Below are 53612 nucleotides of genomic sequence, written 5' to 3'. Positions count from 1 at the left end.
CGTGGCCAAGAGCTTCGGCGGCAAGTACACCGAGTTCGCCCCCGGCACCGCCGGCCCCGTCAAGCTGGCCCTCTACAAGCGCCGCGCCCTGGCCAGGGACCTCGGAGTCCCCGTCGACGGCACCGGCTCGCACCGCATCGTCCTCGGCGGCACCACCGGCACGTTCACGGACCCGGACGGCTTCGCCTGGGAAGCCGCCGAGCAGTCCGCCCCACGCCGTCCTGACGCACGGTCCTGACCGGCGGCCACGCTGGCGATGAGAGGGGCCTCACCCGCGTGACCAGGCGCGTATCCCCCGCAGGCCCGTCACGCCCCCTGGAAGGCCAGGGCCAGCACCTCGGTCAGGCGCTGCTTCAGCGCCGCTGCGTGGGGCGGGCGCACGGGGGCGGGAGCGCCGTCGGCCCGGACACCCGTGTCAGTGAGGAGGTAGAGCATCCGCAGCGTGCGCATGGCGTTGGAGGTGTGCGCGGCCACGGTGGGGGCGCCGCGCCGGCCGGGGGCGAAGTCCGTCTCGATCACGTCCAGCCAGCCGATGGCCTCGGCCTCGGAGAGTTCCGGCCGGGTGAGCGTGCGGGCGATGCCCTGGGCGAGCCGGTCGTCCTCCTGCTGGGCGAAGAGCTCGTCGGTCGGGGCCACGAGCCGCTCCGCCGCCAGCGCGAGCATCACCGTCGGGTCGACCTCCGGATGGAGCCCGAAAGTGCCCAGCAGGTCAGCGCCGTGCGCGACGGCGTGCAGCCAGCCGAGCCCGGGGTCGTACCCGCGCAGGTCCGTCTCGGCTGGGAACCAGCGCTGGAAGGCGGAGAGCCACGCCGGGTCGAAGTCGCCGCGACCGACGATCATGTCGAGCACGAGCGGGGCGAAGGTGCGCGCCTGGATCTCGGAGTCGTCGAACCGGTCGGTCATGACGGCGCCCAGCCTGGCGCGCAGGGGCCTGCCGATGACGTCCCGCTGGATCCACGTCCGCAGCACTGCGTACGGAGCGCCGTCGCGGATGTCCGGGTCGGGGTGGCGGAGGGCCTCGGCCAGTTCGGCGGCGAGGGCGGGCAGTTCGGACGCCGGCGGGGCGGGGCAGTCGTTCTCGTGGAGGTAGAGCCAGCGGGCCGTGTCGATCGGCGGCCTGTCTTCGGTCTTGATCACCGCCCCACCTTCGGGGAGGGACCCCGACAGGACAACCGATTATCGGATGGATGTAGGGCGTGTGGGCTGCCCGGGCCGCACCGGCCCCGGCGATCGGTCCCGCAAGGGACGTCTCGCCAGGACCGCGTGAGCGGCGGGTGAGCGGGCCCGGCGCGATGGCCGGGTACGCGTCAGAGCACCAGGCGGCGGCCATCACGCATGCCGGCCGGGACCATGACGAGGCTGCCGCCACCGTCTCCCGGCAGTCCAGGCTGCGCCCCCACCGGCCCACCGGACCTCGGTGCCGTGATGTCGGCGTGGTCGCCAGGTGAGCCAGCCCCGGCGGGCCGCCTTCAGGCCGGAGGTGAGCGGTCTCAGCGGTTCCTGCTCGGAGGCGGTGAGCCCGCTTCGGGCGTCCTTGGAGCGGTCGGCGCCCAGGGCACGGCGGTCACTTGCCGAGACTGGCGGCCCACTGGCCGCCCTTGGCCTGCCCGGCGGTCACGGTGACCTTCCCGCGGTGACTGATCTCGACGGCATAGAACGGCCGGTCGTCGGGCACGCCCTGGATGCTGAAGGCGAAGGTGCAGGCGCTGCTCTGGTAGGTGCCGCGCGGTAGGGCACCCGTGGCGATCACCGCGCCCTTGTCGTCGTAGACGGTGACCGACGTCCCGGTGCCGATGTCGTTGTATCCACCCCGGCCCCGGCATTCGTCGATGCCGGCGGAACCGACGTTGTCGCTGCCGACCAGGCGGAACGTTCCCGCGAACGTGAAGCTCTGTGTCTTCGGGGGCTCGGGGTCGCCGGTCGCGGCGTAGACCGCGACGGTTCCGAGGACGCCGACGACGGCACCGGCCACCACACAGGCCGCCGGGACAAGCCACTTCCGGGGCGCCCTTGGGGGAGGGGGCGTCCCCTCGGCCTCCGGGAGGGCGGGGAGCGGCGGGGGCTGGGGGTCACTCAACGGGTACTCCTCGGGTGCGTGCCCGCATGGGGGCATCAGGTCATGGGGGTGCGAGCGGTGAGCGGCGTGCTCGAAGGCAGGACGCGTAAGCCGCCGGCAAGGACAGCCGTCACTGCGGCGCCGGGGTCATCCGGGCCAGGCTGCGAAGGCCGCACCGTAGTCGGGGCAGGGGCTTTCCACGCCGGGGCTCTGGGCCCACTCCACCCGCAGCCGCTGGGCGCGCCGGTCGGCGGCCTCACGACGGACCTCCGGCAGGGTACGCGCTCGACGAGACACGGATTGCCATAGGGGCACCCTGCGCTGCCATGTGGCTGAAACCTCTCTGCCGGAGGCCGACGCGGGGCGCGGCGGCGGCCCGGTCTCGACGGCGTTCCCTCCGGCCCTCCCCGTTCGTCCGCCACCACGTCAACAACATGCCGGGCCGGGTACTCCTTCCAGCTCCCCGACCCGGCCGGAGGAATGCGGCCTCTGCGCGACCCGGACGCCGAGGACGACGAGTAACACCAGCGAGCAGACGGCTCTCGGAGGTTTCCGATCAGCGCCCCGAGATCCTCAATAATCTCCTTCTGAGCACGAAGACCTGGGTCACCAACTGGTTGGGGAAATCCATGCCGAACCCTTCAGGCAGCACCGACGGAAATACGAACGGAAGCCCCACGAGTACGGGGGAAGGTGCCCGGTTACCGGGGTCCGTTCCAACTGGACCAGGCACACCCGCCATGGCTCCGCAGCCCACAGCAGTTCCCCCAACCGCGCCCACGCCGGGAACGGCGTCGGCACCCGCCAGCACGTCGGCCACTCCGCCGCCACCCCCTGACGGGCCGGCCGCACCGCCAGCCACCGGCACCCCACCGGTCACTGGCGGCGATCCGAGTGCGCGCTGGCGGCACACCCCCAACATCATCGCCATGGTCGCCGCAGCCGCCACAGTCGTGGGGGTCCCCCTGTTCATCCACTACAGCAACGACTCCTCCGACAGCGGGCACTCACAGGCAAAGAGCGGTGAGGTACAGGCAAGTACTGGTGTGTCAGAGGCCGAACGCCGGCCCAAGCTGAAGGTTTCGCGTGTCGCTGCCTACATCGAGAACGGAATCGATGGTGCCAGGCAGGACACCGAGGGGGCCGGGCCCGAGAAGGAGAAGGATCCGCACGGGCCGCACGTGGACGTGACCTTTGAGAACAGGGCCCCGGGCCCCTCTCTGATCACGAAGGCGACGCTGCGGCTCCGCGAAGCCGGACAACTACCTGGCTGCCACGTGACGGGCGGAGACCTCGCGGTCTCCATGAACTACGACTTCCCGATGCCGTACGAGCTGCCGAAGGCACCCTACGAGAAGACGAAGGACATCAGCTTCATCGTCGAGGACAACAAGGTCGACCGTCTGACCCTCACCATGGGGCCGGAGACGGTCGGGTGGGGGCCGGCCTGGTACGGGGTGGTAGACATCGTCTTCGATCATGACGGCACCAAGACGACCGTCGGCCCCGTCGCCCTCGTCGATGCAGGGGGTGACGGAGAATTCTTTCCCAAGGGCGACACATGGGTCATCGAGAACGTCAACGACCCCGCCTGCCTGGATGAGAATGCCGCCGTGGCGGACCGCCTCGCGAAGATCCCCCACGTCACCCTTTCGAAGGAATTGCAGTCATTGCGGGAGAAGCTCAAATCCATGGGCCACTGAGCTCTCGCCCGGGGGCGAGCAGACTCGTGAGCGCGGCGATCGCCTCCGGGGATGGCTTGAAGTAGCGGCAGACGTTATCGGGTTTCTCATGCCGGGACTTGGCCATGAGCATCAGCAGCGACGCGCCTTGTTCCCCGCGGTGGGTCAGGGAGGAGAGGCGGCACCCGTGCAGGTCCCGGCCCGTTCCGGGCCGCGTACCGCAGTGTGCTCGTCCAGCGGCGCGCGGGCCTGCCCGGTGCCCGGCGCGACCGCCTACGCGGCGAGCTCCCCCGGAGCCGCCGTGCCGGACGCGGGCCGGGGCGATGTGCCTCCTTGGCCGGTCCATCTGGCGGGCGGCTGGTTCCGGATGGGCGGCGACGATACGAATGCTCATGAGTGACATGTGGTGTTGTGGCGAAAATGTCGGTTTCATCCACCGACAATGATCGGATGGATGCACGGTGGGTGTCCGAGAAGAACGTGCTGCCGCTCCTCGGCCAGCTGCGCGGCTATTCGGCGCGCTGGGCGCGTGCCGACGCGGTTACGGGATTCGCCGTCGCGGTGATGCTCGTGCCGCAGGCTCTGGCGTACGGGCAGCTGGCCGGCCTCGGTCCGGCCGCCGGTCTGTACACCGCGGTGGGGGGCATGGCGGTGTTCGCCCTGCTGACGTCCACCCGGGGGGTGTCCGTCGGCCCTTCGTCGACCTTGGCGATCATGACGTTCGCCGCGGTGAGTGCCCGGGCCGGAGGCGACGCCGACCGGATGGCGTCACTGGCGGCCTGTCTGGCGCTCCTGACGGGTGTTCTGCTGTTGCCGTCCGGGCGGCTGCGGGGACTCACCAATTTCCTGTCGGCGCCGGTGATGCTCGGGTACGCGGCAGGGACGGGTGTGGAAGTCGTGGCCAGTCAGGTGGGCACGCTGGTGGGGGTGAAGACCTCCAGCGACCGTCCGCTGGTCAGGGTGTGGGAGGTGCTCACCCACGTGGACCAGGTGCAGCTGGTGACCGCCGCGGTGGGTCTTGCCGCGCTGGCCGCGCTCGTGGTGCTGAAACGGGTCCTGCCGGCGGTGCCCGGCTCGCTCGTCGTCTGTGCGGTGGCGGTCGTGGTATCGGCCGCGGCGGGGCTGTCGGGGCACGGTGTGGCGGTGGCCGGGCGGGTTGTCGGTGGCTTGCCCGTTCCGGCCTGGCCGGATGTGACCGTCGGGGACGTGTGGGCGTTGCTGCCGCCCGCGGCCGGCATGGCCATGATCATTTCGATCGAGGCGGTGGACGCCCTCCGTGCGGCCGATGCGGGTTCCCGGCAGCAGGCCTCGCTGGCGCGGGAGTCGCTGGCCCTGGGCGTGGCGAGCGCGGGTGCGGGTGTGCTGGGAGGTTTCGCGCCGACGGCGAAGGACCCCCAGCGCGGGGCCCGCTCGCAGTTGTTCCAGCTGGTGGGCGCCGGTTTCGTGGTGTTCGCATTGATCACCGGTGGTCCGGTGATCGGGCTGCTTCCGCTGACGGTGCTGGCTGCGGTGGTCATCGTGTCGGGCTTCCGGCTGATCGACGCCGCGGGATTCGTGCGGCTGTGGCGCGGTTGGCGCGGGGAGTGCGTGCTGGCGTTCGCCGCTGCGGTCAGTGTGGTGGCGTTGGGCGTCCTGCAGGGATTGCTGGTCGCCGTCCTCCTCGCGCTGGGACAGTTGCTCCGCCGCACCGCCTGGCCGCGTGACGCCGTACTGGCCGTCCCCGATGACGGCGGGGTGCCGCGCGAGCTGGCGCCGGGCGAGTCCGCCTTCTCCGACGTGCTGATCTACCGGGTGGACGCGCCGCTCTTCTTCGCCAACATCAACCGGGTCCACCAGCGGGTCCTGTCCCTCGCCGGGGCGCGGGCACCATATCCGCGGTACGTGGTCCTGGACGCCGAGGCGGTGTTCTACCTCGATTCCACCGCGGCGGAGGTCCTGGCACAGCTGACCGCCGACCTGCGGGAGCACGGCAGCGAGCTCGTCCTGGCCCGTCCCCGGGACCGAGTCCTGGCAGCGCTGCGCGCCAGTCCGTTCCGGGACGGTGCCACCCGGCAGCTCCGTGTCTTCTCCTCCGTCCGCGAGGCGTACGCCGCCTTGCGGGAGCCAAAAGAAGGGTGACGCATGTCCGGCAGTCGTATGGGTGGAGGGTGTTGCAGCCCGTCCCGGCCACGTACGGGGGCGCCGGTGGCCGCGCCGCCGTCCGGCGCCGGGCGGGTGTCTCCCGGGGGGAGCGGTCCGGGCAGGGAGCGCGGGATGGTGCGGCTGGACGCGGCGAGGTTCCTGATGGGCGCTGCGGACCAGTGGGTGGTGCCGGGTGATGGCGAGGGGCCGGTCCGTGAGGTGGAGCTCGCGCCGTACTGGATCGACCGGTGCGCGGTCTCCAACGCCGACTTCGGCGCCTTCGTGGCCGCGACGGGGTACGTGACGGACGCGGAGCGGTACGGCTGGTCGTTCGTCTTCGCCGGGCTGCTGCCGCCCGGGTTCCCCGACACCCGGGGCGTTGCCCAGGCGCCGTGGTGGCGTCAGGTCCACGGGGCGTGCTGGCGCCGTCCGGAAGGCGCCGGCTCCGATGCCGCGGACCGCAGTAGCCATCCCGTGGTGCACGTGTCGTGGGACGACGCCGCCGCGTACGCGGCGTGGGCGGGCAAGCGGCTGCCGACCGAGGCGGAGTGGGAGTACGCCGCCCGGGGCGGGCTGGAGCAGGCCGCGTTCCCCTGGGGAGACGAACTGGAGCCGGGCGGTGAGCGCCGGATGAACGTGTGGCAGGGCCGCTTCCCCGGCCACCACACCCGCCCGGACGGCTGGTACGGCACCGCGCCGGTGACCGCCTACCCGCCCAATGGCCACGGCCTGTACAACGTGTGCGGCAACGTCTGGGAGTGGTGCGCCGACTGGTACTCGCCCACCACCTACGCGCGTGGTGGGCGCCAGAACCCGTCCGGCCCGGCCTCGGGTACCGCCCGGGTGATCCGCGGCGGGTCCTACCTGTGCCACGCCTCCTACTGCCGCCGCTACCGGGTGGCCGCCCGCAGCTCCAGCACGCCCGACAGCAGCACCGGCCACCAGGGCTTCCGCTGTGCGGCGGACGACCGGCAGGAAGACGCCCCGCCCAACGGCGGCGGTGTCAGTCGCGCATGAACATGGCGGCGAACTCCTTCTCCAGATCCGCGAAGGGCTCCCCGCTGACGTCCACCGCCACCTGCTCGATCGTCCCGCCGATGAACGGGAACGGCGCGGCGTAGTCGGTGGAGACCGGCTGGCCGCTGTCGCGCCCGACCGTCAGCCCCTCCCCGACCATCGAGAAGGCGCCCGGCTGGGTCTTGATGTCACCCTGGCCGACCTGCCGTTCGTCGATGTGGAGGGTGAGCGTGCCCAGCATGCTGCCCTGGCTGTCCGGCCGGCCGGCGGTGAACGTCGCAGAAAGGAGGTGGCTGCCGGGGCGGACCGGCTCCGAGGAGACGATCTTCTGTTCCACGCTGCCGAGCCAGTTGTAGACGTAGTGCAGGCGCCCGTCCTTGAGGAACAGGCTGTGGCCGCCGAACCGGCCGCCGTGGGCGAAGAGCACGCCCTGTGCCTCGGGGGTGTCCAGGAGTACCTCGGCCACGATGGAGTAGGAGCGTCTGCGGATGTTGACCGCCACGGACTCCGGCACGTCGGAGCAGTCGGGGTAGTAGAGGTACCGCTCGCGCGGCTTTGCGAGCTGGGGCCGCGGGGAGCCCATGACTTCCACGACGCCGCGGTCGTCCAGCGGCAGACCGTTGTACTTGGCGGCCTCCTGCGCCCACATGCGCTTGAGCTCTTCGAGCTTCTCCGGATGCTCGGCGGCCAGGTCCCGGCTCTCGGAGCGGTCCTCGCGCAGGTGGTACAGCTCCCAGACGTCCTCGTCGTAGCGGCCCCACGCCGACGGGACCGGCGGGTGCAGGGCCGTGGCGTGCCAGCCGTCGTGCCAGATCCCGCGGGTGCCGAGCATGACGTAGAACTGCGTCTGCCGGGGCTCGGGGGCCTGCGGGTCCTCCAGGAGGGCCCGGAAGCTGGCGCCTTCCAGGGGGCTCTGCTTGAAGCCCTTCACCTCGGCCGGCGGCTCGATGCCCATCAGGTCGTACAGGGTGGGCACGATGTCGACGGCGTGCAGGTACTGGTGACGGACCTCGCCCCGCGCCTTGATGCCCTTGGGCCACGAGATGATCATCGGGTCGGCGATGCCGCCCTCGTAGGAGGCCCACCGCTTCCAGTACTTGAACGGGGTGTTGAACGCCCAGGCCCACCCCGTCGGGTAGTGGTTGTAGGTGGTCGGGCTGCCCAGCTCGTCGATGTGGCGGAGGTTCTCGGCCATGTCGTCCGGCACACCGTTGAAGAAGTTGTTCTCGTTCAACGAGCCGTCCGGGCCGCCCTCCCCGCTGGCGCCGTTGTCCGAGACCGCGACGATGATCGTGTTCTCCAGCTGCCCGGACTTCTCCAGGTAGTCCAGTACCCGCCCGATCTGCTCGTCGGTGTACGAGACGAACCCGGCGAACACCTCGGCCATCCGGGTGAACAGGCGCTTCTCCTCGGCGTTCAGCGACTCCCAGGGACGCACGAACTCTCCCTCGGGCCACGGCTTCCCGCTGGGACTGGACGCGTCCGGCTCGCCGTGCGGATTGATCGGCGTGAGCTCGGTGCCCTCCGGCATGATGCCCAGCTCGATCTGCCGCTGCAGCGTGAGCTGCCGGTACACCTCGTACCCGTCGCCGAACCTGCCCGCGTACCGGTCCGCCCACTCGCTCGGCACGTGATGGGGAGCGTGCCCCGCGCCCGGGCAGAAGTAGTTGAACCAGGGCTTGTCCGGGGCGATCACCTTGGCGTCCCGGATGAACTGGATCGCCTTGTCCGCCAGGTCCTTCGACAGGTGATATCCCTGATCCGGGAGGTACGGGGGCTCGATGCGGTGGTTGTCGTAGGCCAGGTCCGGGGTGTACTGGTCGGTCTCGCCGCCGAGGAATCCGTAGAAGCGCTCGAACCCGCGGCCCAGCGGCCAGTACCGCTTGGAGGACGCCATATTGGCCTCCTCACCCGGGCACATGTGCCACTTGCCCAGGGCGTAGGTGTTCCATCCCCGCTCGACCAGCACCTCCGCCAGGGTGGCGTTCTCGAACGGCATCCGGCCGTTGGACGCGGGGAACCCGCTGGTGGCCTCCATGACGCAGGCCACGCCGTTGCTGGTCGCGTTCCGGCCCGTCAGCAGACACGCCCGGGTCGGGGAGCACAGTGCGGTGGTGTGGAAGTTGGTGAACTTCACGCCCATGTCCGCGATCCGGCGCATCGCCGGAGCCTCCACCAGCCCGCCGAAGACGTCGAAGGTTCCGAAGCCGACGTCGTCCCACACCAGGTACAGCACGTTCGGCGCGCCCTCGGGAGCCTGCGGCTCCGCGTACGGCTCCCAGTCCGGCACCGACTCCCGGATGTCCTGCTGAATCACTCCCTTGAAGGCCCCAGCCATTCCTGTCTCCTCGGATTCGCGGCGGGCACGGGCTCTAGCACCGTAAGTCCGCCGGCAGGACCGGGCCCCTGCTGACGCCCGCGAGTAGCCCGAGAGGGCACCGGCCGCCCCCGAAGGCCGAACCTCGTACCCCTTCCGGAGCACCGGTGCTGCGCACGTGGCACGAAGGCTCGACGATGGCGCCATGACGCACCGGCTGCGCTCGGAAGACCCGGGGTTCCTCGCACGCGCACCCGTCCGGCAGGCATGCACCCGCGACCTCCATACGCCGGCGGACCTCCTCTTCGAGCAGCTCGCCGGCCGGCCGCAGGACTGGCCGCGCTGGCTCGGTTTCGCGCGGGAATGCCAGTACCAGGGAGCACCCCCGTTCGGCATCGGCACGACGCGGCACCTGCGCGTCGCCGGCGGCCTTCGATTCCATGAGGCCGTCATCGCCTGGGACCCGGGCGAGCGCTTCGCCTACCGTGTCGAGGAGACGAACGTGCCCGGCATCACGGCGATGATGGAGGAGTGGAGACTGACCCCGCTGTCCCGGACGGCGACCAGGGTCAGCTGGACCATGGCCGCCGACGGCCCCCGGCCCGTCCGCCTGATGATGCGCGCCGGCCGCAGCCGTGTGGAGAAGACCTTCGGCAAAGCGATGCGGCGTCTGGACCGCATGCCGCGCTCACCACGACAGGAACCGTGCGGCTGATGCAGTAGCACGAGTACGGGGGCGCGCAGTCTGCCCTTGCCCACTGACAGGCCGTCCTCGTCTCGCAAGCAGAACCATGGTCCTGAAGCAGGCATCCGGGCGTTTCCAAAACGCGGTTCTGGCACAGAGTGCGGTGCCCGGACAGGCATCGGGTCGGCCAGGACGCGTAGGTTGGGGTGAAGCACAGCTCGACCTCGTTTCGGACCGCCCACGTGCGGATTCTCCCATTCAGGCGGGCGGAGAGGTTGTCGAGGATCACGTAGATCGGGGCGCCGTCCTGGCGGCCTGCTCGATCTTCGCGAAGTAGGCTGCACGGGCTTCCTCGTCGATCGGCTGCTCGTTTTCGGCACGCACCCCGGTCCGGCCGTCGACGCCCTCGCGCAGGATGTCGGCGTGCCCGGCATGCCGGATGGTCTCGCCGAGGACATGGACCATGATGGCGAACAGGTTCGTGTTCGGATAAGGCTCCGACCACCAGGGCACGTGGCCGGGGGCATCGAGGGCAAGCTCGTTGATCGTCGCGTCCGAGTGTTCCCACGTGCGCCGGTAGAACCCGACGATCTGATCGCGCGTCTCGTTCTCGGCCGCCCATTGATCGCTGCCGTCGGAGTCCTGCCACCGGCACAGCGGTTCCGGAGAAGGGCGGTCGAAGACCTCACCGAAGTACCTGGCCTCGACCGTGGCCACGTGTTTGACCAGGCCGAGGAGGTTGGTCCCGGTCGCTGTAAGAGGCCGGCGGGCGTCGTATTCGGACAAGCCGTCGAGCTTCCAGAGCAGCGCCTCACGGTCCCGCCGCAGTCTCTTGTGCAGGTTGTCCTTCGCGAACTCATCGATCATGCGACACGAGCCTGCCATGGGCTGCCCATGGTCTCAAGATCCCGTACGCGGTCCGCAACGACCGGCGGAGCCGTGGTCAGCCATGGTCACCGACCTGCTGCAAGGAGCTCAGGAACGTGTCCACGTGAGACAACCTCTCAGCTTGCCGTAGCCATCCAAGAAGTGGTGGACGCTGACTCGGCCCTGCTCCTTGTCCAGGATCGCTGGGGCGTCATCCCGGTAGACGTAGCGAATATATCGGCCGGCGGCTGAAGCAGACTGCCGGGCCTGGGCGGAGTCCGGTGCGAAGGCCGCCGTCGGCAACACGATGACCACCGCCGGTGGCGGCTACCCGGGTACCGGGCTCGTCATGCCGCGTCGCCGCGGCAAGGGAGATGATCTGCCCGGCTGGAAACGGGCACACAACAAGTGCCACACATCGGTTCGCGCCCGCGTCGAGCACGCCTTCGCCCGGATGAGGACCTGGAAGATCCTGCACAACCTCGCCCTCACCGGATGGCCCCACCCTGCGGGGGAGCGGGGGCGCGGGCGGGGTCGCCTTGTTCGAACGGCGTCGCACGGTAGCTGTGCTCGGACAGTGAACTTGGACCGGTTGTCATCGGAGTCGGATCCTGGGCTCTTGTCAGTGGGGTGCGCTTTCCTGTCCTCCATGGAGTTCACCCATTCGATGCTCGACAACCTGCTGGACCGGATCCCCGGGCCGAGCGGGGTTCTGTACCTCTCGCAGGACACCGACCCCCACGCTCTGGTCGAGAAGCTGGCATCCCGTCACGGGAAACCACGGACCTTCGTCCTGGACGGCATCACGGAACCGGGCGTGAGCGAGGCTCATGGCGCAGGTCTCCTCGACCTCCTCGAAGGCCGTGCCGAGACGGTAGTGGCCTGGGCTCATGGGGGACAGTGGCTCGGCGCGGGGACCGCACTGGATGCTCAGGGCGACATCGTGCCGGTGCTGGCGGTCATCCCGCGGCAGGTACACGTGCTGCCTGCGGGGATCGCCGGCCAGGACGAAGACTGGGTCGAGCGGCTCATCGGCATCACCGGCTGGATCCTGCCGCCCCAGCGACCGGACGTCGACTGGGCGCACATCGAGGCGCGCATGGGCACGCCTCTTCCCCGCGACTACAAGCGCATGGTGGAGACGTTCGGGGAGGGCGCCTTCGACGCGTACCTCCGTCTGAACCAGGAACCGTGGACTGACTGGAAGGAAGACGGCCTGCTCGTCTGGGCAGGCACCGAGCACGAGAATCTGTACTGCTGGCAGATCGACGACGGAGACCCTGACCACTGGCCCGTCGCCATACAGACATTTGACGGCGAGAACGTTCCCTTCGACTGTTCAACCGCAGAGTTCGTCTGCCGCATCCTCCTTGAGAAGGACCACCCCTTCACCATGGCCCACTACTTCGACACCCACTGGTTCATGACCTACCGCACGAACGCATGAAGCCTCCCGGCTATCGCTACGGCGACGGCCACGGCCACTCAGGAAACCGGTCCAAGTTCGGTGGCAACCGATCTGGGGCGGAAGGGTACGGGACAGCCTTTAGGGACAAGGTGGTCATCCCTTACCGCTAACCGCTGCCCGATTGATCCCCGAGGCCGGGCCGGATGGCCGGCCGGCTCTGCCGCCAGCCCCAGAGAGGTCTCAGCACAAGCTGCTCCACCTCATGGAGATATATGGGCCGATGCGTCGACCCGCCCTCCCGATACGGGCGGGCCAACCCCTGCTTCGTTGTCAGTGGTGTGTGGTGGGATAGCCGGACTCTGCTGCCGTGACCTGCTGGGAATCCGCCTTGATGCCCGTGTACTCGTCGTTGACTCATGCCTTGGCCGAGGCTCTGGTCGATGTCCTGTGGTTCGTCGAGCGCAGTGAAGACGAACAGATGGATCCGGACGACGCCGTCAAGGTCATGGAGGGCGTCGCCCACTTGGTCAGCAAGCTGTCGAGCGAACAGCGGAACGAGTTGATCGACCTGCTGGGGACGATGGCCGACGCCGAGTCCGACCTGGCGCGGCGCGAGTTTCTGGAGGGGTTCCCGGAAGGCTTCGGGCTCCTTGAGGATGGGGTCTGACCTGTGCCTTAGGAATAGAGCAAGACGCGTTCGCGGAGAAGGGCGAAGCCGGCCCGGCCGAACATCTGGCGTTTGAGCATCTTGATTAGGTTGACGTGGCCTTCGACGACGCCTGAGCTCCAGGGCAGGGTGAGACCGGCGATGACCGCATCGCGGTCACGGCCGATACCTGCGGCGAGTGAGTGGAGGCCGGGGAGGTCGTCTCGCCGGACGGCATCGAGCCACTGCGGCAGCCGTTCGCCCTGGCGCTCAGTGAGCATCTGACCGGCTACGGCGCGGCCTGAGCGGTTGTCTGCCGGGGCCCGAAGGCGCGCGGTGGCGCGGCTGCGGGCCCCGTCGGGGTGCTGCTCAGCGGGCGATGGTCCACTGCTGGCCCTGGGAACCGTCGCAGGTCCACACGCCGAGCTTCTTGTAGTCCTCGTGGTAGGTCAGGCAGTCCTGGTCACTGATCCTGATCTGATAGGTGTCGCCCTTGATGGGGATGACCTCCCACTTCTGGGCGGCGCCGCCCTTCCAGGCGGTGATGGACGCGAAGTAGGTGCTCGTGTTCTCGGTGAGGACCGGACCGAGGCCGTTGGCGATCTCGTAGCGGCCGCCGCCCGCCTCCTTGAACGTCCACGTGGAGTTGGTGTCACCCAGCTTCCCCGCGACCACCGTCGAGCCGGAGGCGGCGTTCGTCGCGGCAGCCCCGAGGTTGTTGACGGTCTTCAGGCGCACCGGGACGCCGACGGGCGGGCGGCCTGATCCGGAGGGCGTCGTTGCCGCGCTGTCGGCGCGGAAGCCGGGACGGGGGCCGGGCTGGGCAGGTACGCCCGGCGTGATGGGGGTGTCGCCGGGACCGGGCGTCTCGCCCTTGGGGACGCCGGGGGTCGTGGCCGGCACCATCGTGGGGCGGAAGTCGACGGTGGAGCCGTTGCGGTCCCACAGGCCGTAGAAGCCCCAGTTGATCCATCCGCCGTCGCCGTGGTTGGTGAAGCTGCCGCCGCCGGAGAAGATCCAGATCCGGTAGGTCTGGTCCTCGCGCGAGGTCGCGTCGTTGTACTCGATGTCGCCCTGGTACGCCACGTCCTTGAGGTTCGCGGTGTAGGGGTGGACGAACCAGGGGTCCCCGAAGGCGTTCTTGCCCTTGACGTCGAAAATCATGATGTTGTAATTGCCGCCGGTGTGGTTCGTCAGCATCTCGAGCAGGCCCTTGACGAACCCCTCGCGGGCCAGCTTCTTGGTCTCACCGCTCTGCTTGGACGCCAGAATGCACCACGACAGCGCGCCGGTGCCGAAAGACCCCGGCGACACGGCGGCCGCGGCGTTGCAGTTCTCGACGGGACCGTTGACCGAGCCGTCCGCGACTGCGGGCTGTGCCAGCCCCCCGACCGCCAGGGCACTCACACAGACAGCGGCCAGAACCGACAGTTTCCTTCTCGAACGCACGGCTTCTCCTCAAAGAGTGGCGAGCACAGCTACGTGCGCCAAGAGCCGTGAAAGGGGCGTCGAGGTACACCCGGTTCCGGACAACCGTCATCCGGCCACAGCGACGGGGGCTGCAACCCGAAGGGAGCGGCGGTGGATCACGAGATGTGCCGGTATCGGGCTGAACTCCCCGGAGCAGAACCAGGCCACGGCCACCGACGGACGCCGGACCGTGTGAGTGACGCCAGCCCGGTGGGGGAGCGGGGCGGGAATCCCGCTAGGGGCAGGCGGCGGCCCGGACGATGAAGGTGGCGCCGGCTTCCGTCCGGAGAGGTCGGCCCCATTGGCCCGACTGGTCCGCAGGGTATTCCCGGGCCCGCCGGTGCGACGGGTGCGACCGGCCCCGCCGAGCCTCCGGATCCATGAGGCTCGGCGGGGCCGGTTCAACTTCAGAGCCTGGTCAGGGCGACGTGAGAGCGTCTCGCTGATCTCCTCGGTGACAGCCATCTGGTGAAGTGAAGGGCGGGACAGCCACACGGTGGCCCGCCAGATGTTCGTCTCCGAGCACACCGTGCGGGACCACCTCAAGTCGGTGTCCGCCGAGATCGTGACGAACAACCGCAGACTGCTGCTGGCCCGCGCACTCGGAACGTGAACCGCGGGCCGCTACCCCGCCTGCTTGACGCAGGTCCGGTCCCTCGCCGGCAGCTTGCCGGTGGCCAGGTACCGGTTGACATGGTCGTCCACGCACGCGTTGCCGTAGCGCCCGTAGAGGGCGTGCCGGTTGGCGCCCTCGAGGGTGACCAGCCTGGAGCTCGGCAGCTGCTTGTGCAGCTCGACGCTTCCCTTGTACGTCGTACGCGGGTCACCGGTGGCGGCGACGATCAGTGCGGGGGCATCGCGCCGCACCCGGGTGGGCTCTTCGCGCGGCGAGTCCCAGAAGGCGCACGGGTTGATGTTGTTGGTCAGAGCGCCGAACAGCGGGTGCGCGGTGCGATTGCGCTCGATGTCCCGCCAGTAGAGCTCGGGATCGCGCGCGGCGGCCACGTCCCCGCAGATGACGGCGGACTGCGCGCCGGTGGGCTCGCCCTCACCGCGCAGCACGTACCGGAGCTCCGGGACGAGCATCGGCGGCACCGTCGTCGGCTGGCCCTCCGCGGCTTCGGCCAGTACGGAAAGCAGCTCGCCGAACGACGCCCGCGCCGGGGCGGTGTCGTCCGCGATGCCCGAGAAGAGGAGGAGCGGCACCTGGCTGTCGTCGATCCGGAAGGCATCGGCGCCGGCGCCGATGGTCAGCGGACCGCGCGTAGCCGCCGCGACGATGCGGTCGACGGCGGCGAGCACCTCGGCGCGGCTGCGGCCGAGGCCGTAGGTGTCGTGGTGCTCCGCGGCCCAGGCGGCCCAATCGGACAGCGCCTTCTCGTTCTCGTGCTCGGTGCCTTTAAGCAGCCGGGGGCGGTAGTCGCTCGGGTTGATCGCCCCGTCCAGCACCATCCGGTCGTGGCGGCCGGGGAACATCTGCATGTAGACCGTGCCCAGGTAGGTGCCGTACGAGTAGCCCAGGAAGGAGATCTTCCGCTCGCCGAGCGTGCCGCGGATGACGTCCATGTCGCGGGCCGTGTTGCGGGTGGTGATGTGCGGGAGCACCGCGGCGTCGGTGGCCCGGCACTTGTCGGCCAGGCTCTTCTGCAGGGCGACCTGGCGGTCGAAGCCCGCCCGGCCGGTGCCGGCGGACAGCCAGGTCATGCCGACGGGCAAGCCGCAGTCCAGCGCGGTGCTGCGCCCGATGAAGCGCGGGTCGAAGCCGACGATGTCGTAGCGCGCGCCGACCTCCTTCATCGACGCGCGGGCCTGCGGCGGGGACTGGAGCGCGGGACCGCCCGGACCGCCGTTGTTGAGGAGGATCGCGCCGATGCGGTGGCGGGTGTCGGTGGCCTTGAGCCGGGAGATCGCCACGGTGATCGTGCGCCCCCGGGGGTCGGCGTAGTCCAGGGGCACGGTCACGTCCGCGCACTGCACGCCTGCCTGGTCCAGATCGCGGCCCGTGGTGTCGTCGGGGCCCTTGACGCAGCTGCCCCAGCCGAGGTGCTGGCGGTAGTACCGGTCCAGTCCGGCCCCGGAGCTGTCCTGGGCGGGGGTCTCGGCGGCCGTGGCCAGGGCGGGGGAGGACGTGAGGCAGGCGGCGAGGGTGAGGCCCACGGCCAAGGCGCGGCGTGCGGCGGGGCTGGCAGTGGTCACGGGGTCTCCTTGAGCATCGTCCGCTTCGTGTGATCGCATGCCCCGAGGCTAGGAACCCGCCCTGGTACGGCACATCGCCCAAGGGCACGAGGACCCCGGTCCTGTGCTTCCCTGGTCCGGGACCTGCGGCCCGGTCCGGCCTCCTCCTCCGGGAGGAGGCCGTCGGCGCGGCTGCGCTGAGGGCCGTCCCGGCCACGCGCCTGCCGTAAGAAGCCGTTGCCATACCGATCATGGACTTGTCGATCGAACGGGAGTCTCGATCGGGTGATCGCGGGCCTTGCCCGGCATGAGAGCAGGGCCTGGCGGTATGCGGGGAAAATCCAGGGGAGCGGACGGCCGCGCCCTGCTACGGTCGGGCGCCATGAGCTGGCTTCCCGATGACTTCGTCCACCCCGTCCTGGTACCGCTGCCGGGCGGTGGTCATCACCTGCGGCCGATCCGGGAGGCGGACACCCCGCTCGACTATCCGGCTGTGATGGGCTCGCGCGAGAGGCTGTGGACTGTCTACGGGCCGGCCTGGGGCTGGCCCGCGGCCACCATGACCTACGAGGCCGACCAGGCCGACCTGTTGCGGCACGAGAAGGAGATCGCCGCGCACCAGTCCTTCAACTACGCGCTGTTCGACGCGGCGGAGACGGTACTGCTCGGCTGTGTCTACGTCGACCCGCCGGAGAGGGCCGGCGCGGACGGCGAGATCTCCTGGTGGGTGGTGGACGAGCTGGTGGGCAGCAAGGTCGAGCAGGCCCTCGACGCGCTGGTGCCGCAGTGGATCGCCGCCGACTGGCCGTTCGAGCAGCCGCGCTTCCTCGGCCTTGAGATCTCCTGGTCGGACTGGCTCGCCCTGCCGCAGCATCCCGACACGTAAGTGACTGCGGCGGTTTCCGCGCGTGGAAGGTGCGCCGGTATCCGTCGGACATGACGGACGCGGAGCGGGCGGCCGCCACGGCGGAGATCATCGACGCGCAGTCAGTGAAGGCCGCGGCCGCCTCACGCGGCTACGACGGCGGGAAGAAGGTGCCGGGCCGCAAGCCCCGTTGAGGACCGTGCGGTCGTCCAGCCGTGGCCGCCCCAGCACCGGCCGGGGCAGCACCGGCCGCACGGGTTCCCACTCGGCATCGGACGGTTCATGGCGGCGTATCACCACTCCACGATCCGCGATCCAGGATCACTTTGACGACAGACCCCAGGCGGCTCCGGCACCTGCGAACCGGTCCCGGACACCGGGCTGTCAGTGCCCTTTGGCAGCATGAACCCATGAGCAAGGTAGTGAACTACAGCATGGCGAACCCCGGCGAGATCGTGCGCTTCGTGCCCGCCCTGGATCTGAGCGCCGACGAATCAGAACGCCTGGACAACATGCGCGTCAGGGCGAAGGCACGTCAGGACAGCCTCGACCACCAGGGCGTGGACTGGGGGCTGTCGGTCCCGGACGCCCTGGAGGAGCTGGTCTCCGGCCGGGCCGACTCCTCCGCCGGTTACGCCGGTTGCGCCTACTACGCGGCCCTCCAGATCATCATCGACCACAACGCGAGCGACAGCTCGACCCTGGCGAGCTACCGGAGCCCCGTCACCTACTTCTCCGCCCTGGACGACGCCCTCAGCTCGGCGGGCGTCCCGGCCGACCTGCTGCCCTACCAGTACGTCTTCAGCGGCCCGCCCTCGGAGATCGGGTTCCACATACCCCATCCCCTGGAGGGCTCACCGGAGATCGGCTGCTGGCCCCTCGCGAAGGCCGGCCCCGCGGTGGAGGCCTACCGTGCGGTGCTGGACCGCGTCGACGCCGATCTCCGGTACGACCTCGGGGAGCTCATCGAGGCCCTCGACGGCTGGGCCTCGGAGTGGAACGAGGGCGAGGGCGCCTGGTGGTGGGCCGAGGACGGCTCGATCTTCTTCTCGATCACCGGCTGACCCACTGAGGGAGCGGCCGACGAAGCGGCCGAGGAAGCGGCCGCTCCCTCCGGGTCAGGGTCAGCCGAGTCCGGAGGGCTTTGCGGAGCCGGATGGAACGTTCCTGCATGGACGACGATGCCGTCCACGTCGTGCCTTCCACCCGTGAGGGGGTGGGTATCGCCTTTAGGTCAACTTCTTCGCTCTATGTAGTTGCATGAACGTGTTGAGTGCTTGCCTGGCTAGGCTCCTTGCAGCGGACACGCCGGGCCCGACACGGGTATCAGGGCGTGCTTTCGCCTTCCCCTTGTGCCGCGAGTAGAGGGCTGGATCCCTGTGACAGCACGCGTCGAAGACATACGGAAGCTTCTCGACCAGGCGGCGGGCGGTGCGGTCGAGATCCCGGTGGCCGTGTTCGCCGACCCCGACGCCGCAGCGCTCGTCTTTCCGGGCGGCACCGTGCGGATCGACGGCGCGGTGTGCGGTTCGCGGACCCTGTCGGTCGGCGGGCAGGCCACGATCACCGCGTCCTCGGCGCCGGTGGATGTCGCGTTCACCGTCGAGGGCGAGTGGGTGACCGGAACGGTGGCCGCGGTCGATCTCGGCGAGGGCCGCAGTCTGGTCCTGGTCGACGGAGCTCCGGACGGTACGTCACTGCCCGCCGGGGCCTGGGCGCTGGCGGACGGCAGGGCTTTGCGGCTGACCGGGCGCAGCCCTGCGCCGCCGACCGACCCCGAGCGCCTGGACGGCCTTGGCCGGGCCCTGCCTGCGGCAGGGCGCCGTGACGGAGCCGCCCGCGACCGCACCGGCCGGGCGCTGGTCACCGAGCACGGCATCCTCACCCCCCGTCCCGGGCCGCGCCGCCGCAAGGGCGTGCGTGTCCTCGACTCCCCGGCAGTGCGCGGATGGTCGCCGATCGGCACCCCGGGCGGCGAGAACGGCTTGAGCGTCGACTACTACAACCCGCCGCTGCGCATCGCCGGCGCGTTGACCGCGCTGCCGGCCGCCCCGCCGTACAAGACGGTGGTCGGCGGGGTGCTGCTGGTGGACACCGGTGCGTTCAACGGCTCCGCGATGGGCGCCTACGTCATCCCCGACGGCACCGGCGCCGATCCGTCGCTGTTCGCCTACGGCTCGCTGGGCAGCCAGGTCGGGTTCGGGCCGCCGCTGTTCCAGGTGCGCGGTATCTCCGCCGGCTTCGGCTGGAACAGCCGGGTGCGGGTCCCGGCCGCCGACGCCCTGGGCAGCTTCCCCTTCCTGGTCGCGCTCGACAACCCGGGTGAGATCGGCGCCGACGACGAGGAGGTCGATCCGCTCAAGGTCCTCGGAGAGCTGATCGGCGGCTCCAACCCGTGGGTGCGCCCGCAGCAGGGCGACCTGTGGTTCGCCGCGGGCCTGGCCTTCGACTGCTTCGAGACCTTCCGCGGCCACGCCATGGCACTCGTCCAGACCGGCTCCGACCTGACGATCAGCCTCCTCGGCGTCGGCGGCACCCAGCTGCCCACCAAGAGCGACAAGAAGATCGCCCGGGTCGAGATCGGCATCGAGGCCACGTTGCGTCCGACCGCCGGGGAGCTGAGTATCGGCGCGGCGTTCACCGAGAAGACGTTCCTCATCGACCCGAACTGCAAGCTGCGCGGCGGCGTCGGCATGAAGTTCTGGTTCGGCAACCACCCGCACGCCGGCGACTTCGCGTTCACGCTCGGCGCGATCCCCGCCGGGCGGGAACTGCCCGCCCGCTACCCCCGCCAGCAGCCCGCGGGTCTGACCTGGGGCGTCGGCTCGACCGTCAACATCACCGGCAACGCCTATGCCGCGTTCACGCCCAAGTCCCTGATGGCCGGCGGCTCGCTGGACGTCGTCTTCCAGTCCGGCATGCTCCGCGCCTGGCTCACCGCCCGGGTGGACGCCCTGCTGGAGTGGAACCCCTTTTACTTCGACGTTGGCATGGGGATCCGGGTCGGGGTCTCCGCGACCATCAAGGTCTGGTTCGTCAAGATCCGGATCTCGGTCGAGGTCGGCGTCAGCGTCCGCGTCTGGGGACCGGCGGTCGGCGGCGAGGCCACCGTCCACCTGTGGTTCATCTCCTTCACCATCGGCTTCGGCGCCGGCCGGCGCAGCCAGGCGCCGGCGCTGGACTGGGGCGGCTTCCAGGGCATGCTCCCGCCGCCCGAGAACATGGTCCGCACCACGGCGATCGCCGGCTACACCGGTGAAGGCGCCCCGGCCGCCCCCGGAGCGGTCAAGCCGTGGCTGGTCAGCAACGGCGGCTTCACCTTCACCGCCGACACCCAGGCCCCTGTCAGCAATGTCTTGTTGAACCAGGGCGGTGACACCATCGAGGTCGCCAGCGACGATCCGGTGGACATCCTGCCCATGCACGTGCGCGGCAAGGGCAGTGAGCTGCGCATCTGGCTCACCTACAACGGGCACGCCTACACGCTGACGCCCTGGGGCCGCGCGGTGCTGCGCGGGAATGTGCCCAACGGCTTGTGGGGGCAGCAGCCGGACGCACCGAACGACGGGATCATCCCCGACCGGATCCTCGGGATGCGGCTGACGTCCCCGCCGGTCGACCACGGCACCTCCACCGGGTTCCTCGACGAGAAGGCCATCTCCTTCGACCCGATCAACCCCGACGGCAACCAGCCGCTTTCCGCCAGCGAACAGGCCACGGGCCCGGTGCCGACGCGGACCGGAGACGTCATCGCCGCGATCCAGGACGGCATCGACACCACCGCCACCCGCGCCAGCCGCACCGCCCTGGCCCAGGCACTGGCCGGTCTCGGTGCGGACCTAGGCGCCCTCGACACCGACCTGAGCGGCTACGCGCATGCCGCGGGCACCACCTTCACCGCCGAGCCCATGCTCGTGGCCGCCGGCTGACCCGGCCCCTGCCAGGGCCGCCCGTACTCATCGTGCGGGCGGCCCGCGCCGCCGCGCGCCCACCCGCGGCACCCATGACCTTCCCGCCCGCCGCGTCCTGTCGAAAGGCACGCCCCGTGACCACCACCTCCGAACCCGCTCCCCAGCCGCGCACCAGCGCACCGGCGGCCGAGCACCGCACCCGGTTCTTCGACCACCGCATCCCCTCCCTGCACGCCGGCCGTTACATCATCGGCAACCGGCAGATCCTCAAGGACGTCGACGGAGCCGACCGAACCGTCGACGCCGCACCACAGCCCTTCGACGTCATCCAGCCGCGCTTCAGCTTCGACCCGACCGGCATCAACGCACAGTTCCCCGTCCCCGACGCGATCGGCACCTACAGCCAGACCCTCGCCCACATCAACCTCGACGCCCCCGGCCTGCCCTGGAACCGCCTCCTCGGCCTCGGCCAGCCGGGCGCCGTCCCGTGGATGGCTCTGCTGCTGTTCCGCGAGGACGAACTCCCCGAAGACCCGGACGCGGTGGGACTCGTCAAGGCCGGCACCGTACGCCAGCTCCTGAACGGTGCCCACGGTGCGGGCAAGCCTCCCGCCCTGCCGCTGGCGAGCCTGCGCCCTGACGAGTACGACGAGCAGTGCGCCACGATCCTCGTTCCCAAGGCCGTCTTCGACGCGGTAAAGCCGCTGCCCGCTGAGATGGGCCACCTCGCCCACCTGCGCGAGGGCGGCCGTCCCGACGCCACCCTCTCCGGCGCCGACCCGGAGCCGGACGAGGGCGAACTCAACGCCGTCCTGGTCGCCAACCGCTTCCCCGCCGCCACCGGCGGGCGGCACGTCGCCCACCTGGTCTCCCTCGAAGGCCACGACCAATACCTCACCGCCCCCGCACCGGCCGAGGGTGTGCGCCTGGTCTCCCTCACCTCCTGGTCCTTCACCACCGAACCCGACTCCGGCATCGGCTTCGGCGACCTCGCCCAGCACCTCGCCACCACCGACGGCAAAACGCCGCGCCCCGCCGATGAACTGCGCCTGCGCGTACCGGCCTCCGGTCCGGCCAATCCGGCGGGCCCGCAGAAGGAGGCCCTGGACCGCATGGCGGGCGGCGCCGTCGCCCTGCCCCAGCGCCTGGAGAGCGGCGAGCGCACCCTTGCCTTCTACCGCGGCCCCCTCACCGCCCAACCCGCACAGGAGCTTCCCGACCCCTCCGCCGGACCCGAAGGCCGTCTGGACTCGGCCGGCGAGGCACTGATCTACCTCCAGCAGTACGGCGTCTTCGACACCGCCTACGCCGCAGCCTTCACCATCGGACGCACCCTGGCCCTGGCCGACGCCGAGTTCCGCACCGCCCTGCTGGAGTTCCGCTCCGCCGCCCGCACAGCCGCCCGCCGTCTCGCCTCCCACCCCGACCTGGCCTCCCGGGCGGCCACGGCGCTCACCGCCCGCCAGGTCACCGCGCCCCTGGCCTACGAGGCGTTCGACCGTCTCCTCACCGTCGGCGGCGACAGCGAAGGCGGGGATGGACGCGGCGGCAGCGCCCGCCTCGTCCAGGCCCTCGACCAGGCGGGCCCACAGCTGCGCTCGGGCCGCCGTCGCACCGCCGCCCGCACCCGGCGCAGCCCCGGCGACGTCCGTGCCGTCCTCACCCAGCCCGGTGTCGCAGGTCTCCTCACCCAGGCCGCCGCCGCCGAGTTCGACAAGGTCACCGGCTGGCTGAACGCGCTGCGCCGTCTGGAGCTGCTGGATCTGTCCCACCTGGTCCCCGACAGCCGCGCACTGCCCGCCGAGAGCATTCGCTTCGCCTACGTCGATGCCGCCTGGGTGCGGGCGGCGGTGGACGGCGTGCTGAGCGTCGGCGTCGGACATGCCCTGGACGCCGATCTCAACGCCCTCGCCGTCGGCGGCGGGCCGGTGCCGAAGTGCGCGGTGCTGATCAACTCCAGCCTGGTCCCGAACTGGCCGAACACCATCGTCACCGCCTACACCGGACCGGACGTCGTCGAACCCGTGCGCGACGCGGTCTACGGCACTGAGATGCGGCTCATGCTCTTCCCGGAGGTGATCGACCGCTTCGAGCTGGCCGAGCCGCCGCGGGGCCTGTGCTTCGGCATCGGCGACGTCGGCACGATCGAGCTGCGCGAGATCACCGGCGACCGGATCGGCCACCCCATGGGCGAGTTCCCGCCCGCCGGGACCCGCTCCGATGCCTCCGGTCGCTTTGCCCGGTTCCTCCGCCCCGGTGGCCGCGACGTCCTCAACGTCGACGGCCCCGGCGATGCTCTGCTGCCCGCCCTGTCCCGAGCGCACGGGGTCTCCCGGATCTCCTCCGCGCAGTTCGCCCTGCAGATGATCAACGCGCCGCAGGCGCAGACGTTCTCCCGGCCTTGAGCCCCGCCACGCACTCGCGCTGACGAAAGGATCCCGGGCCATGTCCGTGGACAACACCCTCATCGTGCCGGTCGAGGTCGCGGCCCTGGCCGTCAACCGGACCACCCGCGACACCGGCACCCCGCATGTCTTCCACCGGTGGATCACGAACTTCAGGAACATCGGCGAAGGCGTCCCCCCGGAGCCGGCCCCGTTCTCCAGTACCGAAGAGTGGACCGGACGCGAGGACCGACTCGGTGTCTACCTGCAGTGGGAGCTTCCCGCCGCCCTCACCCGCGGCCGCCACGACGAGGAGGAGGGCGTCGGTGATTTCCCCCTGGTCCCGAACCGGTGGCTTGTCGTGCGCCACACCGACAGCACTCGCACGCTCAAGGCGTGGATCGTCGAGAGCGACTACCTCGACCCCATGAACGGCAGCGTTTCCTTCCAGGACCCCGGCAGCGCCGAGCCGTCCGCCACGAAGATCGGCAAGTGCCACCAGCTCACCGGCCCCTGGCGCGAGCCGGCCGACGGCCGTGCGCCATTCCTCACCGCGATCGGCCCCGGCCTGCTGACGTTCTCCGTCTTCCAGCCCTACAACACCAACGTCTTCTCGATGCACGACACCCTCCTCGACGTGCCCGAGGGGGAACTGCCCGAGAACGAGCGGCTCAGCTACTTCGTGGCCGGCTGGTATGCCGACCCGGCCAGTGACATCCTCGCGGACCCCGACGACCTCGCAGCCCTGCTGGAGCGCCTGCAGTGGAGGCCACCCGTCGCCTCCGGCAGCGGCATCCGCACCTCCGTCTACTCCGGAACCGTCCTGGGCCTGGACTGGAACCTCAACGGCTCCGTCCCCGACTCCGCCTGCCCGACGCCCGGTGACGTCACCGCGATCGTGTCCAACAGCATCGCCGAGGCCGTCGCCGAACTCGGCGGCCAGGCCGACGGCCCCGGCGCCCTCTCGGCCGACGAGGCCGGCCTGTTCCGGGCCTTCCTCCTCGGCGGCATCGATGCGCTGGAGGAACGCGACCGGCCCGAGGCCGACATCCTCACCGACCGCCGAGCTCACGACACTGCCTTCGGCCCCGTCGCCGGCGGCTACCGGTGGTTCGTCGGCGAACGCGGCGAGGAGACCGGCCGCACCGTCTCCCGCGCGACCAGGGCGGCGGAGGCGGAGACCGTTGCCGACCTCAACCGTCGCCAGGCCGAGCACGACGTCACTGAAGCCGACCTCGACGCGGCCCGCGAACGCCTCTACCACCTGTGGTGGCTCACTCGGCTACAGCGCCGGTCCGACGACTTCGACGCCCGCATCGAGGCCGAACTCGCCCTTGGCAACCCCGATGGCGCCGCAGGGCACGTCGTCGCCCTCGCACGCCGCCTGGCCGAGCAGCGCGCCGCACTGCCCTGGGGCAAGAGCGAGGCCGAGCTCGCGACGAGCATCGACACCCTGCACCCGGCCTTCGGCACCCGCGCCGCCCGCCGCCTCATCCGCGTCCCCGCCCAGGACTTCGAGTACAGCGCCGACCCGGTCCTCACCCTGGAGGGCGCCAACCTGCACGCCCCCCTCACCCGCGACACCGCCCTGCCCTGCCGCACCCCCGAACGCACCGTCACGGTCGCCTCGGGCATCACCACCAGCGACGTCGCAGCCACCGCGGCCCAGATCGACCTCACCGGCCAGCAGCCGGCCTGCTTCCCCGCCCTGCTCGCCGAGTTCCTCATCCTCGACCGGGCCCTGAGGACCGGCCAGATCCGGGACGTCACCGGAATCCTGCCCGAGTACGGCACCCAGCCGTGGCACATGCCCTGGCAGCCGCTGTATCTGCTGTGGAAGGCCGCGTACTTCCCCCTGCCGTTCCGTGATGGCGACACGGCGCACTGGGACTTCGTCGACGGATCCCGATACCAGTACAACGGCACCGCGGAACCAGGCACCCCCCTGGTCGTCTCCGGCCGCCAGACCCTCGCCCCCTCCGCCGGCCACATCATCGACGGCACCCTGCAGACCTACAGCCGTCTGCGCGACCAGCTGCCCGCCGACGCCCTGCGGCGCGTCCGTTCCCAGGCCCGCGAAGCGAACTACCTCTCCCAGACCCTTGACGGCTTCGGCGCCGCCATCGCCCAGCGCCAGCCCGCCGCCGGCCTCCAGCCCACCGGCGACCTCGCCGACCTCATCGGCAACGGCGACTACCCCCCGCCCAACCCCGGCCCCCTCAAGACCGACGACTGGGACCCCGACCCCGTCTCCACCTTCCAGGACCTGCGCGCCGGCCAGCTCGCCTTCCTCGACCTCGCCGTCGTCGACCGCTTCGGCCGCTCCGTCAACCTCATCACCAACCCGCTGCACTTCCACCCCGAGATGCCCGAGACCATGCGCCCCGCGCACCCCGTCAGCGACTACGACAGCGGCCGCCTGGTCGAACTCGGCCCCCGCCTGCTCCAGCCGGCCCGCCTGCGCTTCGACTTCCTCGCCGCCACCACCGACCAGGACAACGACCTCGTCCCCGGGACCAACCCGGTCTGCGCGTGGCTGCTGCACAACCGCCTCGACAAGTCCCTCGTCGTCCACGCCCCCGAAGGCGCGGCGCTGGGCGAGCTCCGAACCACCCTGAACCGGGAGGGACGGCGGGAGGTGAGCTGGTCGGCCCTGCCCGGCTCCGATGTCGAGCGGTTCGAACAGCTGGAGGCCCTGGCCCCGCATGCCTACCGCCTTCTGAATGCGGTCCGGACCCGCGGCGAGCCGACCTTCGACGCCTTCCGCGCCACCGTCGATCGCGCCCTGCAGACGATCGACCCCGACGGGCCCGCCGACCCCGGCCTCGGTTTCCTCCTCGGCCGCCCCCTCGCCCTGGTCCGCACCCGCCTCACCCTGGACCTGCGCGGACCCCTGCGCACCGACGTCAGCTGGCAGAACCTGTTCAAGCCGTCCCCCTCCAAGCTTCCCGCCCACCCCTGGGGGATCCGCCTCGGCGAAGCCCAGCAGAGCGACGACGGCCTCGTCGGCTACGTCCTGGACGACGACTACGACCACTTCGAGACCGTCATCAACCCCGCAGCCGGCGCCGGAGACTACCTACGGCCCATCGGGGACACCCCCAGCCTCGAACTCGACTTCGGCGACCACAACACCGCGGTCGCCACCGTGCTCCTGGACCCGCGGGCCGCCGTGCACGCCACCACCGACATCCTCGCCACCAAGCGGGTCTTCATCCCCCAGGAGTTCACCGACCAGGCGATCGCCCGGATGACGGTCAACTTCCGCACCGGCCCGCTTCTGGCCGCCACCACCGCCCTGCGCGGCCCGCAGGGCGAGAGCGAGGAGACCGTCCTCATGCCGACCCCGGCCGGCATCCTCGGCACCTGGACCTGGACCGAACCCCGCGGCAATGAGTGGCAGAACCTGCCGATCCTCAGCCAGGACCAGTACGACCTTCCCCTGGCCGAACCCGAGATCCGCTCCGGCTTCCTGTCCCTCGACAACGCCGTCGCCCACAGCCGCACCGGCAACTGACACCACCACCCCGGCGCCGCTCCACCAGGGCGGCGCCGGCCCGGAGCCCGAAGGAGCACCAAATGAGCGTGGTTGTGCACACCCAAACCGTGGAGACGGACGACGCGGCGGACGACCCGTTGTTGTCGTACACCGTCACCACCACCCCGAGCCCGCTGAAGGCATCCCCGGAGAACCCGCAGGTTCCCGAGGAGACCGGTGAGATCGTCATCTCGGTGGCCCGGCAGAGCGGCACACCGGCCGATGTCGAGTGGATCAAGGTGAAGGTCCCGGCCGGAACGATGGCCCCCGACCTCGCCACCGACCTCGCGAAGATCAGCCCCCGGATCAGCCTGAACGGCTGGACCGTCCGCCTGGACGCCAGCGCCAAGGAGTTCGTCTTCCAGCCCGACGCCAGCCACGCACCCATCGGCCCCGACGCCGGCTTCACCCTCCAGCTGTCCGACATCCCGATGAGCCGCAAGGTCGGCACCGCGCCGGTAACCGTCACCGAACGCTCCCGCACCGGAAGCAGCGCGTTCCAGAACCGTCCCACCGTCTTCAACCTCGGCAAGTTCCCCGCCGACTTCTACCTGCGCAACTTCCTGTGCGAACCCTCCATCATCCCCAACGGCGGCGACGTACTCCTCACCTGGGAACGCTCCGCCAACGCCACCTACGAACTCCTCTACGGTGACGTCAACCGCGACGTCACCAACCGCACCAGCCTTCCCCTCGAAGGCATCAAATCCGACACCACCTTCTACCTCCGCGCCACCACCGGCGACCCCACCAACCCCGTCATCCGCATCCTCTCCACCCAGGTCACCGTCCTCAAACCCGACCTCGACATCGGCAACCTCACCGTCAACGGGGTGCTCGACGTCGCCGGCGGCTGGTTCGAGGATTCCGTCGACCTGCCCACAGATCCCACGGGCAACGGCGTCCGGCACTACGTCGTCCCGGACGACGGGTTCTTCGAGGGATGGGTGAAAGTGAATCCCGGCCCGGACGGACAGCACGCGTACCTGCGGGTGTGGAATTCCCAGGGCTACACCAAGGTCTCGGACGCGACCGCGTACAGCCACCCTCAGAACGCGCGCTACGCCTCACTCTTCAGGACGGCCCGAAAGGGAGAGAGCATCTACATCGCCCGCCGCGTCGGGGGCCCCGGCTACGCCGACTACGAGGCGCATCTGAGGTTCACACGGCTCGGCCGCAGGATTTGAACAGCGGGCTTCGGACAGCCTCGCACCACAGTCACCGCCACACCCGAACCCGAAGGAACCCCCTGTGACCGTCGTTGTACGGACCCGGGCTGTGGAGACGGACGCCGCAGCGGATTCTCCGTTGCTGTCGTACACCGTCACCACTACGCCAAGCTGAAGGCCTCAGCGGAGAACCCGCAGGTTCCCGGAGACCGGTGAGATCGTCATCTCGGTGGCCCGGCAGAGCGGCACGCCGGCCGACGTCGAGTGGATCAAGTGAAGCTCCCGGCCGGAACGATGGCCCCCCACCTCGCCCTCGACCTCGCGAAGACCATCCCCCGGAGATGGAGTCCACCCCCGCCCCGTAGGCCGTGAAGACGTACTGAAGCCCGAGCGCCCCTCCACCAAGTGGAGGGGCGCTCGGGCTTCGTGCTCGCAGGTGCCCGGCACCGGCGCGAAGCCGGTGCCACACCCGGCGGGTGCTGGACGGGGTGGTGGTGTGGTGGTGGACTTGGCGGGTACTCGTGTGGACGGAGGAGATGCCGAGTGATGCCGAGGCCGCCGATCTGTACGAAGTCCCCCCGCATGGTGTTGTGTACGCACTGCGGCGCGGGTCCGGACAGGGGTCAGGCGCGCACCCTCAGCGTTGCCGACCATCGCCTGGTCGTGACGTGGCATCTGCTGTCCTGCCCCCACTACGCGGCCGATCGCATCCTCGCCGGAAGCGAAGACTGAACCGGCGCGCACCACGCAGGGGGCCGGGCGGCGGCGCGAGAGCATGGCAGGCGCCGGAACCAGGAGCGCGGGATCTGCCGGACGTGACGGCCGGCAGATCCTGCTCGTCAGACATGGGTGTCCCCTTTCTCTGGCCGGCTCGCTGCCCGCCCACGTGGATCTTTCCATGACCGAGCGTCAGCAGCCGTTCACTCCTACCTGTTGACTGACAATCAGAACTGCAATGGCCCTCCGCCCAGCGCGGGCCCTGAGGATTCCGCACCGGGCGGGCTGACGTGGCGCGTCAGGCTGTCACGATGCCTTCGCCGCGGCCCTGGTCTCGTGGAGCCTGCCTGCCGCGCGGAGCATGTCAGCGGCGGTGCGGTCGCGGGCGGCTGGCCGGGCGTGACGTCAGGGTGCTGTCGCCTTGGCCCGGTTCGCTCCGCCCCAGAGCGAGCCCGGGTTGGCGCGGGTCCGGTAGAGCGCGAGCATCGCCTCGTACAGTTCGGCCGGGGTCTGGGTTTCGGCGTCGAGCCGGTTGAAGTCCGCCAGGTACTGCTTGGTCTGGGCCAGAATCTTCGGGTCGTCGGGCAGGTCCGGGTTCTTGTGGCCGGCGACGACGTAGGCGGGGTCGAGTGCGGCGAGGGTATCGGTGGCGCGCATCCACTCCTCGCGTGACGCGGTGGTGGTCTCGCCCAGGTACTGGTGGATGCCGTTGTAGGCGACGTCGCCGGCCACGACGAGCCGCAGGTCCGGCACCCACAGCGCGGTGCTGCCCTCGCAGTCGGTGAAGCCGGTCTCGACCGCCCGCAGCTCGTGGCCTTCGAGGGTGAACGTGTCGCCGTCCAGGACTTCCGGGAAGACCTGCGGCAGCGGGACCTGCCCCGGAAAGCGCGAGGACCAGAAATCGTCGACGTAGGGCGGTGTGCCCTCGAACCTCGCCTTGGCCACGGCCGCGGCGGTCGAGACCGCCTTGGCCTCGGGAAACGCCTCGAGGAGCTGCTTCACGCCGAAGCCGTGGTCGCCATGGCCGTGCGTGATGTAGACGTAGGCCAGATTGCGGTCGTGCGCCTTCACCCAGTCGACGAGCTGCTGATTCTGGTCGACGGTGAGAAACGTGTCGACCAGCACGGCATCACGCTCACCGAAGATCAGCGTCGCGGTGTTGACCACCCACTGGAGCTCCTCCGGAGTGCCGACCGGCAGGTCGCGGGTCAGACCCGACCGGCGCATGCACAACGTCTCGTACCGCAGTCCTGATGTGGTTGCCGGCATGTCGTGGCTGCCTTCCGCTCTCGTCGAGGTCCAGGCCGGCCCACTGGGCCTGGTCGCCCGCGATGGCCTCGGAGCCCAGGGGCTGGGGACTCGACGAGCCGCCGACCCGATGTCCAAGACCAATCCTGCGGGCGCCCATCCGATCCGCAACACGACGACCGGCCCGCCGCCGTCCGGCGCCTCCGTGTGGAGACACTCAGCTCTTCTGGTTGAGGGCGCGGGTCAGGTCGCGGTTGGCTGCTCGGGCGGCTTCAAGTTCGGCTTGACGCTCCTCGAGCGCGAAGGTGTCTTGGCGGACGCCGAGGGCGTGGCGGCCGGCGTCGTGCCGGGGCCGCGTCCACGCTTGGATGCACCGCGCTTCCCTGCTGGGGGCAGGCCCGGCACACCCGCACGATCCCCACCGGCAGCGCCATCAGCCGGCGCAGCTCCTCCAGGGGCAACCGGTCGGCGCGCCGGTGTCCTCGTCTGCTGTCGTCATGTCCGGCCCAACGAGCCGCGCCGGGTGAGGGTACGCCGTCCGGCGGCCTCCGCCGGGCCCGGCCCGCTCGGGGGCCCAGGCTGGCCCTGGGGCGGTCCGGATCGGCGGAGGAGGGCTTCGGGATGGTGCTGCGGCCGCCAGTGGAGCCGATGCGGGCGCAGGCCGCGGAGCGGCTGCCGGGCCCGGCCGTGCTGCGCGCGGGGGTGGCCTATGTGTGTGCCGCGGTGGTGGACGGGGCCGGCCACCACCCGGACACCGTGCAGTACTCCGCGCTCACCCCGGCGGTGATCACGCACATCGGGATGGCACAGGGCGGCCTGGCCGGGTTGATGACAGCCGGGCAGAAGGCGGCGGCCTACGACCAGCCGCCGCACGCGTCCGCCGTGTACGCCTGCATGGAGCCGGGACAGCCGACATCCGTCCACTGGATCGGAGACTGCCGGGCGTACGACTGGCGGGAGAGCGCCGGGCCCACCATGGGCAACTGGCGGCGCCGGAACGGCGGTGCGGCGGTGCAGCTCGCGGCCGCGAGGCACGACAACTGGTCCCGGCCGGGACTGGCGCAGGCCTCGTCCACGACGTGCCGGCAGGTACAGGTCCCCGCGGAGGTCCCGTTGGTGCTGCTGGCGTCCGACGGGGTCTCCGACCAAGTGCCCCCGGAGATGTTCGCCCGGCCCTGCCACGAGCACGCGGCTGACCCGCAGCTGCTCGCGGACACCTTGGCCGCGGCGGCCGGGCAGGATTGGAGCGGATACCGCGACGACGCCACGTGATCGTCCTTCTCCGGGCAGAGGGCTGAGGGCCGCCCCTGTCCGGGACGCGGCCGCCCGGTAGATGAGCCGTGGCGGCCGATCCTCCGGCGGCCAACCGCTGCGGCGTGTGCGGCATCGGTTGGCGCCGGTAGCCGCGGGTAGCCCAAAGGGAGCCTGGGCACCCTGCTGGTGACCCGCCAGGACGGCCACATGACCCTGGTGCCGAACGGCGTGCCGTGGGCTGGTGCTGGCCTGGTTCGGGCGTTTGGCGGGGTTCCGGCTCGTGCTGCTATGCCAGATGCTTCTTCGGATGGGGTTGGGAGTCGAGGAGTGCCCACCAGGCGTGGCCGTCGTGGTCTGCGTGGGTGCCGCAGGCGTCGACGGTGCGCAGCACCGCCACCTCCGCCGGAACCGCTGCCGCATTGTCGTGGCCGTCGGTCTGGTGGTTGAGGACCATGACGAGGATCTTGTCGTCCTGGTCTGCGAGGTGGACGCTGACGCGTTTGCCGCCGGCTGCCACGGCCGTGCGGACCAGGCCGTGCACCGTCTTGAGGAAGTCGTGCTCGTCCAGGAGCGGGTAGTCCCACTCGGCGACGGCCAGCGCAGCCTGTCCGGCGGCCTTCTTCGCCGCCCACTGGTCCGCACGGAACGCCAGCACCCGGGCCCGCCGGCTGGTGACGACCAGACGGGGCGGCACTCCGGTCAGCGATTTCGGCTTCGTCGCCGGCTGCGGCGCCTCCACAGGCTTCTTCTGCGGCGGCGGCGACTTCGGAGGATAACTCTGCGGAACCTTCGGGCCCTTGGCTTCCACAGCCTCACTCATACCCCGCCACGCTACGCCGTACGGCACCAACCGCGCACCAGCATCGGCCACAGCCGACCGTGTGCGTACGGGGCTGGTTGCCCCGGCCGGTGCCCGGCGGGGGGTCGTGGTCGCGGGCGGTGGTGGAGGCCGCCGACCCCGAGGTGGTGCACGCGGCGCTGCGGGGGCCGATGGATGCGGGGTGGGCGGCGGACCGGCTGACGGAGGCCCTGAGGGAGCCCTTGCGGTGCCGCCCCGGTGTGACCGCCTCGGCGGTCGGCCGTCTCGTGAAGGCCGGTCTGCTGGTCTGCCTCGGCGGGGACGTCGACTTCCCCGACGACCACCCGGACCGGGTCGCGGCCCTCGCGCGCCGCCGGGACCTGCCGCTCTGTGCCGGGCGCGGTGCCGTTGGCGGGCCGCCACCACTCCGGCCGCAGCGACGCCCGGATGGGCCGTCCCATCCGGGGCTCGACGTCTCACCGCTCACCGTGCACGAGCCAGTCAGACGGGGTGCTGGCCGCCGGGGGTCGTCCGCTCGTCGTTCAGCCGGGCCCGCCAGTCGCCGACGTAGCCGTCGGGCAGGGACGCCAGGCAGGCGATCTCCTCGTCGGTGCGCCCGTCGGCCCAGGCCAGGATCCGCGTCACTGTGCGGTTCCGTGCGGCGCGGAAGTCCTTGACCATGGTCTCCAGACGCTCGACCTCGGCGGCTTCGCGGACGAGCTGCCCGTCGACGGCGGAGCGTTCCTCGGCGCGCAGCCGGCGCAGATAGGCGTCCAGGCCCATCAGGACCAGGCCGTCCTGGTGCGCGGCGTTCTGGAACTCCTCGGCGAGGAAGCCCAGCACGCAGTCGGGCACGTCGGCGAGGGACGCCGCTGGGGGTCTGGCCCCCTCCCAGGCGCTCCGGCCCGCCTCCGTGGTCTCCAGCCAGACGGCGGCGTCGGCGGGGGAGCGGTCGCCGCACGCCCGCGCGCGGTAGGCGTACAGGGCGGCGCGGTGGCCGTAGAAGGTGAAGCCCTCCTCGATCTGCTGGCCGGCGGCGCGGCACATCCGCCCCGGCACGCCGCCGTATCCGCTCTCGGGACGGTAGTCGGCGTAGGCGTCGAGTTCCGCGTCGGTGGCCAGGCCCCAGGACGGGTCGCCCAGGCCGGGGTTGGTGGCGAGGAACGCGCCGACCTCCACGCGCCAGGCCGGCACCGGTGTGGTGCGCAGGCCGGGCCAGGGGAACCCGCCGGAGGGGTCGAAGACGGGGGTCGCGGCGTGTTCGATGTCGTCCCAGGCGGTGGCGGCCTCGGCCGACCACTCCAGCTCCTCGTCCGGGCCGACCCGGTGGAGGGAGTCCACGAGCCGCTGCACGGCGGGCAGGATGCGCACGGCGAGCGCGTGCAGCTCTTCGGCGGTGAAGAAGTGCCAGGTGCAGCCGCGCTCTTCGTCGTGGGCCAGGTGGCCGAGCAGCTGCACCATGATGCCCGGCGCCGGGACGGCGCCGTCGCCGAGCGTCCTGCGGGGAGGGCCGGGGAGCTGTCCGCCGAGGTCGTCGCGCGGGGCCCGCCAGTCGACGTCGCCGAACCAGACGGCGCCGTTGTGCGCGTCCACCGCCAGCCACTGGTGGTACCCCGCCCCCGGGCCGTAGCGCTGCTCCTGCTGCTCGGCGTGCTCGTCGTGCCACACGTACTCGGCCGGAGGCGGGTCCAGCTCCACGGCCATGAAGCCGTCCTCGGGGCGGTATCCGGTGAGGACGCGGGCCGTTCCCGGCGGGCTGTCGGCGGCGGTCATGAGGAGTTTCCTCTCGCTGGAACGTCAACCGTCGCAAACGTAGTGTGCTCGTCGGACAGTAGTTTAAGTTTCAGCCATTCTGTCCGATAGTCGGACGGCCCGGACGGGCGGCACCGCGCTTGCGGTCTACGCGCGTGCGGCCGCCGAGAAGTTGGCGCGTTTCACGCGGCTTCCGCCCGCGCTGCCGGAGAGTGGGGGCGGTTGCAGCCGGCCAGGGGTGCTCCGGTCGCCGGTCAGGGGCGGAACCTTCGCGGAAAAAAATGCCTTGACACCCTCCGGTGCACGCAGCAGGATCGCAGCGTGAACCTGTCAGACAGCCAGACAGGTGGCCCCCTTCCGCGGCGCGTCAGCGCGATGGAAGCGGTCTTCGGCCACCTGCGCAGCGCCATCGAGCGCGGCGAGTACGCCATCGGCGACAAGCTCCCCTCCGAAGCCGAGCTCTGCCGGACCCTGGAGGTCAGCCGGCCCGTGCTGCGGGAGGCGCTCCGAGCCCTCCAGGCCATGGGCCTGACCGTCTCCAAGGCGGGCAAGGGCACCTTCGTCATGGCCAACACGGTCGAGGACCCCACCTTCGGCGACTACGCCGCGAGCGACCTGCTGGAGGTGCGCCGGCACGTCGAGATCCCGGTCGCGGGGTACGCCGCGCTGCGGCGTACCCCGGAGGATCTGGACCACCTGGGCCATCTGCTCGACCGGATGGAGCAGGAGACCGACACCACCGCCTGGGTGGCGATGGACACCGTCTTCCACCTGGCGGTGGCCGAGGCGTCCCGCAACCCGGTCTTCCGCCGCGTCATCGAGGAGATCCGCGACGCGCTGGCGCGCCAATCGACCTTCCTCAACGAACTGGGCGGGCGGCGCGAGCAGTCCAATTGCGAACACAGGGCCATCCTCGAGGCGCTGGCCGACGGCTCGGAGCACGACGCGGTGGAGGCCATGTCCCACCACCTCCTGAGGGTCGAGACGACCCTCACCGACATCGTGCGCCCCCAGCGCACGGCCACCCCCACGGAAGGCGGACCCGAGGCGTGAGCGAGCAGTTCCTCAAAGACGAGAAGCGCCCCACGACCCCGCACGTCGACGCCGGCGACACCGGTTACAGCAAGTCCTTGAAGCCCCGGCACGTCAACATGATCGCCATCGGGGGCGCGATCGGCACCGGCCTCTTCCTCGGCGCCGGCGGCCGCCTCGCCGACGCCGGGCCCTCCCTGTTCGTCGCCTACGCCGTCTGCGGCGTCTTCGCGTTCCTGGTCGTGCGCGCGCTCGGCGAGCTCGTCCTGTACCGGCCGTCCTCCGGTGCGTTCGTCTCGTACGCCCGGGAGTTCCTCGGCGAGAAGGGCGCGTACACCGCGGGCTGGATGTACTTCCTCAACTGGGCCACCACCGGCATCGCCGACATTACGGCCGTCGCCACCTACACCCACTACTGGCGCCTGTTCTCCGACATCCCGCAGTGGGTGATCGCGCTCATAGCCCTGGCCGTGGTCCTCACCGTGAACCTCATATCGGTGCGGATCTTCGGCGAACTGGAGTTCTGGTTCGCCATCGTCAAGGTCGGCGCGCTGGTCGCCTTCATGGGGATCGGGATCTTCCTTCTCGTGACCCGGCACCCCGTCGACGGCGCCGTCCCCGGGCCCGCCCTGATCAGCGGCCACGGCGGGATCTTCCCCAACGGCCTGCTGCCCATGCTGCTGATCGTCCAGGGCGTCGTCTTCGCCTACGCCTCCGTCGAACTGGTCGGCGTCACGGCCGGGGAGACCGAGAACCCCGAGAAGATCATGCCGAAGGCCATCAACTCGATCATGTGGCGCGTCGGCCTCTTCTACGTCGGCTCGGTCGTCCTGCTGTCGATGCTGATGCCGTGGAGCAGCTACAGCGCCGGCCAGAGCCCGTTCGTGACCGTGCTCTCCCACATCGGCGTCCCGGCGGCCGGCGACGTCATGAACCTGGTCGTCCTCACCGCCGCCATGTCCTCGCTCAACTCCGGCCTCTACTCCACCGGCCGCATCCTGCGCTCGATGGCCGTCAACGGCTCAGCCCCGCGCTTCACCGCCCGGCTGAGCCGCTCGCAGGTCCCCTACGGCGGCATCCTGCTCACCAGCGGCATGTGCGTCCTCGGCGTCGGGCTCAACTTCGTGGTCCCGGCGGACGCGTTCGAGATCGTGCTCAACCTCGCCGCCATCGGCATCCTCGCCACTTGGGGCATGATCATGCTCTGCCACCTCCTCTTCTGGCGGAAGACCCGGGACGGCGAACTGACGCGCCCCTCCTACCGTCTGCCCGGCTCCCCGTGGACCGAAGTCGTCACGCTGGCCTTCCTCGCCTCCGTCTTGGTCCTCATGTACGCCGACGGAGGGGCCGCCCGCACCACCGTGCTGTGCATACCGCTGATCGCCGCGGCGCTCGTCGCCGGCTGGTACGCGGTCCGCGGCCGCGTGGCCCGCGCCGCCGGCGGGGGGCAGTGATGCGCGGCGGTGCCCGCGCGGACGCGCCCGCGGTCCGCGAGCCGCAGCACGCGCCCGTCGCCCACGTCACCCGCGGCGGCATGATCGAGGGGGTCCACCACGGCTCCGTCGTCGTCCTCGACGCCGCGGGCGGCGTCCGGCTGGCCATCGGCGACATCGAGGCCGCCTGCTACCCCCGCTCGGCCCTCAAGCCGGTCCAGGCCGTCGCCATGGTCCGCGCCGGCCTGCCGCTCGACGGCGCCCTGCTCTCCCTCGCGATGGGCAGCCACTCCGGCGAGGAGCACCACCTCGCCGGCGCCCGGCTGATCCTCGAACTGGCCGGCGCTACCGAGGACGACCTGCGCAACGTCCCCGACATGCCCTACGCCCCGGAGGTCCGGGACGCCTGGCTGCGCCAGGGCCGCGGGCCCTCCCGGCTCGCCCAGAACTGCTCCGGCAAGCACGCGGCGATGCTGTACCTGTGCCGGCTGGCCGACTGGCCCCTGGAGAGCTACCTCGACCCGGGCCACCCGCTGCAGAGGCGGATCGCCGACGCCGTCGAGGACCTCACCGGCCAGCACGTCGCCGGCGTCACGGTGGACGGCTGCGGATCCCCGCTGTTTGCCGTGTCCCTGCACGGCCTGGCCCGCGCCGCCGCCCGCATCGCCGCAGCCGCGCCGGGCACCGCGGAACGCCGCGTGGCGGACGCGCTGCGGGCGTACCCGGAGATGGCCTCCGGCACGGGACGGGACACGGCCGCACTGATGCGCGCCGTGCCCGGCCTGCTGGCCAAGGACGGCTTCGAGGGCGTCCAGGCCGCCGCACTGCCCGACGGCCGGGCCGTTGCCGTGAAGATCTCCGACGGGGCGGACCGAGCGCGCCTGCCCGTGACGGCTGCCGCCCTCGCCCGGGCCGGAGTCGAACCGCGGCTGCTCGCCGGGTTCGCGGGCGAGCCGATGACCGGCGGCGGTCGGCCGGTCGGCGGCATCCGGCCGGTGGCGGCGCTGGACCCCGCCGGAGCCCCGGCCACCGCCTGACCCCCGCCCCTTCACCACCCATGACCCACCCACCTCAGGAAGAGGGCCGCACACCCATGACCGCCTCCGCCCGAAGCGAGCACGACCTGCTCGGGGACCGCGACGTCCCCGCCGACGCCTACTGGGGCGTCCACACCCTGCGCGCCACCGAGAACTTCCCCATCACCGGCACGCCCATCTCCGCCTACCCGCACCTGATCGACGCCCTCGCCGCCGTCAAGGAGGCAGCGGCCCTCGCCAACGAGGAACTCGGCCTGCTGGAGCCCGCCAAGGCGGCGGCGATCGTCGCCGCCTGCCAGGAGATCCGCGGCGGCAAGCTCCACGACCAGTTCGTCGTCGACGTCATCCAGGGCGGCGCGGGCACCTCGACCAACATGAACGCCAACGAGGTCATCGCCAACCGGGCGCTGGAGCTGCTGGGCCACACCAGGGGCGCGTACCGGCACCTGCACCCCAACGAGGACGTCAACCTCGGCCAGTCCACCAACGACGTGTACCCGACCGCCGTGCGGATCGCGACCGTCTCCGCGGTCCGCGGCCTGCTCGATGCCATGGCCGTCCTGCAGGACGCCTTCGCCCGCAAGGCCGTGGAGTTCCGCGACGTGCTGAAGATGGGCCGCACCCAGCTGCAGGACGCCGTGCCGATGACGCTCGGCCAGGAGTTCTCCGCCTACGCCGTCATGCTCGACGAGGACCGCAGCCGGCTGGCGGAGGCCCTCGGGCTCATCCACGAGATCAACCTCGGTGCCACCGCCATCGGCACCGGCCTCAACGCCCCCGCCGGATACGCCGAGTCGGCCCGCCGCCACCTCGCAGGCATCACCGGGCTGCCCTTGGTCACCGCGGCCGACCTGGTCGAAGCCACCCAGGACTGCGGCGCGTTCGTCCAGATGTCCGGCGTGCTCAAGCGCATCGCCGTGAAGCTGTCGAAGACCTGCAACGACCTGCGCCTGCTGTCCTCCGGGCCGCGCGCCGGGCTCGGCGAAATCAACCTGCCGCCAGTACAGGCCGGTTCGAGCATCATGCCGGGCAAGGTCAACCCGGTGATCCCGGAGGTCGTCAACCAGGTCGCCTTCGAGGTGATCGGCAACGACGTCACCATCACCATGGCCGCCGAAGCGGGGCAGCTCCAGCTCAACGCCTTCGAGCCGGTCATCCTGCACTCGCTGTCGAAGTCGGTCACTCACCTGCGCGCAGCCTGCCTCACCCTCGCGGAGCGCTGTGTGGCCGGCATCACCGCCAACACCGAGATGCTCCGGGCCACGGTCGAGAACTCCATCGGCCTGGTGACCGCCCTGAACCCGCATATCGGATACACCGCCGCCACCGGCATCGCCCAGGAAGCCCTCGCCACCGGCCGGGGCGTCGCCGAGCTCGTCCTGGAGCGGGGCCTGCTTCCGGCGGAGACGCTCACCGCGCTGCTGCGGCCGGAGGTGATCGCGGGCACCGGGGCGCCCGGGGCCTGATCCCCCGGCCGGGCACGCGGCCTAGGTGTATTGACCGCGGCGTTGTTCACGCGGCTGATGGGCGGGTGTCCGTCGCGCTGGTGACGGCGGCGATCGAGCAGGTCCGGCTACGGCGGGAGGCGGAGGCAACGTTCTGGGCGGACGCGCGCCCGGTACCTGCGGCGGGACCGACATCGACAGCGAGTCCTACGACGCCGACGGGCGGCGCCTGACCCTCGACGAGGGCGTCGACCGCGCTGCCCGGTCCGAGGTGAGCCTGATTCAACCTGGGTGACTCCGAGGGAAACGCTCGCCCGTGACCGAACGTGCCAGATCCAGGCGACGTGAGCGTGTCCTGGCGCGAACCGGATGGCGGCAGGCTGCCGGCAACGGAATCGCCACCTGAGGTCAAACGGCAAGGCAAGGAAGGCCAAGTCCTGGCCTGACGTCATCTGGGGTGTGCTGCTGCTGGTCGGCGCCGGCTACGAGGCGTACGCCATCCGCAGCCGCGTAACCGGTGACATGCTCTCCGAGCGCCCCGCCACGGCGCTCCCCGCACCCATCGCCCTCCTACTCGTCCCGGCCCACGGCAACCGGCGTTCCCTGTGGGACGCCGGCTGCCGCTTCGGCTCACCGAACCCCGAGCACCGTTAGGCACGTTCACGCGGGGACCTGCGCGAGCGCGGACTCCAGCCGGGCCAGCAGCGGCCGGGCGTTCATCCTGAGGCAGCTCGCCAGGGCCTCCTCCAGCAGTGACCGGGCCGCCCGCGCGTCGCCCGAAGCCATCAACGCGCGGGCCAGCGGCTCCACCGACAGGGCCCACACCAGGCTCTGGCCCGAACGGCGGCCCAGCTCGTCCGCCGCCCGCAGTTCCCGCAACGCCCCCGCCACGTCCCCGCCGTCCAGGGCGATGCGGCCCAGTCCGATCCGGGCCGCGCTCTGCCCGGCGAGGTCACCGGAGCCCAGGGTGTGGGCCAGGATCTCCCGGAAACCGGCTGCCGCCTCGGCAGGCCGGCCGAGCAGCCGCTGCGCGTCGGCGCCCCAGCGCAGCATGCACATCCGGGGCCAGGCCGCGCCATTCGCCTCGGCCACCGCGAGGGCCTCGCGCAGCACCTCCAGCGCGGCCTCCGGCGCGCCGCGCGCCAGCAGCACCTGGCCGATGCCCCGGAGGGAATGGGCCTGTCCGTAGCGGTCGCCCGCCGCCTCGAAGACCGCCGCGCCGCTGCGGCACCTCCGCACCGCCTCGTCCAGCCTGCCCTGGATCCGGTCCAGGTAGGAGATCAGCCAGCCCGCGTACGCCGCCCCGTGCGCGTCCCCCGAGCTCCTCGAACAGCGCCTCCCCGGCCGTGAGCATGTCCCGGGCCGGGGCCCCATTCCTCCCGGCAGGTCCCCGGTGCCGGCCGAGGCCCACCAGCATCACCGCCTCCCCGGTGCGGTCGCCGGCCGCCCGGGCCGCGGCCAGCCCCAGTTCCTGGACGGTCTGCCAGCCGGCCAGGTCGCTGCGCAGGTCGAAGAGGTACTCACCGGCCGCCGCGAGCTCCCAGCAGGCGTACGGGTCCACCCGCGCGGCCTGCCGTACTGCGGCGACCAGGGCCTCGCGCTCGGCGCCGAGCCAGTGCACCGGGTCGGCCCGCGGCCCGGCGAGCACCGCCGGGTCCGGCACGCGGGCGGCCGTACGCCGGGCCAGCCCGGGGTAGTCCTGCCCCTGGTGGGCCCGCCGCCCCTCCCGCACCAGCGCCACCCAGCAGGCCAGGACCCGGCGCACCCCGGCCTCGCCGGGCCCGGCCAGCTCCCGCCCGAAGGCGCGGACCAGGTGGTGCATGCGGTACCGGAGCCGGCCCGCCTCGTCGGGACCGGCCACCTCCAGCAGGTGCGCCGCCGCCAGCGCGTCCAGGGCGTCCTCGGCCACCTCGAGCGGGCGGTCCAGCACCGCAGCCGCCGTCCAGGCGGCGCAGTCCGGGGCGTCGAGCACCGCCAGGCCGCGCAGCAGGGCCCGTGCGTCGCCGGGCAGCGCGCGGTAGCCGATCCGCAGGCCCGCCCGCACCCCGTCGAGCACGTCCAGCCGGGACCGCTCGTCCCCGAGCCGGCCGGCCAGCCGGGCCAGCCCACGGTGCGGGAGCGCGGCCAGCTCGGCGCCGACGATCCGCAGGGCGAGCGGCAGCCCGCCGCACAGCCGGACGAGCTCCCGAGCGGCCGCCGGTTCTGCGGCCAGCCGCCCGGACCCGGCGATCCGGCCGAGCAGCCCGAGCGCGCTGGGTTCGTCCAGCAGCGGCAGCTCCACCAGGAGGCGCGGACCCGGGCCGCCGGCCGGCCGGTGGCGGGTGGTGACGAGCACCGCGCAGCCCGCCGCCGACCCCGGCAGCAGGGCCCGCACCTGAGCCTCGTCGGCCGCGTTGTCCAGCAGCACCAGCACGCGCCGCCCGGCCAGCAGGCTCCGGTACAGCGCCGCCCGCTCCCCGGCGTCGGCGGGCACGGCCGCCCCGTCGACGCCCAGCCCGCGCAGGAAGCCGGCCAGCACCTCGGCCGGGTGGGCGGCGGCCGTGCGGTCGGCGCCGCGCAGGTCCGCGTACAGCTGCGCGTCGGGGAACTCCCCGCGCAGGGTGTGCGCGACCCGCAGGGCGAGGGCGGTCTTCCCGATCCCGGCCGCCCCGGTGACCACGAGCACCCCGCCCCGGCCGCCGAGCAGCCCCCGCCGCAGCAGCTCCGCCTCGGCCTCCCGGCCGACGAACGCTGCGTCAACCGCGGGGAGTTGGGTCGGAACGGGGTCGCGGCGCCCCGGGGGGTGTTCTCGCGGCGCGTCCGCCGCCGCGCCCCCCGCCGGCCTCGGCGCCGCCTCTTGAACCGCGCCCGGCCCCCCCGGGCGGGCCGTCCTGCGATCCGGCCGCGCCGGGGCGCAGCGGCGCCGCCTCCGGCCCGGCGTACCAGTACCCGCGCTCGCGCAGCGAAGGGGAATCGGCGAGGACCGCCGCGTGCAGCGCCCGGAGTTCCGGTCCGGGGTCCAGGCCGGCCTCCCGCGCCAGGCGGCGGCGCGCCGAGGCGAACGCGGCCAGCCCCTCGGCGCGGCGGCCGGAGCGGTACAGGGCCAGCACGTGCAGCTCCACCAGCCGTTCCCGCAAGGGGTGTTCGGCGGTGAGCGCAGCCAGCTCCGGGCAGACCTCCGCATGCCGTCCGAGCGCGATGTCCGCGGCCATCGCCCGCTCGGCGCAGTCGAGCCGCTGCTGAGCCGCTGCTGAGCCAGCCGGGCGGCCGCCGCCTCGAAGGTCCGCCCGCGCAGGCCGCCGAGCGCCTCCGGACCACGCCACAACTCCAGGGCCCGGACCAGCAGGTGCCGGGCTTCACCCGGCTCCGGTGCGTGCTCCGCGGCGCTGCGCAGCCGCGCGAACTCCCGTACGTCCAGCGCGGCCCGGCCCGGATCGAGCAGGAATCCGGCCTCCGTGCGGACCACCGAGGCCCCTGCGTCCGTGAGGCGCCTGCGCAGCAGCCCGGCCGCGTTCTGCAGTTGCTCCCGTGCGGTGGGCGGCGGGTCGTCCCACACCGCCTGCGCCAGCCCGGCGGTCGGCACCACGCGTCCCGCCTCCAGTGCCAGAGCCGCCAGCACCCGCCGGCCGCGCGGCCCGCCGATCTCCAACTCCCGCCCGTCCAGGGTCACGTGCACCGGGCCGAGCAGGGAGAAGACCAATGCCATGACGACTCCGCGGCACTTCGTGGCGGACGGGTGGCCGACGGATGGGCCGCCGGTGGGCGCCGATCGTAACCTCTCGCCACCCGGCCGGAGCAGGGGTTGATCACCCTCCGCTTAGGCCGCCCCTTCGTTCCCCCGAGAGGACGGTTCCCCACGTCCAGCAGATCTCCCAGACGTACGCGCCCTGCCGCCCGCGGTGCCGCGCTGCTGACCGTCGCGCTGCTCGGTCTCGCCGGGCTCACCGCCCCCGAGGCATCGGCGGCCCCCTCCGGGCCCACGGTGGCCGTGGCGATGGGCGACAGCTTCATCTCCGGTGAGGGCGGCCGCTGGCTCGGCAACACCGACCGCTACGCGGGCAGCCGCAACGGCACCGACCGGGCCTGGACCGGCGGGTCGGACTACGACCCGGCGAAGGTCTACGGGGACACCGGCGCGGTCGGCGGCTGCCACCGCTCCGACGTCTCCGAGATCGCCGCCGCTCCGCTGCCGGGCATCGAGGAGCGGATCAACCTGGCGTGCTCCGGCGCCGAGACCGTCAACGTCCTGAGCACGGCCGCGGGCGGGCAGCCGTACCATGGCGAGGCCCCGCAGACCGACCGGCTCGCCTCCCTGGCCCGGGCCAAGCGGGTCAAACTGATCGCACTGTCCATCGGCGGCAACGACCTCGGCTTCGGGCAGATCATCGGCGACTGCGCGTACGACTGGTACTTCAAGCGGCTGTGCTGGAAGAAGCAGGCGCCGGTCGTCGAGCAGAAGCTGCCCGGGGTGCGGGCCAAGGTCACGGCGGTCGTGGACGACATCCGGGCCACCATGCGGGCCGCCGGCTACGCGGACGACGGCTACCGTCTCGTCCTGCAGTCCTATCCGTCACCGGTACCGGGCGGGGAATCCTTCCGGCTGGACCAGAACGACCCGGACCGGATGTTCAAGGACGGCTGCCCGTTCAACGACCGGGACGCGGACTGGGCGGCGTACACGCTCGTCCCGCAGATCGGCGGCATGGTGGAGTCCGTGGCGGCTGCGCGCGGCACCGACTTCCTGGACGTGCGGGACGCGCTGGCCGGGCACGAGGTGTGCGCGCTCGGCACGGAACAGGTGGGCCAGGACGGCCCGGACCCGAGGAAGAACGAGTGGTTCCGCTTCCTGGACCACGCCAACACGCAGGGCACGCTGGAGGAATCCATGCATCCCAGCGCCCACGGCCAGCGGGCCCTGGCGACCTGCCTCGGCCTGGTGGGCGCGGCCGCTCCGGGCCGCTACGAATGCGCGCAGGACTGGTTCGGCAACGGCGACCCGAGCATGATGCGGATCCGCCCGGCGAGCTGACCCGGTGAGCTGCCCGGGCGAGCGGACCGGCCGGGGCCCGGGGGGTGCGAGACCCCGGGCCCCGGCCCGTGAGGGGGCTCAGCGGGCGATGTCCACGACGAACCGCTCCGGCGAGTGCAGGGTGAAGGCCCGGTAGTAGGGCAGCGTGTCGAAGGCGGCGCCGAAGGTCACGTACCCCTCGTAGTCGCCGGTCAGGGCGATGCCCTTGAGCTTGGGCAGGTTGATCTGCTGCAGCTTGGGCCCGAGGTAGACGTTCCCGCCCGCGTCGTCGTGGGCGGCGGCGGGGTTGAGGCGGATCTCCAGGAAGTACCTCCCGGGCAGCGGCACCGGCGTGCCGGACCCGTCGTGGATCAGCTTCGGAACGGGGGTGACCGTCGCCGTGGGGACGTACCCCTGGAGGTCGATGACGATCCGGTCGTACGTGGGGTGCCCGCCCCAGCGGGCATTGACCACGAGCGGCGTCTGGGTCTGGGCCTGGGTGCGGAGGCCGGCCGGGGCGGCCGAGGCCGGAGCGGCGAAGGCGAGTGTTGCGGTGAGCAGGGCGCCGGAGGCCAGGGCCACGATCCGGCGGAAACGTCGGTGGATCATGACGTCCCCTCGATTCTCCTGAGACGGGGACTTGCGACACAGATGAGGACGCCCATACCGGATGCCCCGGTTCCGGCAGGAGGGCAAAGAAAGGCCGGCGAAGAGGGGAGGGGCCCGGCGCGCACGCCGGGCCCCTCCCCTCACACCTGTCCCAAGGGCAAAGGCACAGCCAGTGGCACTACCTCAGCACTCGATGACGTTGACCGCGAGGCCGCCGCGCGCCGTCTCCTTGTACTTGATCTTCATGTCGGCGCCGGTCTCCTTCATGGTCTTGATGACCTTGTCGAGGGAGACCTTGTGGCTGCCGTCGCCGCGCATCGCCATCTTCGCGGCGGTGACGGCCTTGACGGCGGCCATGCCGTTGCGCTCGATGCAGGGGATCTGGACGAGGCCGCCGACCGGGTCGCAGGTCAGGCCGAGGTTGTGCTCCATGCCGATCGCGCCCGCGGCCAGCAGGAAGCGGACCACGCCGTCCTCGTCCGCGCCGGGCACGAAGTTCACGTAGTAGTGCAGGACCGCCGGCAGGACGCCGGCAGCGCCGTTCGTGGGGGCGGTGACCACGCGCCCGCCCGCCGCGTTCTCCTCGTTGACGGCCATCGCGTAGATCGTCGTCCACTCGCTGCGGTGCATCATCGGGTCGCCCTCGGTGCGCAGCTGGCGTGCCGTGGACGCGGCGCGGCGCTTGACGCGCAGGCCGCCCGGGAGGATGCCCTCGCGGGACATGCCGCGCGAGACGCAGGACTGCATGACGCGCCAGATCTCCAGGAGGCCCTCGCGGATCTCCTCCTCGGTGCGCCAGGCCTTCTCGTTCTCCAGCATCAGGGAGGAGATCGACAGGCCGGTCTCGTTGGCCAGGCGCAGCATCTCGTCGCCCGAGCGGAAGGGGTACTTCAGCACGGTGTCGTCGAGCTTGATCCGGTCCTCGCCGACCGCGTCCTCGTCCACGACGAACCCGCCGCCTGGCCCGCGCCCTCGCGGACGTCGTCCTTGGCGAGGCCGGGCGCCGGCTGGCAGCCACCTCGCAGGGCACCGTCCGCTGCGCCCAGGGCCCGCACGACTCGTCCGTGCCCTCTACGAGCGCCTGGACCGCCTTGCCGACACCGCACCCCGGCCCGCCGTCGCGCACCCGGACGAGACCTCCGGTTCCCCGCAGCGCGGCGTCCTTCGGCACCACCCCGCCCCGAGCACCACCCCGACGGAGGGAAACCCTGTGACCACCAGGACTCTCCCGGCGCCCGCCGATGTCGCCGAGCGGGCCCGTGCGGTCCTGGCCGCCTGGCAGACCGGACCCCGAGATGGCCGTCGTTCTCGACGGCTGCGTCAAGTACACCTCCGACACCGGCGACGAGCTCCTCGCGGAGCTGCCGGTCCCCGTGCCGTGGCACGTGGCGGCCGGGTCCGCGGCGTCGTTTTCCACACCGACAGGGGCGCCCAGTACAGTGCGGCCGCCGTCGCCGAGGTCTGCCGCCGCCACGGCATCCGCCGCAGGGCCGCCGGATGTCGGCGGCCAGTGGGCGAGCAAGTGGGAGTTGGGCGGAAGCGGAGAGGAGCCAGATCCAGCGGTCCGCCGCCTCGGGTGAACGTTCGGGCAGGTCCAGCCCAGGGGCTGTTCGAACAGGCGGAAGGTGTGCTCGATGTCGAGGTGCCGCAGGTATGCCTTCCACAGCCGGTCCACTGCCGCGGGGGGGGCGTCGGTTCCGGACTCACGATTACCAAGATCGATAGAGCAACCGCTGCTCAGCGCACTCAGCGCACGAAGTCCGTTACCGTGCCGTGGTTGTCGGGAGAGGTCAGGCCCCAGAGGATCAGCCCCACGACGACTGCCAGCAGGATCAGCCCCGGCACGGTCTCGGGCTCCCAACTGACGGGCTGCCGAACCGGTGGGCCGGGTGTTGCGTCGCCGCGTGCAGCGTCGGAGTCGGCGCGCTGCCAGGGCGCGACATCGGCCTCACCCCGGGCGATCCGCGCTGCCACGTGGCGTACGTCGGCCGCGTGGTAGGTCGGCTCGCGGGTCAGGTCCGGGGAGGGCGCACCCGAGGTACGTACGCTGTTGGCCCGCGCCACCGCCCTGATGCTGCTCGGCCTGATCTGCGGCCAGAGGGCACGGACTTCGGCCTTCGTTAGCCAGCCTTCCCCGTCCTCAAGGTCCTGCTCGTCCGCTGCCCCCATTCGAAGTCACCCCCTCGCTCGCCGATCACCCTTGGCTTGATACCCAGACGGCGGAAAGAGCACCCAGCCGCCACGGGCCGGTGACGGGCGGTCAGGGCGCGGGTGCGTTCCTCCCCATGCCGAGCGGCGCCGGCCGGGGCAGCGGGGGCGTGGCCGCGGCCCCTTCCGGGACCGTGCGGTGCCTCGGTCGCCCCGGCAGCGAAACGGGCCCGGCGGCTGGCCGTGGGCGGTGCTGGGGGAGTGCGCTCGGTCATTGGCCTACAAGGACCACCCGGAGGTGGACTGGCCTGCGCTGCGCGTGGTGCCCAAGGGCTAGCGCTCCCCGCTCGCCGCTCTGCCCACCCCAGGCCGGGGCCGACCGCACACGCTGATCCGGCCGCCGCCTACCCCGGACGGATGAGCACGGGCGGCCCCCTGCGCGGGTCGCCCGTCACCTAGTGCCGTGACCTGAAAGGTTTGCCGGGGTTGGTCGGTCCATCCGCCGTTCGCTTAGCATCTGCGTCCATGTCCGAATCCGAGCATGTCCTTGACTGGTTGCAGAGCTGGTACGCCTCACAGTGCGATGGCGACTGGGAACACGAATGGGGCGTGAAGATCGAGACGCTCGACAACCCGGGCTGGGCCGTCAAGATTGATCTTGAGGAGACGGACTTGGCGGACCGGGAGCATCCCCAACAGCGGGTCACTCGGGGTGAGCACGACTGGGTGATGGCCTGGACGGCCGAAAGGCAGTTTCGTATCGCGTGTGGACCCGGCAACCTGACCGAGGCCCTCACGCTGTTCCGGGTGTGGGCGACGGTGAGTGTCCCGTAAGTGATGTGGCTGGCGAGGCCGCACGCTGCGAGCGCGGGTCGGCCGCCCCATCGGATGCTCTTCTCGCTGCGAATGCGGGCGCGTTCGCGTCGTTGGGCGGCGAGGACGTCGGGGTGGCGGGCGTTCTTGTTCCGCCAGCGCAGGTAGGCGTGCAGGGCCCGGGTCTGGACGGTGCGGTTGGGAGCTCCGCCGGGCTGGCCGCACCCCCGCGCCCGCGGACTTCGGCACCGACTTCCCCGCGCTGCTCACCCGTACCCTGGCCGACCTCACCCCGGACGAACGCCACCTCCTGCGCGCGGTCAGCCTGGTAGACGCCTTCGACCTTCCCCTGGCTACCGCAGCCGCAGGCCTGTCCCACCTGTCCGCGGCCGCCCGGCTGGTTGAGCGGCCTTTCGTCCGGCACGACGCCTTCGCGCTGTGGCCCTACCACCTGCACGCCCTGATCCGCTCCACCCTGCGCACCGCGGACGACGCCACCGACGACCGCTGGACCGACACCGACTGGCAGCGCGCCGTCGCCCGCGCGCTGGCCGCGCTCGGCGTCCAGTGGCAGGCCAGCAGCGGGCCGGACCGGCGCCTGCTGGTCGGCTGCCTGCGCCAGGGCCTCTCCCCGGCACGAGACCACCGGCTCGAGCTGGGCTGGCTCACCGACGCCGCCTGGGCCCACACCGACGACTACGTGTGGGAACCCCTCCCGCTCCCGGCACGCGAGAGCGGGGACGGCGAGCTCGCCACCGCCGCGGACGCGTTGGCCGAGCTCCTGGCCGTGCTGGCCCGGCGCCAGCACGAGCATCGGTCCGTGACCGCCTCCCGGCTCACCCGCATCATCGACTCCGGGCTCCTGCCCGCTGAACTCACCGAGATGGCCGTCCACTACCGGGCCAAGGCGTATCGCGACCTCGGCCAGAGCGACGCCTCCCACGACGGCATGCGCCTGGTCGCCGACGGCGGCGGCCGGCTCGCCCCCGATGCCGCCCGTGGGCTCGCCCACCTCGCCCGCGCCACCGGCGACTTCCCCACAGCACTGTCCACCGCCAGCGTCCTCGGTTGGCGCGGCCGCGGGAACCGGGTGCTCGGCGATATCCACTTCATCCACGGCGACATGAACCAGGCCGCCACCGCCTTCACCGCCGCCCGCACCGACGCCGAACAGCACGCCAACACCGGGGAGCAGGCCATCGCCCAGGCCCCACCTCGCCCTCGCGTACGCCTTCACCAACCCGGACCGCGCCGACGACGAAATCGCCCTCGCCGAGCAGCTCCTGGCCGGACTCGACCAGCGCGCCACGACTTTCATCGTCGTCCAGGTCGCTGCCCTCGCCCGCGAAGCCGGCGCACTCGCCGACCTCGAGGGCGCCCATGCCCTGCGCGCCGAGATCCGCACAGCGGGCATCACCCCGGCCGAGGCCGTCCTCGAGCTCGCCCTCGCCCTCCACCACGCCGTCCTCGGCGAATACGACTTTTCCGGGAGGCCTGGAGCGCGGCACGGCAGGGGACGCAGAGCGGGTTCTCTGGGGGAGACGGTGTGGCGCGAGGCAGAGGAAGGGCGGCTTGTGCAGCTCAGCGCGCGGACCGCCAACGCTCGTCGCTGCAACAGGTGTGGTGCCATCGCCGGTTCGAGTGACTCGAAGAACGGTGGGGTGGGGTGCGGGGCGGGCACGGCGCCGTGGGGCCGCGACAGGACCCCCGTCCCGGTCGCGGCCCCACCGCTTCGAGGAGGCGTCCGCTCGATCAGCTGCCGATGGCTGCCGCGGCGCCGATGGTGAGGGCGGCCGGGCACCCGCGAACGCATCGGCCGCCACCACGGCCTGTGGCGCGACGTCGTGCTGCTGGAGCGGCGCAGCACCCGGGTGGTGTGAGCCGATCCGGAAATTCCGGTTCCCGGCCGGCCGGCGGGCTCCGGGTGCAGGATTCGGCCATGGCCATTTCCATTGCTGACATCGCCTGGGACGTTAGCGAGACCAGGCTGTTCCAGCAGGCCTTCTCCCAGGACGATCCCAAGCCCGGGCAGCCCCGCCTGCGCCTGATGGACAACGACGGAAGCGACACCTTCCGCAGTGTCCATCGCGGTGCTGCGGCCTTCGCGGAGTGCTTCTTCGCCGGGATCCGCAACCCCAACAGCCACGATGACGGACTCCCCGAACTTCCGGAACATGAGGCGCTGGAGCAGTTGGCCGCGCTCAGCGTCCAGGCCCGCTGGGTCGATACCGCGGCTCTCTTGGCCGTTCAGGCAAGCAGTCGCGGATCTGTCGGGCGGCGTCGCAGGCGGGGCGGCCGACGCCGATCAGGGTGGCGGAGGCCGGGCCGGTCCAGACGCCGTAGCCGAGCAGGCGCGGTTCGTCGACGGCCCGGGTGCCGTCGGTGGCGAAGGGGCCGCGGGTGCCTCGCAGGCGCAGGCCAGGCGGGTTGGAATCCGGTGCACCAGATGATCGCGTCCGCCTCCGCTCTGGTGCAGCTCAGCAGCGATGCGGCCCAGCGTGGTCTGCAACATGTGCGGCGCCATCAATGGACCGGGCGACGCCGAGGGCGGGCGCAACCCACGACTTGTGCGACATCCCGTGAGTTCCACTGATCTCGGAGAGCGTCCATCCTGCTGGCCAGGGGGTTCACCCCTCCCTCCGTGGCTCGGGTCCCAGTGAAGGAAGTTCATGATTCAGAGGTAATCTCAGCTTTAACGATGGTTCCACTTTCTGGGGAGCTGAGGGGGCTCGGGTTGGCGCTGGCCGTTGTACGGGATCTGCGCGACTTCAGGTGAGCAACTGGAGGCGTTCGAGACGGACGTGCTCTCCGGCTTCGTGCTGGCGCGGGCCTCGGCAGGGCTGGCAGACGGCACCATCCGCGGGGACGTCGGCAACCTGGAGCAGATGCGCACGTGGTTCGGCCGACCGCTATGGGACATGGAGCCCGCCGACGCCGACGCGTACTTCGGGCGGGTCCTGCGCGGCTCGCCTTCCTTGACCAGTAGCGGCAGTTGCTGCGCATCCCCGCGTGCGGCCTGACCGAGGAGCAGGGCCGGGCCACTCCCTCCGCCAGTAAGCTGAGCATCGCCGAACTGATCAAGCACGCCGCGCGCTGCGCGCGTGGCCGGACGGCCCTCGTCCTGCGGCGCTCCGGCGCCCTGCAGCGGGCGGCCGACGAACGAGTCGGACGACGACGAGTTCCGGCCCGCGCCCGGTGAGACCCTGGCCGGGCTGCTGGCCGACTACGAGCTGGCGACCGGCGAGACCGACGAGGCCGTCGTCGGCATCGCCGACCTCGGCCAGGGCGTTCCGGTCCCCCGGGGTGTGCCGTGGTTCCCCGCCGACGTCGAGGAGGGGTCGGTGCGGTGGGTACTGCTGCACCTCATCGAGGAGACCGCACGCCACGGCGGCCACGCCGACATCATCCGCGAGAGCCTGGACGGCGCCACCCTCTACCCCGCTGATGGCCGCCGCCGAGCAGTGGCCCGAGCCCTGGGAGCCCCGCCGCGCCCGCCGGCTGGGGGCTACGGGCCGTCAGAAGTCGTGCCCCATCGGCCGGACAGGGCCGAGGCGCTCTTGCGGACCGGTTCTACGCTGGAGACATGGCCACCGAACCCTTGCTGAGACAAGGCCCCGACTCGACGGATCTGGTCCTGCGCGCCGGCCCGACCGGGCCGGTGTGGAACGTGCTGGCCTCGGCGGGGCCGGCGCTGTTCGCTCCGCTCGCCTTTGGCGTGCTGACCCTGCTCGTCGCCTTCGGGATGGCGCTGGCCGGGGCGCGGGCGTCGACCGTGTTCGTGGTGGTGGGGGTGATCGCCGGGCTGGAGTACCTGATCGGCTGGCTGGCGGCGGCCTCTTCCCGGGCCCGGGACATCCTGCGGGTGGAGTTCGCGCCGGCCAGGGTGCCCACGTCCCTGCGGTTGGTCCGGGGCGCCGGGCCGGACGTCTGGCTGCCCGCCAAGACCCTGCGCGAGGTGCGGCTGACGCACAAGGTGGTGGAGCCGTACCAGGGGGACTACAAGCCGGCCGTCTCCACGCTCGCACTGGAACTCGTCCTACGGGGCGCCCAGGAGCGGCTCGAGCTCCCGTTCGGCGGCGACCCCCGGCGGCTCGCCGACGCGTTGAAGGCTCTGCTCGGCCCGGCCGGGGTCGTGGTGGCGCTGCGCACCGAGCGCAGCACGCGCGATCGGCCGCAGCCCAACTCCGGCTGGACTTCCGGAGGTTCGGCCTCCGCCAACTCGGGTGGCGGCTGACCCCGGGCTGCCCGTGGCGCTCCCCGGCCGGGAGCGCCCGTCGATGCAACCGGCGGCAGGTGGTGCGGGGCAGCCTGCCGCGACCCGGGCGCTTTTGAGCCGCCGGGTCGACTATTGCGGGCGTTCGCCGGCTTCGGGGCGGCGGCACTGGACGGCTACGCCGGCGCCCTCCTGCTTGAGGATTCATCCCTGCGGCGCGCGGCTGTGGCAGCGATCAGCCGCTGCAACAGCGACGTGCCGACTGCCGCGCGACATGTCCTGCCACTGCTGGGTGACGCGAAGGTCAGGCAGGCGGCGGTTCAAGCGTTCTCGGCGTGGGGAACCGCCGTGGTGCCGCTGCTCCAGGCGGTCCGCATCGACGGTCCCGGGGCGGCGCGCGCGGGTGCTCTGGAAGCCTTGGCGGAGATCGGCGGCGAGGCGGTGATGAGCGCCCGTGACATTGCGGCACCGGAACGGCTGGCCAGGATCGAAATCGCCGGCCCGACACGCCGGTTCCGCTCTCCTGCTGCTTCCTCTCCTGGATCGCGGTGCCTACCGGGGACCAGGCCGGCGTCATGGAGATGCTCGGGCTGTCGCAGCCGCGTCCGGTCCCGTTCTCCGTCGGCGTGTATGCCGCGGACATCGACAGCCACGGGGGCCTCGACGCCGATCCACTCGATGTGTACCGCAGGGTGTTCGTTACTCCCGAGCTCGCCGGCTGGACGCTCGGACAACGGGCGGTGGGGCATGCCTGGCGGCGTCCAGGAGATCGGGGAGAGCATCGCTGGGACAGTCGTACGGGAAGTCTTGGAGGAGACGGGGATCTCTGTGGAGGTCGTCGGCCTGGTCGGTATCTCGACCCCGGGCACGTCATCGCGTTCTCGGATGGCGAGGTCCGCCAAGAGTTCTCGCTCTGTTTCGGGGCCCGTCCGCTCAGCGGCGAAATCAAGGTCAGCTCGGAATCGTTCGAAGTCCGGTGGGTTCCTTGCGCCGAGGTCGATTCACTCGACATGTCCCCCACCAGCCGGTTCGGCGTCCTGGTCGCGGCGGGTGAAGCCGCGGGGCCGACGGGGGCTGACACCTTGCAGGCCGGCTTCGCGCATCAGGCGCTCGATGCGTTTGCGGCCGGTGCTGACTCCTTCGCGCCGAAGGACGGCGTGGACACGCGGGGATCCGTAGGTGCCGTCCGACTCGGCGTGGACGCGGCCGATGTGTTCGGTCAGTGCGGCGTCCTGGCGGACCCGGTCGCAGGGTGTGTGGGCGGTCCGGCGCCAGCGGTAGTAGGTGGAGGCGGGGATGTGGAGTTCCCGGAGGACGGGCTCGGCCCCGAAGCGGTCCTGATGCTGGTCGATGAGCTTCAGTACCGTCGCCGGGTCGGGTCGAGCTGCTGGGCGAAAAAGCCGAGGCGGCCTTGAGGATCTCGCATGAACGCCGCAGTTCGGCGTTCTCCTTCCGCAGCGCGGCCAGCTCCTGCTTCTCCGTCGTGGTCAGCCGGTCGTCGCGTTCGCCGTGATCGGCTTCGTCCTGGCGGATCCAGTTCCGCAGAGCCTCGGGGTGGACCCCGAGCTCTCCGGCCATCCAGCGGATCACCGGCTTCGGGTCCGCTTCGCGGTACATCTGGACCGCACGCCCACGCAACTCGGGCGGGTACTTCATCGGAGCAGCCATCACGCAAGGCTCCCTTCTCACAGCCCATCAGTGATGGGGATCTTTGAAAACGGCTGTGACCGCGCTTCCGTGATGATTACGGCTGGATGAGGTACGGCGTCTACTGTTGGATAGCCCGATGGAACGCATTGAGGCTGAGCTGTTCA

At 71.5% G+C, this 53612-nt stretch carries 39 protein-coding genes and 17 pseudogenes; 30 read left to right on the top strand and 26 right to left on the bottom strand.

All coding sequences use genetic code 11. The features are described from left to right. The coding region (locus ACZ518_RS37545; protein WP_469117505.1) for a VOC family protein at positions 1-238 on the top strand (238 nt) is incomplete at its 5' end. A gap of 68 nt (positions 239-306) precedes the next feature. Here the strand turns inward: ACZ518_RS37545 and ACZ518_RS37540 are convergent. Continuing rightward, a complete protein-coding gene (locus ACZ518_RS37540) occupies positions 307-1137 on the bottom strand; it encodes a DUF2785 domain-containing protein (protein ID WP_469117504.1) in 831 nt (276 codons plus the stop codon). A gap of 427 nt (positions 1138-1564) precedes the next feature. Beyond that, positions 1565-2077 carry a hypothetical protein gene (locus tag ACZ518_RS37535; protein ID WP_469117503.1) on the bottom strand — a complete coding sequence of 171 codons (513 nt, stop codon included), beginning with the start codon at positions 2075-2077 and terminating at the stop codon, positions 1565-1567. Between the two features lie 908 nt (positions 2078-2985). Here ACZ518_RS37535 and ACZ518_RS37530 point away from each other — a divergent pair. After that, positions 2986-3759, top strand: coding sequence for a hypothetical protein (locus tag ACZ518_RS37530; protein WP_469117502.1), 774 nt, complete (start codon positions 2986-2988; stop codon positions 3757-3759). Here ACZ518_RS37530 and ACZ518_RS37525 read toward each other — a convergent pair. Next, positions 3740-3993: pseudogene (locus tag ACZ518_RS37525) on the bottom strand (site-specific integrase); the annotation flags it as partial. The gene ACZ518_RS37530 and the pseudogene ACZ518_RS37525 sit on opposite strands and share 20 nt — an antisense overlap. Positions 3994-4158: 165 nt before the next feature. On the opposite strand from ACZ518_RS37525, the gene ACZ518_RS37520 reads away from it, so the two are divergent. Continuing rightward, positions 4159-5856, top strand: a complete 1698-nt coding sequence (locus ACZ518_RS37520) for a SulP family inorganic anion transporter (protein WP_469117511.1) — start codon at positions 4159-4161, stop codon at positions 5854-5856. An 18-nt stretch (positions 5857-5874) separates the two neighbouring features. Further along, positions 5875-6876 (top strand): formylglycine-generating enzyme family protein, encoded by a 1002-nt coding sequence (locus ACZ518_RS37515; protein ID WP_469117510.1) that lies wholly within the window; start codon positions 5875-5877, stop codon positions 6874-6876. On the opposite strand, the gene ACZ518_RS37510 is transcribed toward ACZ518_RS37515, so the two are convergent. After that, positions 6863-9214 (bottom strand): arylsulfatase, encoded by a 2352-nt coding sequence (locus ACZ518_RS37510; protein ID WP_469117501.1) that lies wholly within the window; start codon positions 9212-9214, stop codon positions 6863-6865. The genes ACZ518_RS37515 and ACZ518_RS37510 overlap by 14 nt on opposite strands. A gap of 184 nt (positions 9215-9398) precedes the next feature. On the opposite strand from ACZ518_RS37510, the gene ACZ518_RS37505 reads away from it, so the two are divergent. Next, on the top strand, positions 9399-9908 hold the full coding sequence (locus tag ACZ518_RS37505) for an SRPBCC family protein (RefSeq protein WP_469117500.1): 510 nt from the start codon (positions 9399-9401) through the stop codon (positions 9906-9908). Positions 9909-10065: 157 nt separating this feature from the next. Here the strand turns inward: ACZ518_RS37505 and ACZ518_RS37500 are convergent. Both ACZ518_RS37500 and ACZ518_RS37495 read right to left on the bottom strand, forming a co-directional pair. Continuing rightward, a pseudogene (locus tag ACZ518_RS37500) lies at positions 10066-10212 on the bottom strand (IS630 family transposase); the annotation flags it as partial. After that, positions 10164-10745, bottom strand: coding sequence for a DinB family protein (locus tag ACZ518_RS37495; protein WP_469117499.1), 582 nt, complete (start codon positions 10743-10745; stop codon positions 10164-10166). The pseudogene ACZ518_RS37500 and the gene ACZ518_RS37495, both read right to left, overlap by 49 nt. 241 nt (positions 10746-10986) lie before the next feature. Between ACZ518_RS37495 and ACZ518_RS37490 the strand changes: the two are divergent. The 3 genes and pseudogenes from ACZ518_RS37490 to ACZ518_RS37480 all read left to right on the top strand — a co-directional run. Beyond that, a pseudogene (locus ACZ518_RS37490) lies at positions 10987-11241 on the top strand (transposase family protein); the annotation flags it as partial. A 153-nt stretch (positions 11242-11394) separates the two neighbouring features. Beyond that, the gene (locus tag ACZ518_RS37485) at positions 11395-12192 is read left to right on the top strand and encodes a hypothetical protein (protein ID WP_469117498.1); all 798 of its coding nucleotides are present in this window, start codon (positions 11395-11397) and stop codon (positions 12190-12192) included. Between the two features lie 328 nt (positions 12193-12520). After that, positions 12521-12820, top strand: coding sequence for a hypothetical protein (locus ACZ518_RS37480; RefSeq protein WP_469117497.1), 300 nt, complete (start codon positions 12521-12523; stop codon positions 12818-12820). An 8-nt stretch (positions 12821-12828) separates the two neighbouring features. Here the strand turns inward: ACZ518_RS37480 and ACZ518_RS37475 are convergent. Together ACZ518_RS37475 and ACZ518_RS37470 are read right to left on the bottom strand one after the other, a co-directional pair. Continuing rightward, positions 12829-13062: pseudogene (locus ACZ518_RS37475) on the bottom strand (transposase); the annotation flags it as partial. Positions 13063-13168: 106 nt separating this feature from the next. Beyond that, complete coding sequence (locus tag ACZ518_RS37470; RefSeq protein WP_469117496.1) at positions 13169-14206, bottom strand: RICIN domain-containing protein; 1038 nt, start codon at positions 14204-14206, stop codon at positions 13169-13171. A gap of 550 nt (positions 14207-14756) precedes the next feature. On the opposite strand from ACZ518_RS37470, the pseudogene ACZ518_RS37465 reads away from it, so the two are divergent. After that, positions 14757-14882, top strand: a pseudogene (locus ACZ518_RS37465) (LuxR family transcriptional regulator); the annotation flags it as partial. 11 nt (positions 14883-14893) lie between these two features. Here ACZ518_RS37465 and ACZ518_RS37460 read toward each other — a convergent pair. After that, positions 14894-16465, bottom strand: a complete 1572-nt coding sequence (locus tag ACZ518_RS37460; protein ID WP_469117495.1) for an alpha/beta hydrolase — start codon at positions 16463-16465, stop codon at positions 14894-14896. A gap of 361 nt (positions 16466-16826) precedes the next feature. On the opposite strand from ACZ518_RS37460, the gene ACZ518_RS37455 reads away from it, so the two are divergent. The 7 genes and pseudogenes from ACZ518_RS37455 (at position 16827) to ACZ518_RS37425 (ending at position 28329) form a co-directional block, all read left to right on the top strand. Further along, on the top strand, positions 16827-17330 hold the full coding sequence (locus ACZ518_RS37455; RefSeq protein ID WP_469117494.1) for a GNAT family N-acetyltransferase: 504 nt from the start codon (positions 16827-16829) through the stop codon (positions 17328-17330). A 77-nt stretch (positions 17331-17407) separates the two neighbouring features. Further along, positions 17408-17494, top strand: a pseudogene (locus tag ACZ518_RS37450) (IS5 family transposase); the annotation flags it as partial. A gap of 225 nt (positions 17495-17719) precedes the next feature. Continuing rightward, the gene (locus ACZ518_RS37445) at positions 17720-18373 is read left to right on the top strand and encodes a DUF7691 family protein (RefSeq protein WP_469117493.1); all 654 of its coding nucleotides are present in this window, start codon (positions 17720-17722) and stop codon (positions 18371-18373) included. A gap of 315 nt (positions 18374-18688) precedes the next feature. Continuing rightward, entirely contained in the window at positions 18689-21238 is a 2550-nt protein-coding gene (locus tag ACZ518_RS37440; protein ID WP_469117492.1) for a DUF6603 domain-containing protein, read from the top strand. A gap of 116 nt (positions 21239-21354) precedes the next feature. Beyond that, positions 21355-23625 carry a hypothetical protein gene (locus ACZ518_RS37435; protein WP_469117491.1) on the top strand — a complete coding sequence of 757 codons (2271 nt, stop codon included), beginning with the start codon at positions 21355-21357 and terminating at the stop codon, positions 23623-23625. A 40-nt stretch (positions 23626-23665) separates the two neighbouring features. Continuing rightward, complete coding sequence (locus ACZ518_RS37430) at positions 23666-27121, top strand: hypothetical protein (protein ID WP_469117490.1); 3456 nt, start codon at positions 23666-23668, stop codon at positions 27119-27121. A 62-nt stretch (positions 27122-27183) separates the two neighbouring features. After that, positions 27184-28329 carry a hypothetical protein gene (locus ACZ518_RS37425; protein ID WP_469117489.1) on the top strand — a complete coding sequence of 382 codons (1146 nt, stop codon included), beginning with the start codon at positions 27184-27186 and terminating at the stop codon, positions 28327-28329. A gap of 1104 nt (positions 28330-29433) precedes the next feature. Here ACZ518_RS37425 and ACZ518_RS37420 read toward each other — a convergent pair. Further along, positions 29434-30297: an MBL fold metallo-hydrolase gene (locus ACZ518_RS37420; RefSeq protein ID WP_469117488.1), complete on the bottom strand. Its 864-nt coding sequence runs from the start codon at positions 30295-30297 to the stop codon at positions 29434-29436. Positions 30298-30897: 600 nt separating this feature from the next. Between ACZ518_RS37420 and ACZ518_RS37415 the strand changes: the two genes are divergently transcribed. Beyond that, positions 30898-31548, top strand: a complete 651-nt coding sequence (locus ACZ518_RS37415; protein WP_469117487.1) for a hypothetical protein — start codon at positions 30898-30900, stop codon at positions 31546-31548. A gap of 268 nt (positions 31549-31816) precedes the next feature. Here the strand turns inward: ACZ518_RS37415 and ACZ518_RS37410 are convergent, their stop codons facing one another. Together ACZ518_RS37410 and ACZ518_RS37405 are read right to left on the bottom strand one after the other, a co-directional pair. Next, complete coding sequence (locus tag ACZ518_RS37410) at positions 31817-32350, bottom strand: hypothetical protein (protein ID WP_469117486.1); 534 nt, start codon at positions 32348-32350, stop codon at positions 31817-31819. 480 nt (positions 32351-32830) lie between these two features. Further along, positions 32831-34102, bottom strand: a complete 1272-nt coding sequence (locus ACZ518_RS37405; protein ID WP_469117485.1) for a hypothetical protein — start codon at positions 34100-34102, stop codon at positions 32831-32833. Between the two features lie 354 nt (positions 34103-34456). Between ACZ518_RS37405 and ACZ518_RS37400 the strand changes: the two genes are divergently transcribed. The 5 genes from ACZ518_RS37400 (at position 34457) to ACZ518_RS37380 (ending at position 39682) form a co-directional block, all read left to right on the top strand. Continuing rightward, on the top strand, positions 34457-35134 hold the full coding sequence (locus ACZ518_RS37400) for a FadR/GntR family transcriptional regulator (protein ID WP_469117509.1): 678 nt from the start codon (positions 34457-34459) through the stop codon (positions 35132-35134). After that, positions 35131-36567 carry an amino acid permease gene (locus ACZ518_RS37395; protein WP_469117484.1) on the top strand — a complete coding sequence of 479 codons (1437 nt, stop codon included), beginning with the start codon at positions 35131-35133 and terminating at the stop codon, positions 36565-36567. The genes ACZ518_RS37400 and ACZ518_RS37395 overlap by 4 nt, the downstream gene beginning before the upstream one ends. Beyond that, a complete protein-coding gene (locus tag ACZ518_RS37390; protein WP_469117483.1) occupies positions 36567-37583 on the top strand; it encodes an asparaginase in 1017 nt (338 codons plus the stop codon). The genes ACZ518_RS37395 and ACZ518_RS37390 overlap by 1 nt, the downstream gene beginning before the upstream one ends. A 56-nt stretch (positions 37584-37639) precedes the next feature. Then, entirely contained in the window at positions 37640-39049 is a 1410-nt protein-coding gene (gene aspA, locus ACZ518_RS37385) for an aspartate ammonia-lyase (RefSeq protein ID WP_469117482.1), read from the top strand. A gap of 438 nt (positions 39050-39487) precedes the next feature. Beyond that, positions 39488-39682 carry a hypothetical protein gene (locus ACZ518_RS37380; protein ID WP_469117481.1) on the top strand — a complete coding sequence of 65 codons (195 nt, stop codon included), beginning with the start codon at positions 39488-39490 and terminating at the stop codon, positions 39680-39682. 6 nt (positions 39683-39688) lie between these two features. Here ACZ518_RS37380 and ACZ518_RS37375 read toward each other — a convergent pair whose 3' ends face one another. The 5 genes and pseudogenes from ACZ518_RS37375 to ACZ518_RS37355 form a co-directional block, all read right to left on the bottom strand. Continuing rightward, positions 39689-40081 (bottom strand): hypothetical protein, encoded by a 393-nt coding sequence (locus ACZ518_RS37375; protein WP_469117512.1) that lies wholly within the window; start codon positions 40079-40081, stop codon positions 39689-39691. Between the two features lie 87 nt (positions 40082-40168). Beyond that, a pseudogene (locus tag ACZ518_RS37370) lies at positions 40169-40402 on the bottom strand (hypothetical protein); the annotation flags it as partial. 949 nt (positions 40403-41351) lie between these two features. Then, positions 41352-41702 (bottom strand): annotated as a pseudogene (locus ACZ518_RS37365) (AAA family ATPase); the annotation flags it as partial. 61 nt (positions 41703-41763) lie between these two features. Beyond that, positions 41764-42219 (bottom strand): AfsR/SARP family transcriptional regulator, encoded by a 456-nt coding sequence (locus ACZ518_RS37360; RefSeq protein WP_469117508.1) that lies wholly within the window; start codon positions 42217-42219, stop codon positions 41764-41766. 80 nt (positions 42220-42299) lie between these two features. Continuing rightward, a pseudogene (locus tag ACZ518_RS37355) lies at positions 42300-42713 on the bottom strand (AfsR/SARP family transcriptional regulator); the annotation flags it as partial. Positions 42714-43001: 288 nt separating this feature from the next. On the opposite strand from ACZ518_RS37355, the gene ACZ518_RS37350 reads away from it, so the two are divergent. Then, the gene (locus ACZ518_RS37350; RefSeq protein WP_469117480.1) at positions 43002-44036 is read left to right on the top strand and encodes an SGNH/GDSL hydrolase family protein; all 1035 of its coding nucleotides are present in this window, start codon (positions 43002-43004) and stop codon (positions 44034-44036) included. Between the two features lie 78 nt (positions 44037-44114). Here the strand turns inward: ACZ518_RS37350 and ACZ518_RS37345 are convergent, their stop codons facing one another. The 4 genes and pseudogenes from ACZ518_RS37345 to ACZ518_RS37330 form a co-directional block, all read right to left on the bottom strand. Then, a complete protein-coding gene (locus tag ACZ518_RS37345; protein ID WP_469117507.1) occupies positions 44115-44621 on the bottom strand; it encodes an AMIN-like domain-containing (lipo)protein in 507 nt (168 codons plus the stop codon). A 186-nt stretch (positions 44622-44807) separates the two neighbouring features. Next, a pseudogene (locus tag ACZ518_RS37340) lies at positions 44808-45584 on the bottom strand (L-serine ammonia-lyase, iron-sulfur-dependent, subunit alpha); the annotation flags it as partial. A 527-nt stretch (positions 45585-46111) separates the two neighbouring features. Further along, positions 46112-46326, bottom strand: a pseudogene (locus tag ACZ518_RS37335) (NF041680 family putative transposase); the annotation flags it as partial. Between the two features lie 44 nt (positions 46327-46370). Beyond that, complete coding sequence (locus ACZ518_RS37330; RefSeq protein ID WP_469117479.1) at positions 46371-46793, bottom strand: hypothetical protein; 423 nt, start codon at positions 46791-46793, stop codon at positions 46371-46373. A 504-nt stretch (positions 46794-47297) separates the two neighbouring features. Between ACZ518_RS37330 and ACZ518_RS37325 the strand changes: the two genes are divergently transcribed. Further along, positions 47298-47606 (top strand): immunity 53 family protein, encoded by a 309-nt coding sequence (locus tag ACZ518_RS37325; RefSeq protein ID WP_469117478.1) that lies wholly within the window; start codon positions 47298-47300, stop codon positions 47604-47606. A gap of 32 nt (positions 47607-47638) precedes the next feature. On the opposite strand, the pseudogene ACZ518_RS37320 reads toward ACZ518_RS37325, so the two are convergent. Both ACZ518_RS37320 and ACZ518_RS37315 read right to left on the bottom strand, forming a co-directional pair. After that, positions 47639-47788: pseudogene (locus ACZ518_RS37320) on the bottom strand (IS630 family transposase); the annotation flags it as partial. 942 nt (positions 47789-48730) lie between these two features. Continuing rightward, on the bottom strand, positions 48731-49045 hold the full coding sequence (locus ACZ518_RS37315; protein ID WP_469117477.1) for a hypothetical protein: 315 nt from the start codon (positions 49043-49045) through the stop codon (positions 48731-48733). Positions 49046-49381: 336 nt separating this feature from the next. Here ACZ518_RS37315 and ACZ518_RS37310 point away from each other — a divergent pair. Both ACZ518_RS37310 and ACZ518_RS37305 read left to right on the top strand, forming a co-directional pair. After that, positions 49382-49465: pseudogene (locus ACZ518_RS37310) on the top strand (GNAT family N-acetyltransferase); the annotation flags it as partial. Between the two features lie 59 nt (positions 49466-49524). Continuing rightward, a pseudogene (locus ACZ518_RS37305) lies at positions 49525-49797 on the top strand (TIGR02391 family protein); the annotation flags it as partial. Here ACZ518_RS37305 and ACZ518_RS37300 read toward each other — a convergent pair. Next, positions 49787-50057 (bottom strand): annotated as a pseudogene (locus tag ACZ518_RS37300) (hypothetical protein); the annotation flags it as partial. The pseudogenes ACZ518_RS37305 and ACZ518_RS37300 overlap by 11 nt on opposite strands. 275 nt (positions 50058-50332) lie before the next feature. Between ACZ518_RS37300 and ACZ518_RS37295 the strand changes: the two are divergent. The 4 genes from ACZ518_RS37295 (at position 50333) to ACZ518_RS37280 (ending at position 52977) form a co-directional block, all read left to right on the top strand. Beyond that, complete coding sequence (locus ACZ518_RS37295) at positions 50333-50605, top strand: hypothetical protein (RefSeq protein WP_469117476.1); 273 nt, start codon at positions 50333-50335, stop codon at positions 50603-50605. A gap of 81 nt (positions 50606-50686) precedes the next feature. Beyond that, positions 50687-51190: a mycothiol transferase gene (locus ACZ518_RS37290; protein ID WP_469117475.1), complete on the top strand. Its 504-nt coding sequence runs from the start codon at positions 50687-50689 to the stop codon at positions 51188-51190. Continuing rightward, positions 51169-51819: a hypothetical protein gene (locus ACZ518_RS37285; protein WP_469117474.1), complete on the top strand. Its 651-nt coding sequence runs from the start codon at positions 51169-51171 to the stop codon at positions 51817-51819. The genes ACZ518_RS37290 and ACZ518_RS37285 overlap by 22 nt, the downstream gene beginning before the upstream one ends. A 423-nt stretch (positions 51820-52242) precedes the next feature. Continuing rightward, positions 52243-52977, top strand: a complete 735-nt coding sequence (locus tag ACZ518_RS37280) for an NUDIX domain-containing protein (RefSeq protein ID WP_469117506.1) — start codon at positions 52243-52245, stop codon at positions 52975-52977. Here ACZ518_RS37280 and ACZ518_RS37275 read toward each other — a convergent pair. Both ACZ518_RS37275 and ACZ518_RS37270 read right to left on the bottom strand, forming a co-directional pair. Continuing rightward, positions 52923-53096, bottom strand: a pseudogene (locus ACZ518_RS37275) (IS3 family transposase); the annotation flags it as partial. The gene ACZ518_RS37280 and the pseudogene ACZ518_RS37275 overlap by 55 nt on opposite strands. A 142-nt stretch (positions 53097-53238) precedes the next feature. After that, a pseudogene (locus ACZ518_RS37270) lies at positions 53239-53454 on the bottom strand (transposase); the annotation flags it as partial. Positions 53455-53612: the final 158 nt, after the last annotated feature.

It is taken from the genome of Streptomyces sp. NPDC033966 (assembly GCF_055575955.1).
Note: the sequence above shows the minus strand (reverse complement) of the source record. Positions and strands in the feature narration are given on the sequence as shown.

Excerpts from the sequence above, each read along its gene's own strand:
- ACZ518_RS37510 (WP_469117501.1), bottom strand. The coding sequence starts at position 9,214 with ATGGCTGGGGCCTTCAAGGGAGTGATTCAGCAGGACATCCGGGAGTCG.
- ACZ518_RS37415 (WP_469117487.1), top strand. The coding sequence starts at position 30,898 with ATGGTGCTGCGGCCGCCAGTGGAGCCGATGCGGGCGCAGGCCGCGGAG.
- ACZ518_RS37330 (WP_469117479.1), bottom strand. The coding sequence starts at position 46,793 with ATGGGGGCAGCGGACGAGCAGGACCTTGAGGACGGGGAAGGCTGGCTA.
- ACZ518_RS37375 (WP_469117512.1), bottom strand. The coding sequence starts at position 40,081 with ATGCTGCGCTGGGGCGCCGACGCGCAGCGGCTGCTCGGCCGGCCTGCC.
- ACZ518_RS37505 (WP_469117500.1), top strand. The coding sequence starts at position 9,399 with ATGACGCACCGGCTGCGCTCGGAAGACCCGGGGTTCCTCGCACGCGCA.
- ACZ518_RS37530 (WP_469117502.1), top strand. The coding sequence starts at position 2,986 with ATGGTCGCCGCAGCCGCCACAGTCGTGGGGGTCCCCCTGTTCATCCAC.
- ACZ518_RS37360 (WP_469117508.1), bottom strand. The coding sequence starts at position 42,219 with ATGGCCGCGGACATCGCGCTCGGACGGCATGCGGAGGTCTGCCCGGAG.
- ACZ518_RS37390 (WP_469117483.1), top strand. The coding sequence starts at position 36,567 with ATGCGCGGCGGTGCCCGCGCGGACGCGCCCGCGGTCCGCGAGCCGCAG.
- ACZ518_RS37425 (WP_469117489.1), top strand. The coding sequence starts at position 27,184 with ATGAGCGTGGTTGTGCACACCCAAACCGTGGAGACGGACGACGCGGCG.
- ACZ518_RS37485 (WP_469117498.1), top strand. The coding sequence starts at position 11,395 with ATGGAGTTCACCCATTCGATGCTCGACAACCTGCTGGACCGGATCCCC.
- ACZ518_RS37455 (WP_469117494.1), top strand. The coding sequence starts at position 16,827 with ATGAGCTGGCTTCCCGATGACTTCGTCCACCCCGTCCTGGTACCGCTG.
- ACZ518_RS37405 (WP_469117485.1), bottom strand. The coding sequence starts at position 34,102 with ATGACCGCCGCCGACAGCCCGCCGGGAACGGCCCGCGTCCTCACCGGA.
- ACZ518_RS37325 (WP_469117478.1), top strand. The coding sequence starts at position 47,298 with ATGTCCGAATCCGAGCATGTCCTTGACTGGTTGCAGAGCTGGTACGCC.
- ACZ518_RS37350 (WP_469117480.1), top strand. The coding sequence starts at position 43,002 with ATGGGCGACAGCTTCATCTCCGGTGAGGGCGGCCGCTGGCTCGGCAAC.
- ACZ518_RS37495 (WP_469117499.1), bottom strand. The coding sequence starts at position 10,745 with ATGATCGATGAGTTCGCGAAGGACAACCTGCACAAGAGACTGCGGCGG.
- ACZ518_RS37515 (WP_469117510.1), top strand. The coding sequence starts at position 5,875 with ATGGGTGGAGGGTGTTGCAGCCCGTCCCGGCCACGTACGGGGGCGCCG.
- ACZ518_RS37285 (WP_469117474.1), top strand. The coding sequence starts at position 51,169 with ATGGCCACCGAACCCTTGCTGAGACAAGGCCCCGACTCGACGGATCTG.
- aspA (WP_469117482.1), top strand. The coding sequence starts at position 37,640 with ATGACCGCCTCCGCCCGAAGCGAGCACGACCTGCTCGGGGACCGCGAC.
- ACZ518_RS37410 (WP_469117486.1), bottom strand. The coding sequence starts at position 32,350 with ATGAGTGAGGCTGTGGAAGCCAAGGGCCCGAAGGTTCCGCAGAGTTAT.
- ACZ518_RS37280 (WP_469117506.1), top strand. The coding sequence starts at position 52,243 with ATGAGCGCCCGTGACATTGCGGCACCGGAACGGCTGGCCAGGATCGAA.
- ACZ518_RS37445 (WP_469117493.1), top strand. The coding sequence starts at position 17,720 with ATGAGCAAGGTAGTGAACTACAGCATGGCGAACCCCGGCGAGATCGTG.
- ACZ518_RS37400 (WP_469117509.1), top strand. The coding sequence starts at position 34,457 with ATGGAAGCGGTCTTCGGCCACCTGCGCAGCGCCATCGAGCGCGGCGAG.
- ACZ518_RS37520 (WP_469117511.1), top strand. The coding sequence starts at position 4,159 with ATGTCGGTTTCATCCACCGACAATGATCGGATGGATGCACGGTGGGTG.
- ACZ518_RS37430 (WP_469117490.1), top strand. The coding sequence starts at position 23,666 with ATGTCCGTGGACAACACCCTCATCGTGCCGGTCGAGGTCGCGGCCCTG.
- ACZ518_RS37420 (WP_469117488.1), bottom strand. The coding sequence starts at position 30,297 with ATGCCGGCAACCACATCAGGACTGCGGTACGAGACGTTGTGCATGCGC.